Below are 56,555 nucleotides of genomic sequence, written 5' to 3'. Positions count from 1 at the left end.
CGGGTTGGCCTCGTGGTTGGGGAAGGTGCCGTCCAGCTCAAAGTAGAGCGGGCGGATGTCCAGCGGCAGACCCTTGAACACCTCCGGCACGGTGTGCCCGCCCATGCCGTTGGCGGCGTCGACGGCGACGACCAACGGGCGGATATCGGCCAGGTCCACCAGTCCACGCAGGTAGGCACCGTAGTCAGCCAGCACATCCCGTTCAGTGACCGAGCCCGCCGGTCCACCGTGGGCCGGGACACCGTCGACGAGCATGTCGATGATCTGGGCCAGGCCCGTGTCCTGGCTGACCGGGCGGGCACCCGAGCGGCACAGCTTGATGCCGTTGTACTGGGCGGGGTTGTGTGAGGCGGTGAACATCGCCCCGGCGCAGCCGAGGGTACCGGCGGCGAAGTAGAGCTCGTCGGTGGAGGTCAGGCCCAGCATGACCACGTCCAGCCCCTGCGAGGTCACGCCCTCGGCGAAGGCGGCGGCCAGTTCCGGGGAGGAGGGACGCATGTCATGGCCGACGGCGACAGTGCTTTCACCCTCACCGCGCAGCAGATGGGCGAAGGCGGCGCCGGTCCCCCGGATGAACTCGGGGGTGATCTGTTCGCCGACGATCCCACGGACGTCGTAGGCCTTGATCACGGAGCAGACGTCTTCGCGGGTGAGCAGGGATGACATGGGTGCCAGGGTCGCTTTCTACTTCGGGGCCCAGGGGGCGGGCCCGACACTAAGCAGAGAATAATACCCTGCAGGGCTGGAAACTCCCTGCGGGGCAGCCGGACTACTCCTCGGAGTCCCCGCCGTCACTCTCGACCAGGCGAAGATGCGAACGGCGGCGCTGCCGCTCCTCGTTGACCCGCTTGGACTGATGGACCGGATGGATGGAGGTCTCCGGGTCGGACGGGTCCACCGGATCAAGGTCGGGCCCCTCTGATTCGACGAGTCCGCTGGTGACGCGGCCGGCCTCGCGGACAGCCTCGGCGAGGGCGGTGAGGTCCTCATCGTCATCGATGTCGATGTGGTTGACGCGAAGCATCTCCCAGCCGAGCGGCGCGGTGATCTTCTCCGCGTGGTGGTCGCACAGGTCCCAGCTGTGGGGCTCGGCGGCGGGCGCCAGCGGACCCACCACTGCGGTGGACTCGGCGTAGGCGTATGTCATGGTTGCCACGGCAGGTTTGCCGCAGCCCGGGCGGGAACAACGTCGAAACTGGCTCACAGAACCCGAGTCTAAACCCTCCCTTGAGATTCCGGTAACACCGCGCGCCGCGCGCCGTTTCCGGTAGCCACCCCCTATGATCTGTTGCCATGCACATCAGGACCCACCGCGACCGGCACGGCAGGGGGCTGCGCGGCCCGCTCCTGCCCATGGCCGCCCCCCGCTACCGCACCCGGGCGGAGTCCTTCGACGTAGCGGTCCTCGAGGCCTACGCCCCCATCCAGCACTCCTTCCCGGAGCAGCTGGCCGGTCTGGACATCGCGGTGGACACCGTGCCCCGGATGCAGCTGCGGGCCGACATGACCGTGATGCCCGACGAAATCGTGGCCGACGGCCCTGTGCCCCTGGGCCGGATCATTCCGGCGGGCGTGGACCCGCAGGGCAGGCCCACCCGGGCCCGGATCGTGGTCTTCCGGATGCCCATCGAGCAGCGCACCGCCCACCCGCAGGAGCGCGAGGAGCTGCTGGCGACGATTCTGACCGTCCTGGTGTCCCAGTTCCTCAACCTGGACCCGCGGGACATCGACCCCGGTTTCCAGTGGTGATCCGGGGAGCCTGAATCAGAGAAAGGCCCTGTGGAGACAGGGCCACAGGTGATGGTTTCCTAACCGATCTGCTTCTTCAGGCGACGGCGTTCCCGGTCGGAAAGTCCGCCCCAGATACCGAAACGTTCATCATGCTCGAGTGCGTACTCGAGACACTCATCGCGGACCGCGCAGGCCATGCAGATGCGCTTGGCCTCCCGGGTGGAGCCGCCCTTCTCGGGAAAGAAAGCCTCCGGATCGGTCTGCGCGCAGAGGGCCTGGTCCTGCCATTCCTGCTCCACGGCTCCGAAAAGCTCGTCCAGGCTCATTTCCACTGCCGCTCCGGTGATGCTGCTCATTCCTCCACGGAGAACGGTGCCGTCAGCCATGTTGTCCATGCTGTCCCCCTTCTCCGTTCGGTTACCTTTAACACTGATGCGATTAGACACCTGATCACTAAATGTCGTCAACCGATACTAACGGGAATTTTTGGTTGCCCGCCATAATCGCAGGTCACCAATCCCACCAGTCACAGCAGTCACAACCAAAAATGCGCGGGGGTGATTGCCGGGGGCACTACATATGGGGGGTGGTCAAAATTCTGGCAACAATTCCCAGGTTTACCGGCGTGTCGTCACGCATCCGAGGAAAAACGCACCCCGTTGTCCGGGATGACCACCCCCGGCCACACCCTCATCCCACCCACGAGCTCACAGCGGGCCCCGATCTGGGCTCCCTCGCCGATGACGCAGCTGGTGATTCGGGCGTTCGCACCGATACGCGCACCTGCGGCGATGATGGAGTCACGGATGACCGCTCCCGGCTCGATGGTCACGCCGTCGAAGACCACGGAATCATCCAGGCGGCAGCCGGCCCCGATCTCCGAGCCGCGCCCCACCCAGGTGCCGCCGACCAGGATGGAACCTGCGGCGATACCTGCGGTGGCGTCGATGAGCGCCTCCCCGGTACGCCCCTCAAGCAGCGGCGAGTGCGCGATGCCGCGCACGAGATCCGAGGAGCCCCGGACGAAGTCGTCGGGGCGGCCCATGTCCCGCCAGTAGGCGTTGTCCACATGTCCGTAGACGCGCCGGCCCTGCTCCAGCAGCGCCGGGAAAGTCTCACGCTCGACGGAGACGACCCGGCCCGCGGGGATCTCCTCAATGAGCTCGCGCCGGAAGACGTAACAGCCGGCGTTGATCTGGTCGGTCGGCGGGTCCTCGGTCTTCTCCAGAAACTCCAGCACGCGCCCCTCCTCGTCGGTGGGCACGCAGCCGAAGGCCCGCGGATCGGCGACACGCACCAGATGCATGGTCAGGTCAGCCTGGCGGGAGGTGTGTGTGTCCAGGATGGCACGCAGGTCGGTGCCGCCGAGAACATCACCGTTGAAGACCATCACCGTGTCATGGCGCAGGAGGTCGTAGACGTTGCGGATGCCGCCGCCGGTGCCCAGGGCCTCCTCCTCCACGACGTACTCGATCTCCAGGCCCATCTCCGAACCGTCACCGAAGTACTCCTCGAAGACCTCAGCCCTGTAAGAGGTCCCCAGCACCACATGGGTGATCCCGGCGGCCCGGATACGGGCCAGCAGGTGCTGGAGGAAGGGATAGCCCGCGGTGGGCAGCATCGGCTTCGGGGTGTTCACCGTCAGGGGGCGCAGGCGGGTGCCGCGGCCTCCCACGAGAATGACAGCGTCAGTACGCGACGGATCGGCCTTGAGCTCAGGGTCGGTCACGGTCAGGAGTCCTTTCGGTTGCTGGGTCGGGTGCGGGCGACGGCGAGGGCGCTGCGGGTCTTCAGTCCGATGCGGATCAACAGCCGCGCCGGTGCCTGCCACCAGTGCGGCAGCCGGTCCGCCTGGAAGCGGTAGGCCGATTCGTGGTGGGCCGGCAGCATGGTGTCGGCGTGCTTGCCTGCGACATGCCCCTTCGCGTGGGTGATGGTCGCGGCCGGGCAGTAGATGTTCTCATAGCCGGCGCGGGCCAGGCGGTCGCCGAGGTCGACGTCCTCCATGTACATGAAGTAGCGCTCGTCGAAACCTCCGACGGCGTCGAAGGCGTCCCAGCGCACCAGCAGGCAGGAGCCTGAGAGCCAGCCGGCGGTGCGTTCAGTGGCCATATCCGCGTCATCGCGGTAGGCGCGTGTCCACGGGTTCTTCGGCCAGATCTGGCCGAGCAGGGCATGGCCGATGCCGTTGCGCATGTCAGGCAGCGCACGGGCGGAGGGATAGATGCTGCCGTCCGGTTCCACGATCTGCGGCCCGACGGCACCGGCCTCCGGCCAGCGGCGGGCACAGGCGATGAGTTCATCGATCGCGCCCTCGTTGAAGACGACGTCGGGGTTGCTCAGGACGAGGAACTCAGGGTCGACCTCCCCGGCGTCGCGAAGCGGCTGCAGGTGGCGGGCACCGACGTTCATGCCCGTGCCGTAACCGAGGTTGCCGCCGGTGGGCAGGAACTCCACCTTCCGGCGGGTGCGTGCGGCCTCCTCGGGGGAGCCGTCCACGGAGCCGTTGTCGGCGAGGATCACGTGGGTGCCCTGGGCAGTGGCCTCTGTCAGGCTGTCGAGGAAGGCCGTCAGATGACGGCCCGGAGAATAGGTCACCGTGATGACGGCGACCGGCGGCTTCTGGGAGTAGGTCACAATGTGCACAGCATAGTGCCGCCCCTTGTCTGAGGACCGGTACGCCACTCCGATGCCCTAGACTTGACGCCCGTGAGTGACAAGTACCGTCGCGTACGCGACATCCAGGCAGCCCCGCCCGCCGGACCCTCCGTCCGACAGGCTGGTCCGACCCCGGTGAAGGTGATCATCGCGGCGCTGTCGGTGATGATCCTGCTGGTCTCTGCCCTGGGGTACTTCTCCGTGGGGCGCCTCGGCAACGATCTCGCCTCCGCCGGCAACCTCTCCCTCGGCGGCGGCCAGGGCATGAAGGGCCGCGCCGCGGACGGGGCGACCGACATTCTGCTCGTCGGCTCCGATTCGCGTACCGACGCCCAGGGCAACCCCCTCTCCGAGGAGGAGCTGCGGCGCCTGCGCGCCGGCGTGGATGACGGTGAGGAGAACACTGACACCATCATGGTCATCCGGGTACCCAACGACGGTTCCTCTGCCACCGCCGTGTCCATCCCGCGTGACACCTACGTCCACGACGAGGATTTCGGCAACCTGAAGATCAACGGCGTCTTCGCCTACCACAAGGTGGCCAAGCGCGAGGAGCTCAAGGCCCGCGGCCTGACCGATGAGGACCGCATCGAGGCGCAGGCCACCGACGCCGGCCGCCAGGGCCTGATCGGCGCGGTCACCGAACTGACGGGTGTGGAGGTAGACCACTATGCCGAGGTCGGTCTGTTCGGCTTCGTCCTGCTCACCGATGCCGTCGGTGGGGTGGATGTCTGCCTGAACAACGACGTCAGTGACCACCTCTCCGGCGCTGACTTCCACGCTGGCGTACAGACCCTCGACGGTGCCCAGGCGCTGGCCTTCGTACGCCAGCGCCACGGCCTGCCGCGCGGTGACCTCGACCGCATCGTCCGCCAGCAGGCCTTCATGGCCTCTCTGGTGAACAAGGTGCTGGCCGCGGGCACCCTCACCAGCCCGGCGAAGCTGACTGACATGGGCACCGCCGTGGAGCGTTCCGTGGTCATCGACGACCAGTGGGACATCATGTCGTTTGCCACCCAGCTGGCCAACCTCGCCGGCGGCAACGTCGTGTTCAACACCATCCCGGTGACCTCCATCGACGGCACGGGCGACTACGGCGAATCCATCGTCACCGTCGATATCCCCACCGTCCATGCCTGGATGGATGAGCTGCTCGGGGAGGACGAGGCCCCGTCCGAGGAGACCGACACCCCGGAGGAGGCAACTGCCGCCCCGCTGCCGGGCGTGGACATCCACGTCCTCAACGCCGGGGCCACCGCCGGCCTGGCCGGCAATGTGGGCGGCTGGCTCAGTGAGGAGGGTTATGAGGTCTCCGAGGTGACCAACGCACTGCCGGGCGTCTATGACCAGAGCCAGGTCGTGGCCGCCGACCCGTCTGACCCGCGTGCCCTCGCCCTGGCCGAGGCCCTAGGTGGCCTGCCGGTCTCCGCCAGCGCCAGCCTGGGCCCCGAGACCTTGGTCGTGGTCACCCACGACGACTGGAACGGCCCGCTCGGTGATGCCTCCGCGCTCCCCTCCCCCACTGAGCCCTCCGTCGGAGACACCGTGGGCACCCCGGGCAGCGATTTCGGTGCTGCCGAGGTCGCCCCTGAAATCGACGCCGGCGGCGACGGCCCCCGCTGCGTGAACTAGGTCCATGCGCACCCCGGTGCTGGCGCTGACCTCAGCGCTGGGACTGATCACCCTCCTGCTTATCGACGCCCCGTCAGTCCCCACCCTCCTCTCCCGCATCCTGCCCGTCCTCAGTTTCGTCGCCGCCATGTCAGTGGTCGTCGCAGCTGCCGGGGCCGTCAGCACCTTCGAGGCCGTGATCGGGAAGGTGCAGGCGGTGCTCGGCCTGGGAGGTTCGGCTCCGGGGCGTGGATCGTCGGCGCGCGCCTGGGCACTGATCCTGGGTGTGAGCCTGGTGATCACCGTCTTCTTCTCCCTGGACACCACCGCCATCCTGGCCACTCCGCTGGTGATCACGCTGGCGCGTGGCGTCGGCATAAACCCCCTGGCCGCCGCCTTCGCGGTGATCTGGATGGCGAACCTCGGTTCCCTGCTCCTGCCGATCTCCAACCTGACCAACCTGCTCGCCGTGCAGACGGACGCGTTCTCCCGCGTCGCTGATTACGTGGCGGTGAGCTGGCTGCCCGCGCTGGTGCTGGTGGTCGTGGCTGTGGTTGCGCCGCTGGTGGTGGCTCGGTTTGCTGGTGTTCCGGCTGCCGTTTCCGCGGGTGATGGTTCTGCGGGTGGGGTTGGTCTGGATCGGGAGGCGAAGGTTTTCACCGCCCTGATCGGCGTGCTACTGGTGGCCCTGCTCATGCCTGTCGACGTCTGGATCTCCACCACCATCGCTGCATTGGTGGCTCTGGGGCTGCTGCACCACTGGTCGCTGCCGACCCCGGTGCACCACATGATCCCGTGGGCCACCCTGCTGTTCGCCTTCTCCTTGACGACGAGTGCCGCGATCATCCACAGTCTGGGCCTGCTGGATCCGGTGCTGTCAACGCTCTCGGATTCGGGCCTGTTCACCCTCGCCTTCGCGGGTGTGGCGCTGTCCAACCTGATCAACAACATCCCCGCCTACCTGGCGCTCGAGCCCGCGGCGAGCTCCCCCGAGAGCTTCATGGCCCTGCTCATCGGTGTCAACGCCGGGCCGATCATCACCCCCTGGGCCTCCCTGGCCACTTTACTGTGGGCGCACCAGGCCAGGCAGCAAGGAGTGCAGGTGAGCTGGGGGATGTTTGTGTTGGGCGGGCTGGTGTTGGCTCCGGTGGCGGTGGGAGCGGGCGTCGGGGTGCTGGGCTTGAGCAACGGGTAATCAGAACCTGGCCTCCGCCTGGTTCATGAGCGGTGAGGCTACTCCCCCACATAAGCAATCGCGTCGATCTCCACAGTCGCCCCGTACGGAAGGCGCGAGGCCTCCAGGAATGTCCGCGCTGGGCGAGCCTCAGTAAAGTACTCGACGAACTGCTCGTTAGCTTCTTCACGCAGGGTGATGTCAGTGACGAAGTAGGTCAGCTTCACCAGCTGCTCCAGCCTCCCACCTTCGGAAGCAAGCCGTTCCGTCATCCGCTCCAACGCCGCGGCCAACGCCTCTTCCCGACCTTCCACCGGCTGGTAGTTCTCATCCACGGACAGTGCCCCGGAGACGAAGATGAAATCTCCGGCGCGCTTGGCCATTGCGTACGGATGGTCAGAGGTCGGCTGCATGGCAGGTCCTTTCTCGGCAGGTGTTTCCTCCATCCTCGCCAAGCCCCTCTCCTTTGGCCATGAAACGGTCCATCTACCCCCTATTGAGCTCTGTACGCGGCGTCAATAAGTAGCGCGCTATGCCACTGTCACGCTGAGCGCGGGGAACCCCTCGACGCGGGTCTCGACACGCTGGCCGGATTCCAACCAGTGCGCGGCGGTCATCGCCCCGGCCAGGATGGGAGCGTCAGCGGGCAGCTCGAAGCCGTAGCGCAGCGTCATGGTGGCCAGCTGATCGAAGACGATGAAGGGGTCACCGAGAATGGCGTCGGTGGTGGAGCCTTCAACGGGTTCATCGTTGATGAGGAACTCGACGGGTAGACCGCGCAGCTCCCGCGGGAAGTCCTGCCACTCCCCCACGATGAACTCAGCGGCGGAGGTGTTGTCGGCGACGACATCACTGAGGCTGAATTTGAAGTTGCGGTAGCGGGAATCGATGACCTCCATGCCCACGGCGACGGCGTCGACGCTCTCGCGGATGCGCAGGGAGAGGGACTCGGGGGTGTCGTCGGCACGCAACTCCACGGGCTGGCCGAGGCGGAATACGAGTTCGGGTTCGATCCGCGGGTGGATCAATCCGGCCAATGACAAGGGCCGGTCAGCGGGGTGTTTCATCTCCGCGGTGAGGAAACCGACGATGACGTCGGAGACGCCCATCTGCTCCATCTTGGACTTCGAGGTGAAGCCGAGCTTCGGGCCGATGTAGCTCTCCCCTGATGCAACGCGGGAGCGCAGGTTGCGGGCCTGAATGGCATAGGCATCGTCCAACGTGAGGTCCGTGCCTAGGGCGTGTCTCCTAAATAGGTTGGTCGGTGGGGCGATACTGGATCGGTGAGTGACACCAAAAGTCGGTTTCGCGTCCTGACCGACCACCAGTGGGAGACGGTTGAGCGCCTTCTGCCCAGCAGTGATGGGCAGCGGGGTCGCCCCTTTCACAACAGTCGGCTGGTCGTTGAGGGCATCATCTACCGCTACCGCACCGGAATCCCGTGGCGGGACCTGCCCCGCGATGAATACGGCCCCTGGCAGACCGTCTGGAAACGGCACCGCCGCTACTGCGCCGACGGCACGTGGGATGCCGTCCTGACCTACCTGCTGACGGTGGCCGATGCGGAAGGAAAAATCGACTGGAACGTCTCCGTCGACGCCTCGATCACGCGTGCCCACCAGCACGCGACGAACACGACCCGGCCCGAGCAGGACACAGGGGGCTCGATCGAATCACAAGAATCTGCCGCTGGCGCTGACTGAACCAGCAGGTCACGGAATTGGCCGGTCGCGCGGTGGGCTGTCGAGCAAGATTCACGCCGGCGTCGACGGACACGGCCGTCCCCTGTCTGTGGTGGTCACCGGCGGGCAGCGCAACGACGGTGCGATGCTTCAGGCTGTGCTCGACGACATCCACGTCCCGCGCATGGGTCCCGGGCGGGCGCGGTCGCGTCCGGATGCGGTCCTGGCTGACCGTGGCTACGCGACGACGGTGATTCGGCGTGACCTGCGTAAGCGGGGGATCGTGGCGGTCATTCCTGAAAAGCGTGACAGTATCGCGGCCCGTAAACGTAGAGGCAGCAAAGGTGGGCGCCCGCCCGCCTTTGACCCTCATGCCTACAAGGGCCGCAATGTTGTCGAGCGGGCGTTTGCCCTGGCCAAGCAGTGGCGGGGCCTGGCCACCCGCTATGACAAACTCGCCGTGGTTTATCGTGGAGCCGTCGTGCTCTGTGCTGTGCTCACCTGGCTCAGAGCTTTAGGAGACACGCCCTAGCTGGGCCACAGACGTGGCGGTGGCGCGGGCGTTATCGAGTTCGGCGGCGATCCGGGCAAGATCCCTGGTCATGTTCTACATTCCTTCCGGGTGGCGGCTCTGGGGCCAGGCTAGAAGATCCTCCGGCACTGCAGCGTCGATCTGCCTACGATGGGCAGGCATGGAGCTTCTTGTACATCTGCTGAATGCGGATCCCGCTGCCCCGCGCCTGACCGTCTACAACGAGTCGACCGGCGCGCGGCTCGACTTCTCCGCGCAGACGCTGGACAACTGGGCCGCGAAGGTCGGAAACATGCTGCTGGAGGAACTCGACCTCGACTCCTCCTCCACGATTCTTCTCGATCTCCCCGTGGGCTGGCAGCCGGTGGCCATTGTGCTCGGCGCACTGGCCGCGGAGGTCGAGTGGGAGCTCGGTTCCTCCGGTGACGCCGATGTGGTGTTCACCTCCCCTGCCTCCTACGAAGAATGGGCGGACACGGGTGCCGACGTCGTCCTGGTCACCGAGGACCCCTTCGGTCGCGGCGTCGTCGAGACCGGCGGCACCCTACCTGTCGGGGCCATCGACTTCGGCCCCACCGTCCGCTTCTACGGCGACCAGTTCTTCGGCCCCGCCCCCTCCCTCATGGATGTCGTCGTCACCTCCGCCCCCGCCGAGCGCGTGCTGTCCACGGGTTGGACCACCGCGAAGGGTCTGGTGAAGGCCGTCCTCGAACCGCTCTCCGCAGGCGGTTCCGCGGTTGTCGTCTCCGGTGGGCTTGTCGATGCTGCCCGTCTCGACGCCATCGCCACCGCCGAGAAGGCGACCGTCAGGTTGTAGCCGGACATCCACTCCCCTCATCTGTCTGGTGCTACGGTTTCCTCCATGGCAACGGTCACATTCGACAAGGTCTCCATCCGCTATCCCGGCGCGGAACGTCCGACGGTGAAGGATCTGGATCTGCAGATCGCGGACGGGGAATTCCTGGTGCTGGTCGGCCCCTCGGGCTGCGGCAAGTCGACGACGCTGCGTGCGCTGGCAGGTCTGGAGCCGGTGGATTCAGGGCAGCTGCTCATTGACGGCCGGGACGTGACCGGTGTGGAGCCGGGGGGTCGGGACATTGCGATGGTCTTCCAGAACTACGCGTTGTATCCGCACCTGTCCGTCGCAAAGAACATGGGCTTCGCGCTGAAGCTGGCGAAGATGCCGGCGAAGCAGATCGATGAGCGGGTGCGTAACGCCGCGGAGATGCTCGGTCTGGAGGAGTTTCTGGAACGTAAGCCGAAGGATCTGTCGGGTGGTCAGCGTCAGCGCGTGGCCATGGGTCGGGCGATCGTGCGGGACCCGAAGGTTTTCCTCATGGATGAGCCCCTGTCGAACCTGGATGCGAAGCTGCGTGTGCAGACCCGTTCGGAGCTGGCGGCCCTGCAGCGTCGCCTCGGCACCACCACCGTCTATGTCACCCACGACCAGGTGGAGGCGATGACGATGGGTGACCGTGTGGCGGTGCTCAAGGAGGGGATCCTGCAGCAGGTCGCCCCGCCGCGGGAGCTCTACGACCGTCCCGTCAATGAGTTCGTGGCGGGTTTCATCGGTTCGCCGTCGATGAATCTCTTCCCGGGCGAGGGTGTGACGCTGGGTGTGCGTCCGGAGGCGATGCGGGTGCTCACCGCCGGTGATGACCTGCCCGCGGGGTGGGTCCCGAAGGAGGGCACCGTCGACCTGGTGGAGGAGCTGGGTTCGGAGTCCTACGTCTACGCCATCTCGGAGGGGGTGCGTCTGGTGGCCCGCCTGGGCCATAAGGATGTGCCCCGACCGGGTGAGCAGGTGCGTTTGGCTTTCGACCCGGCCCAGGCGCACCATTTCGATCTGCGGTCGGGCATACGTATCGAATGATCACCCCCGCCAAGGGGTGATCTGAAATAAAGCCCACATCAGGTATTAGCTGCCTCACTAGATTTGAAGTCACCAAACGTTACGAAAGGTGACCTATCCGTGAACGCCTCCTTCTTCAAGCGCAAGCCGGCACGCTCCCTGGCCGCAGTTGCCATCATCAGCTCCGTGGTCCTGGCGGGCTGTACCACCACCGATGATGACGCCGACACCACGGCAACCGCCACGACCACCGCGGAGGCCTCCGGCGCCGACGGTCGCGGCCCGATCACCTTCGCCATGGGCAAGAACGACACCGACAAGATCATCCCGGTCATCGAGAAGTGGAACGCCGAGAATCCGGACGAGGAGGTCACCCTCCGTGAGCTGGCCGGTGAGGCCGACGCCCAGCGCGAGACCCTGGTTCAGTCGCTGCAGGCCGGCAACTCCGATTACGATGTCATGGCCCTCGACGTCATCTGGACCGCCGACTTCGCCGCCAACCAGTGGATCACCCCGCTGGAGGGCGACCTCGAGGTGGACACCTCCGGCCTGCTGGACGCGACCGTCGAGTCCGCGACCTACAACGACACCCTCTACGCGCTGCCGCAGAACACCAACGGTCAGCTGCTCTACCGCAACACGGAGATCATCCCGGAGGCCCCGGAGAACTGGGCCGAGCTGGAGGCCTCCTGTGCTGACGCCGAGGCAGCCGATGTCGACTGCCTGACCCTGCAGCTCAAGCAGTACGAGGGTCTGACCGTCAACACCGTCGGCTTCATGGAGGGCTGGGGCGGTGGCGTTCTGGATTCCGACGGCAATGTCACCGTCGACTCCGACGACTCCCGTGCCGGTCTGCAGGCGCTTGTCGACGGCTACGAGAACGGCACCATCGCGTCGGGCTCCACCTCCGCGACGGAGGAGGAGACCAACCTCGCCTTCGTTGAGGGCGAGACCGCCTACGCCATCAACTGGCCCTACATGTTCACCAACGCCGAGGGTGAGACCTCCGCCGTCGCCGGCAACTTCGAGGTCCAGCCGCTGGTCGGCCAGGACGGTGTCGGTGTCTCCACCCTGGGTGGCTACAACAACGGCATCAACATCAACTCGGAGAACAAGGCCACCGCGCGTGACTTCATCGAGTTCGTCATCAACGAGGAGAACCAGACCTCCTTCGCGGAAGCGTCCTTCCCGCCGGTCCTGGCCGCCATCTACGAGGATGACGCCCTGATCGAGCAGTTCCCGTACCTGCCGGCGCTGAAGGAATCCCTGGACAACGCAGCGCCGCGTCCGGTCTCCCCGTTCTACCCGGCCATCTCCAAGGCCATCCAGGACAACGCCTACGCGGCGCTGACCGCCGGCAAGTCCGTCGACGACGCCACCACCGACATGCGGGCCGCCATCGAGAACGCCTCCAACTAGGTTCCCTCCCCGCACGACCCGCTGAAAACCTGCCCACCCGGGCAGGTTTTCTGTGGTTTTGTGGGAGGTGACACTTTTCCTCCAAGGAGCCGCACATGCTGAAACGTGCCAGCCAGACCCGCTCGGCGGCCTGGCTGATCGCCCCCGCGTTGATCGTCCTGGCCGTGGTCATCGGCTACCCGATCCTGCGCGCCCTCTTCCTGTCCTTCCAGGCCGACAAGGGCCTCGACCCCGCCACCGGCCTGTTCGTCGAGGGCGGTTTCGCCGGTTTCGACAACTATCTCTACTGGCTGACCAACCGGTGCATGTCGTCCTCCGGGGTGGTCTCCACCTGTCCCCCGGGCGTGCTGGCCACCGATTTCTGGCCTGCCGTGCGCATCACACTGTTCTTCACCGTGGTGACCGTGACCCTGGAGACGATCCTCGGCATGATCATGGCGCTGATCATGAATCACGAGTACCGCGGCCGGGGCCTGGTGCGTGCGGCGGTGCTCATCCCCTGGGCGATCCCCACCGCCGTGACGGCGAAGCTGTGGCAGTTCATCTTCGCCGACCGGGGCATCATCAACGAGTTGTTCAACCTGGACATCAGCTGGACCACCGATCCCTGGGCCGCCCGGGCCGCCGTCATCGTCGCGGACGTGTGGAAGACGGCCCCCTTCATGGCACTGCTCATCCTCGCCGGACTGCAGATGATCCCCAAGGAGATCTACGAGGCCTCCCGCGTGGACGGTGCCTCCCGCTGGCAGCAGTTCCGGCTGATCACCATGCCCCTGGTCAAACCGGCGCTCATGGTGGCGGTCCTCTTCCGCACCCTGGATGCGCTGCGCATGTACGACCTTCCCGTCATCATGATCTCCGCCTCCTCCAACTCTCCCACCGCCACCATCTCCCAGCTGGTGGTCGAGGACATGCGGCAGAACAACTTCAACTCCGCCTCGGCTCTCTCCACGCTGATCTTCCTGCTCATCTTCGCCGTCGCGTTCATCATGATCCGCTTCCTCGGCGCCGACGTCTCCGGGCAACGCGGTGTGAAGGGTCGGAAGGTCCCTGGGTTGAGGAAACGTCGGGAAGCAAGGAAGAAGCAGGAGGTGACGGCATGAGAAAAGCCGCACTCTGGCACTACGTGGGCGTGCTGTTCATCATGTTCTGGGGGCTCGCCCCCTTCTACTGGATGGTCGTGGTCGCCTTGCGCGACAGCGCCCACACCTTCGACACCACCCCCTGGCCCACGCACGTCACCCTGGAGAACTTCCGGGACGCGCTGGCCACCAACAAGGGCAACGACTTCCTCGGGGCCATCGGCAACTCGCTGCTCATCTCGGTGACGACGACCTCCCTGGCTGTCCTCGTCGGTGTGTTCACCGCCTATGCCCTGGCCCGTCTGGAGTTCCCCGGCAAGGGACTGGTCACCGGCATCATCCTGGCCGCCTCCATGTTCCCGGGCATCGCGCTGGTCACCCCGCTGTTCCAGCTCTTCGGCGACCTGGGCTGGATCGGCACCTACCGGGCGATGATCATCCCCAACATCTCCTTCGCCCTGCCGCTGACCATCTACACCCTGGTCTCCTTCTTCCGGCAGCTGCCCTGGGAACTGGAGGAGGCCGCGCGTGTCGACGGCGCCTCCCGCGGCCAGGCCTTCCGCCTCGTGCTCCTGCCCCTGGCGGCCCCCGCCCTGTTCACCACAGCGATCCTGGCGTTCATCGCCACCTGGAACGAGTTCATGCTGGCCCGCCAGCTGTCGACGACCGCGACCGAACCCGTCACCGTCGCCATCGCGCGCTTCTCCGGGCCCTCGGCTTTCGAGTACCCCTACGCCTCGATCATGGCCGCCGGTGCGCTGGTCACCATTCCGTTGATCATCATGGTGCTCATCTTCCAGCGTCGTATCGTCTCCGGACTGACTGCCGGAGGTGTGAAGGCATGAGTGCGGACCCCGGCCGGGGAAAGCGGCGGCAGCTCCAGCACGAGACGCTCGTCGGTTTCCTCGGCTTCTTCGCCTTCCTCGCGCTGGCCCAGGCGGTGTGGAACCTCTTCCAACCGGAGCCGGCGTTGTGGCCGGGTTTCCTGGCGGGGTCCATGGTCGGACTCACGTGGTGGGCGTGGCGGCGGGGGCGTCGCTGATGACGGGAACTCATGAGGGACTCACCTGGACCCCGTGATTCTCCGACATTAGATGAGGGAAATAAGTATTCTGAGTTGAAGGCTGCACCCCGCAGCGGAGGGAGAGGACCATAATCGTGCCGCAGATTGTCACCGTCCTGCCCACTGATGCAGGAACCTTCCGGGGCGTCGCTTTCCCTGACCGTATCCAGCTGAGCCGATGACCATGCGCCAGGAATCCCGCAGCCAGGACTCAGTGCGGAAATTCGGGGTCGAAGAGGAACTGCTCCTCGTGGAAGCCGGCAGCCTGCATCCGCTGCCGGCGGCAGAACAGCTCGTGAAACTGGCCCGACGACGCTCCCGCAGCGGCCACACGATCACCCAGGAGTTCAAGCAGGAGCAGATCGAGGTGGTGTCCCCACCGCAGACCACCCTGGCAGCTCAGCTGACGGCCATCCGCACGGGTCGCGCCATGGCCGAGGAAGCCGCCGCACAGGTGGGAGGCCGAGTGGTGGCTCTGCCCACCGCCCCCGGCGCGCTCATCCCCCACCTGGTGCCGACCCCACGGTTCCGGCAGATCCGGGACAGCTTCGGGATCACCGCCGTGGAACAGCTCACCTGCGGTTTCCATGTCCATGTCGAGATCAATTCCCGCGAAGAGGGAATCGCGGTCATGGACCGGATCCGTGTCTGGCTGCCGGCAATCCTGGCGCTCAGTGCGAACTCCCCGTTCTGGGGCGGGGTCGACACCGGCTTCGCCTCCTACCGCTACCAGTTGTGGAACCGGTGGCCGACGGCAGGGCCGACGGAGATCTTCGGGTCAGTCGACAGCTATGACAGGTTATGCGAGGCCCTGTTGGACACCCAGGTGCCCATGGACATCGGCATGCTCTATTTCGATGCCCGGCTCGCCGAACGCTTCCCCACCATTGAGGTGCGGGTGGCTGATGTGTGTCCGGAGGCTGAACATGCGGCGGCGATTGCGGCGCTCATCCGGGCACTGGTGGAGACGGCAGCCTGCGCCTGGCACGACGGAGTCGAACCCGACCCGATCCGGGGTGAGCTGCTGAAAACATGGTCATGGCAGGCCAGCCGCGACGGCGTCAACTCGACGCTCATCCTCCCCTCCACAGGGCGTCGCGCCCCGGCCGCCGAGGTGATCGCGAGTCTGCTCAACCACGTCCGCCCCGCACTGCTCAAGTACGGGGAGGAAGAGGCGGTGACGAAGACGGTCGAGGCCATCCTCCGCTCCGATTCCGGGGCACGACGCCAGCGTGAGGCATACGCCCGGCGCCAGAACATGTACGACGTGGTCTCCGCCGCGCACGAGGTCACCCACCACAACGGCTGAAAGGCTCAACCCAGCAGCCGCCGCCACCCGATGCGCAGCACCGAATGCGGCAACGCCAGGCATTCGCGCAGCAGGGCAACCGCCAACCGGGGTGCCGGGGTGCGGGCGCTGACCACCGTCACCGGAATGCCCAGATGCCAGGCCCATAGACGGGTGCGCCAGACGTGGAAATCGCTGGTCACTACAGTCCAGCACCGGGTATCCGGAAGCAGCGCGCGGGCATTCTCCAGGTTCTCGTTCGTGCTGGCCGCCCGAGGCTCCTGCAGGATCAACTGCTTATCGACGCCGCTTTCCACCAGCCAGTCCGCCATGGCCGCGGCCTCGCCACGGCCGGAGACGATGATGGGGCGGGCGTCGAGAATCGAGAGTGCTTTCTGCAGCCGGGCCTCGAGGATACGGCCCGGATACCCGTGGCGCGTGCGGGCACCGAGAACCAGGATCGGCATGGCAGCTCCTAAAGAAAGGATTGCGCGGTGGCGCGGAGAGTCTCCGCGTGCAGGACAGCCTCAATCCTATGGGCCGGGGTGATCGCCGCGTGGAGGGTCTCATGCGCGGCGAGCAGACGCCGGTGGATCTCAGCGGCCTCCTGCTCCTGCCCCTCCAACGGGGTGCCGATGCCCTTTGTCAGGATGAGACTGTCCCAGCGGGTGATCGTCTCCGCCAGATCCAGGGAGGTGTCGCGGGCCAGGGCCTCGATCTCCGCCTCCACGGCCCGGGCCTGAGTGGACTCATCGGCCGAGGTCCTGGCCTGGACGAACATATAGCCGCCGACGAACAGAGCCACCGCAGGCACCGCGAAAGCCAATACCCACAACAGGATGGCGATGCCCCACATGATCGCCCCGAGGACGAACACGCCCACCAGGAGCATGCCGCATCCGGAACTGTTCTTGTTCATGAGTTCAACGAGCTCCACATCGCATCAGCCAGCTGGAAGATCAGGACACCCAGGAGCAGCCCCAACCCGATCACCGCGACTCCGCCGAGGACCCAGAACATGGGGCTGACTGGCGTCTCCCGCTTCTCCAGGTCGCGTGCCAGCTGCATCATACGGGCACGGACAGCGGTGTGTTCTGCTTCGGTGGTGGCCAGGCGGCGTCGGCTGCGCAACCACTGGACATCGGCGGCCGTGGTCATGGCCCGCGGGGATTTTTCAGGCATGCGATCAAATTAGCTGACACCCCGGACACGGAAACCAGGGGTGTTCGAGGGAGACCCGAACAAAGTGCCGCCGGCCCGCTGTCACATCGGTGGGCTGACGCGGTAGAGGTGCTCGTTGGCGAACTCCCGGATGCCCCACTCCGCCAGTTCCCGACCGTAACCGGAACGGCCGATGCCGCCGAAGGGCAGGCCGGGCCGGGAGGCACCAGTCTCATTGATGTAGGTCATCCCGGCCTCCATGCGGGCGGCCACCTGCTGCGCCAGTTCCAGGTCGTTGGCGAAGACGTAGCTGCCCAGGCCGTAATCCGTGTTGTTGGCGAGCTCGACGGCCTCCTCGATGTCCCGGACGCGGTAGAGGATGGCCACGGGGCCGAAGATCTCGTTGCAGCCCACATCGGAGGCCGGATCGACGTCCACGAGCAGCGTCGGTTCCATGAAGGCACCCGGACGGTCGATTGCCCGGCCGCCGACGGCAATGCGCGCCTGACCCGCCTGCTCCGCCGCCGCCAGCCGGTCGACCACCTCATCGCGGGCATCCACCGACGACAGCGGGCCGACCTTGGCGTCCCCGTCATCCCACGCCCCGACCGGCAGACCGCTGATCCGTTCCGTGAGGAAATCGAACGCCCGGTCATAGAATTCATCAAGGACGATGAGACGCTTCGGGGCATTGCACGCCTGCCCGGTATTGGCCATCCGCGCACTGACGTAGCGGGAAAGCACCTTGTCCAGGTTGTGGTCGTCGAGCACGAGGAAAGGGTCGTTGCCGCCCAGTTCCAGCAGGGACTTCTTGTGGTTCTCCCCGGCGGTCTTCGCCACTGCCGCCCCCGCCTGTTCCGAACCGGTCAGGGAGACCGCGGCGATCCGCGGATCAGCGACGAAGGCGTCCATCTGGGAGCCGGAGGCGTGGATGTTCCGGAACACATCCACCGGCAGACCGGCCTCCGTGAAGAGTTCCTCCATGGTCCGGGAGGACAGCGGACAGATCGAGGCGTGCTTGAGGATCAGTGTGTTGCCCAGCAGCAGATTCGGTGCCGCCCAGCGCGCCACCTGGTAGTAGGGGAAGTTCCACGGCATGATGCCCAGCACCGTGCCCAGTGGCTCCCGCCGGACGAAGCTCCGCAGCGCTCCCTGTGCCGGCAGCTCCCGGTCCGCGAGCAGCTCGTGGGCATGTTCGGCGTACCAGTCGTAGATGTCGGCGACCACCGCTATCTCGCTCTCCCCCTGGCGGCGCAGTTTGCCCATCTCCCGGCCGATGTATTCGGCGAGCTGCCCCTTCTGCTCCCGGTACAGGGTGGCGGTGCGGCGCAGGATCCCGGCACGCTCTTCGATGGAGGTCGCCCGCCATGTCCGGAATGCGGCGGTGGAACGGTCGAGGAGATCGTCGCGGTCGGAATCATGGAAACGCGGGAACGTCTCCTCCGTCTGACCGGTACTGGGGTTGTGCAGAGCGAGGTTCGTCATGCCCCCTGCCTACCCGCACCGGGGTGTTCTCCGCTACCCCTCGAGCAGCTGCCTGCGCAGGGCCTCGTCCTTGGCCTCGACCTCGGCGGCCATCTTCTTCTGGTACTCGGCCATCTTCTCGGTCAGGGCCGGGTCGCCGGCACCGAGGATGCGCACGGCCAGCAGGCCGGCGTTCTTGGCGCCGCCGATGGAGACGGTGGCGACGGGGACACCGGAGGGCATCTGCACGATGGAGAGCAGGGAGTCCAGGCCGTCGAGGTCCTTGAGGGCGCGCGGCACACCGATGACGGGCAGGGGGGTTGCTGCGGCGACCATGCCCGGCAGGTGGGCGGCACCGCCGGCGCAGGCGATGATGACCTTGAGGCCGCGCTCGTGGGCGGACTTGGCGTAGGCGAGCATGCGCTCCGGGGTGCGGTGGGCGGACATGACGCCGACCTCGAGGGGGACGCCGAATTCGGCGAGGGCCTCGGCTGCGGGGGCGACGGTGGGCCAGTCCGAGTCCGAGCCCATGATGATGCCGACGAGAGGGGGCATTCCAGTTCTCCTTTAAGCGGTGTAACCGTCAGCCCAGCGGGCGTTGACGAGGTAATCGGCGGCGAGGTTCGCTTCTCGACGCACGCGCGGCAGGTCATCGCCCGCCAGGTTGACATGGCCGATCTTGCGGCCCGCGCGCCAGGTCTTGCCGTAGAGGTGGATCTTCGCGGCCGGGAAACGCTCCCACACATCGGCCATGCGGCGGGCCATGGGCAGCTCCGGGTCGACGTCCCCGCCGAGGACGTTGGCCATGACGGTGACCGGGGCGGTGGTCTCGACGCTGCCCAGCGGGTAGTCGAGGACGGCGCGCAGGTGCTGTTCGAACTGGCTGGTCACGCAACCGTCCTGGGTCCAGTGGCCGGTGTTGTGCGGGCGCATGGCCAGTTCGTTGACGGCGATGGTGGGCTGGCCGTTCTCGTCGCGGAACTCGAAGAGTTCGACGGCCAGTGCGCCGGTGACGCCGAGTTCCTCTGCGATGCTCACCGCGAGTTCCTGGGCGCGTCCGGCAAGCTCGGCGGACAGCTCGGGTGCCGGGGCGACGGCCTCGGTGCAGATGCCGTTCGTCTGGACCGACTCCACGACCGGCCACGGCACGACCTGGCCCGAGGGGCGGCGGGCGACCATGGCGGAGAGCTCGCGGACCAGCGCGACCTTCTGCTCCGCCATGAGGGGCGTGCCGGCGTCGAGAAGCTCTCGGGTCAGCTCGGCGAGCTCCTCCCGGGTGGCGGGGAACCACACGCCGTGGCCGTCGTAGCCGCCACGGCGGGCCTTGAGGCAGACGGCGCCGTCGACGGCGTCGAAGAAGGCGTCGGCGTCCTCGACGGATTCGATGGCGGCGAAGGGCGGAACCGGGGCGCCGATCTCCCGCAGGCGCCTGCGCATGACGAGCTTGTCCTGCGCGTTGACCAGGGCCTCGGGGCCGGGCTGGACGTTGACGCCCTCGCTGATCAGCTGCCGCAGGTGCTCGGTGGGGACATGCTCATGGTCGAAGGTCATCACGTCAACACCCCGGACGGCCTCACGCAGATCGTCGAGATCCGTGTAGTCGCCGAGCACCACGTCCGCGGCCACCTGGGCGGCGGAGGAATCGGGGGCGCCCGCCAGCAGACGGATCGACTGGCCGAGCTCAATCGCCTCGGTCTGCATCATGCGGGCCAGCTGGCCGTCGCCGATGACGGCGACAACCGGCATACCGGGGACGTGGGCGTTCGGGTTTCCGGAGGTACCTGCAGGTTCAGTCACGTGCCCAACTATAGCCAGCACAGACCCTGCACCAGTAGTGCGGTTGCTGCGCGCCGGTTCACCAGTAGTTCGCCTGCGCGGACGGCAGCGAATTCTCGATGAGTCCGGCAACCCTCTTGGCCCGGGGCACATCCGGGAAGTGCAGCGGACGGTCATAGCCCGCGATCGCCAGGGAGATGCCGTTGCGGCGGCGTTTCACGGAGCGGATGTCCCGCAGCGGGATGGAGTCGGTGCGGGAGCGCAGCGCTCCGGCGCGCACCACGATGCGGCGGTCGGTGACCACGAAGCGCTGGCGGCGGGCACGGAGCAGAGGCAGTCCGAAGCGCCAGAGGGACAGTGCCGCCCAGATGATCACCACGGCATTACGCAGCTGGGATTCCACCTCCATGCCGGGTTGGTCGAGCCAGCCGATGAGCATCCAGGACAGGCCGGTGACCAGGATGAGTTCGAGCACGGGGAAGGTGAGGGTACGCAGCGGCGACGTGAGGTCGGCGCGCACCACTTCTCCTTCATCGGGCCGGAACAGTTCCATGTGGCGGCATCATACCCTGCACACCTGTTCGGTACCCGACTGGCCATAACCAGCCGGGCGACCGGTCAGTAGCTGGCGTCGGTGCGGCGCAGGTGCGTGACATCCCCGGCGGCGATGAGGTGGCGGGTGCCGTCCTCGGCGCGCAGGTCGATGCGCCCGTCGGGGGCGACGTCGGTGACGGTGCCGAAGAGTTCCCCGGTGGGGGCCTCCACCCGCACGGGCTTGCCGATGGTGATGCATTCGGCGCGGTAATCATCCATGAGGGTGCGGTCGCCGGTGGCCCACTGCCGTAGTCGGCGGTGCAGGGCCTCGAGTGCGGCCACGGCCATGTCCTGCGCGGATACCTCGACCCCCTCAAGGGCCAGGGAGGTGGCGTGCGGTACCGGCAGCTGCTCACGCGTCAGGCTCACGTTGATGCCCAGACCGACGACAATGCGGGGATCCGCGGGGAAGCCGGCCGCCTCGGAGAGGATGCCGCAGAGTTTCCGCCCGTCCCAGAGGACGTCGTTGGGCCATTTGAGTTCAGGGCCGGCAGCCACGCCGGCGACAGCGCGGACGGCATCGAGGACGGCCAGACCGGTGGCCAGGGGGATGGTGCCCAGCCGGTCCAGTTCGGCGGGGGTGGGGCGCAGCAGGACGGAGAGGATGGCCTGGGAACCGGCGGGTGTGGTCCAGGGCCGGCCCAGCCGGCCACGGCCGGCGGACTGGTGGTCGGCCATGAGGGCGGACCAGGCGGGGGCTGTAACGTCTGCGAGCAGATCAGCGTTGGTAGAACCAGTGGATTCCGTCCACCGGACACGTGCGTACTGCGGCAGGCGGCCTGCCAGTTCGCGAGAAATATCGTCAGGGGTCACACCGCTAAGCCTAATGCGTCGCTCCCGCACCATCCGACACACCGATATTTTCGTCCGGAAAAGCGTTTCACCTGCGACTTCCCGGCGCGTGACGCTCATCACACAGGTTTCGTTGTGGAAACTAGCGGCCCAAGGGTCTACTATTCCCAAACATGACCATTTCCTCACCTTTGACGGACCTGTCCGAGCTGTCCGACGTGACCACCACCGCCGGCAAGATCGCCGACCTGAAGCGTCGCCGCGCCGAGGCCACCTACCCGATGGGTGAGAAAGCCGTCGAGCGCGTCCACTCCCAGAACCGACTTACCGCACGTGAGCGACTCGATTACCTCCTCGACGAGGGTTCCTTCGTCGAGACCGACATGCTGGCCAAGCACCGCACCTCCGACTTCGGCATGGGCAAGAAGCGCCCGACCACCGACGGCATCGTCACCGGCTGGGGCACCATTGACGGCCGCGAGGTATGCATCTTCTCCCAGGACGGCACCGTCTTCGGTGGCGCCCTGGGAGAGGTCTACGGCGAGAAGATGATCAAGATCATGGATCTGGCCGTGACCACCGGCCGCCCGCTCATCGGCCTGTACGAGGGCGCCGGCGCCCGCATCCAGGACGGCGCCGTGTCCCTGGACATGATCGCCCGCACCTTCTACCAGAACATCCACGCCTCGGGTGTGGTCCCGCAGATCTCCGTGATCATGGGTGCCTCCGCTGGCGGCAACGCCTACTCCCCCGCCCTGACCGACTTCGTCGTCATGGTGGAGAAGACCTCCAAGATGTTCGTCACCGGCCCAGACGTGATCAAGACCGTCACCGGCGAGGAGATCACCCAGGAGGAGCTCGGTGGAGCCACCACGCACATGTCCACCGCCGGCAACTCCCACTTCACCGCGAAGACCGACGAGGAGGCCCTCGACTGGGTGCAGGACCTGGTCAGCTTCCTGCCCTCGAACAACCGCACCCTCGCCCCGATCGAGGAGTACAGCGCCGACGAAGGTGCCGTGGGCGAGAACATCACCGCCGATGACCTGCGCCTGGACGGCATCATCCCGGATTCCCCCACCCAGCCCTACGATGTCCGTGAGGTCATCGAGTGCCTGACCGACGACGGCGAGTACCTGGAGATCCAGGCTGAGCGCGCCGAGAACGTCGTCATCGCCTTCGGCCGCATCGAGGGCCAGTCGGTCGGCTTCGTGGCCAACCAGCCCTCCGTCTACGCCGGCTGCCTGGACATCGACTCCTCCGAGAAGGCCGCCCGCTTCATCCGCACCTGCGACGCCTTCAACATCCCGATCGTCATGCTGGTCGACGTCCCGGGCTTCCTGCCCGGTGCCGGCCAGGAATACGGCGGTATCCTCCGCCGCGGCGCGAAGCTCCTCTACGCCTACGGCGAGGCCACCGTCCCGAAGATCACCGTCACCATGCGCAAGGCCTACGGTGGCGCCTACTGCGTGATGGGTTCCAAGGGCCTGGGCGCCGACGTCAACCTGGCATGGCCGACCGCCCAGATCGCCGTCATGGGTGCCGCCGGCGCCGTAGGCTTCATCTACCGCAAGGAGCTCAAGGAGGCCGCCGATAAGGGCCTCGACGTGGTCGAGCTGGCCAAGTCCTTCGAGCGCGAGTACGAGGACCACATGCTCAACCCGTACAAGGCCGCCGAGCGTGGCCTCATTGACGCGGTCATCCTGCCGTCGGAGACCCGTGGCATGATCGCCCGCAACCTGCGCCTGTACAAGGACAAGAACGTCTCCCGTCCGGCGCGCAAGCACGGCAACATCCCGCTGTAAAACATCTCTTTCACCATCCGGTGCTGCCCCGCCCGCGTCCCGCGTGACGCGGGCGGGGTTGCGCCGTCTAGACTGTAGGACCATGACTTCCACCTCCCCTGATCTCACGACCACCGCCGGAAGGCTCGCCGACCTGCGTGCCCGACTGGCGGAGGCCGAGGCCCCGGTGGGGACCGACGCCGTTGAGGCGGTCCACGCCTCTGGCCGTGCCACTGCGCGCGAGCGTGTGCTGGCTCTTCTGGACGAGAATTCCTTCGTGGAGACCGACGCCCTCGCCCGCCACCGCTCCACCCAGTTCGGTATGGACGCCGAGCGTCCACTGACCGACGGTGTGGTCACCGGTTACGGCACCGTCAACGGCCGCAAGGTCTGCGTATTCTCCCAGGACGCCACCATCTTCGACGGCATGCTCGGTGAGATGTACGGGGAGAAGATCATCAAGATCTACGACCTGGCGATAAAGACCGGTGTGCCGATCATCGGCATCCACGAGGGCGCGGGCGCGCGCATCGCCGAGGGCATCGTCACCCTGTCGATGTACTCGCGGATCCTGGCGCGCACCACCACCGCATCAGGTCTGATCCCCCAGATCGCGGTCGTCGCCGGCCACACGGAGGGCCTGCATGCCCTGGCCCCGGTCTTCGCCGACGTCGTGGTCATGGTCGAGGACGGCGGTTCGCTGCACCTGGCCGCCACCGACGTGGTGGAGAAGGTCACCGGTGCCGCCGCCACCCCGGAGTCCCTGGGCAGCGCCGCGGTGCACGCGACGACCTCCGGCACGGCGCACCTCACCGCGCCAACCGATCTGGACGCGATGGTCCTGGCGAAGGAGCTCGTCTCCTACCTGCCGGCGAACAACCGTGCCGAGGCCCCGCGCCCGGAGACCGAGACCTCCCTGGCGATCAACGACACCGACCGGGAGCTCGACAGCATCATCCCGGACTCGGACACCCACGCCTACGACGCCCACGAAGTCATCCGCCGGGTCGTCGACAACGGTGTGCTGCTGGAACTGCAGGCCGGTTACGCCGCCAACATCATCACCGGCCTGGCACGTATCGAGGGCCGGACCGTCGGCGTGGTGGCCAACCAGCCGACCGAGCTCGCCGGCTGCCTCGATTCGCCGGCCGCGGAGAAGGCCGCGCGTTTCATCCGCACCTGCGACGCCTTCAACATCCCCGTCGTCGAGTTCGTGGACTCCCCCGGTTTCCTGCCGGGCGAGGATCATGAGCACGGCGGAGTGCTGCGCCGTGGGGCGAAGCTGGCCTACGCTTATGCCGAGGCCAGCGTCGGCAAGGTCACCGTCATCACCCGCAAGGCGATCGGTCCGTCCTATGTCCTCATGGGTTCGAAGGACCTGGGCGCGGACCTCGTCTTCGCCTGGCCCACCGCGGAGATCGCCGTCACCGAGGCCCGCGCAGCTGCCGCGGCGCTGGGTGACAGGATCGACGAGGCGACCTACGCGGAGAACTACATCAACCCCTATCTGGCCGCCGAGCGCAGCCTCGTCGATGCGGTCATCGAGCCGTCCACCACCCGCGCCCAGCTCATCGAGGGCCTCCGTCTGCTCGACCGCAAGGTCATCCAGCAGCCGGCGAAGAAACACGGAAACATCCCCCTGTAAGGAGCCGATCGTGACCATCACCGCCACCAAGCCGCTGTTCAGGGTGCTCAAAGGCAACCCGAGCGCCACCGAGATCGCCGCGCTGACTGCCGTGCTCACCGCGCTGGCGAAGCAGCGTCCCGCCGAGGAGTCCGGCGAGCGCAACCTGTGGGGCCGTCCGGAGGACCGCCTCCAGCGCACCACCCTGTACAACCCGAACGCCTTCCGCAACGTCACCTTCTACTGATGCGGATCGTCCTGGCCTCCTCCTCCCCCTCACGGCGGATGATCCTCTCCAGCGCCGGCGTGGATCCACTCATCCGCCCCGCCGACGTGGACGAGGACGCTCTGCTCACATCGCTTGCCGAAGCCCCGCCGGCCGAGCGCGTCGCCGCGCTCGCCGAGGCGAAGGCGCAGGCCGTCGCGGGTGACTTCCCCGGTGACGTGGTCATCGGCGGCGACTCCATGCTGCTTCTCGACGGCCGCCTCCAGGGCAAGCCCCACACCCCGGAACGCACCATCGGGCGCTGGCGGGAGCAGGCCGGGAAGAAGGCAGAGCTGCTCACCGGCCACTGTGTGCTCTTCGGTGAGCAGAAGGTGGTGGAGACCACCTCCACGCTGGTGTATTTCGCGCAGGCCTCCGAGGCCGATATCGCCGCCTACGCGCACTCCGGGGAACCGTTGCAGTGCGCGGGTGCCTTCACCCTGGAGGCCCTCGGCGGCTGGTTCATCGACCGGATCGAGGGTGACCCCTCCTCCGTCATCGGTCTGTCCCTGCCGCTGGTGCGCCGCGCCCTGTACTCCTTCGGGCTCAACGTCAACGACTTCTGGAACCGCTGACCAGCCGCTTCGGGTACCATCTGGCCCAACAAGCGCTTCTCCGCCCGGGACGGCCCGGCGCGGTCCAGTACGGACGGGGACGGCCCCGGAACCAGGAAAAGTCTTCACCATGTCTCTGCCTGTGGCGCCGTCCACTACGGTCCGCAGCTATTTCTCCCCCTCGGTGGTGCTCCGCCTGCTGGTGGGTTGGCTCGGATTCCTCCTCTTCTCCCTGCTGGGGCCGCTGCTGTCTCCGGACTCCTCCTCCCCGGTCATCTGGTCAGTGCTGGTGGCGGTCATCGCCGTCATCGTGGTCTGCGCCTTCGGGGTGATGGAACAGGCGGAGGCGCTGGCCCACCGCCTGGGTGATCCCTACGGCACGCTCGTGCTCACCCTCTCGGTGGTGGGTATCGAGGTCATCCTCATCTCGGCGGTGATGCTCGGCCCCGGGGAGCACACCACCATCGGGCGGGACTCCATCATGGCGGTGAGCATGATCATCCTCAACCTGGTGCTGGGTCTGGCGCTGCTCATCGGTGGACTGCGCCACGGCTCACTGGCGCACAACCGCACGGGTACCTCCCAGTACCTGGTGATGATCGCCCTGCTCGCCGCCCTGGCCTTCGTGGTGCCGGGGTTCATGGGCACCGGTGGTTCCTTCACCACCGGGCAGGCGGTACCGGTGATCATTCTGACGGTTGTCCTCTACCTCTTCTTCCTCTACCGCCAGATGGGCGTGCAGAAGACGGATTTCCAGGAGGTCGGCCTGGCGGACACACCCGCGCAGAAGGTCCCGGTGGCTGCGGTCATCGCCGAGCACCGCGTGGAGGTGTCCACCCATTTTGGTCTGCTGCTCGCGTTGGTCGCCCCCATCGTGCTGCTCAGCCACAACATGGCTGCGCTTCTCGACACCGCCCTCGACCACGCCGGCGCCCCCGTTGCGCTGTCGGGCATCATCATCGCCACCATCGTCTTCCTCCCGGAGACCATCACCACCCTCCGGGCGGCCTTGACGGGCGAGATCCAGCGGGTGAGCAACCTGACCCACGGTGCCCTGGTCTCCACTGTGGGTATGAGTATCCCGGCGGTGCTCATCATCTCCCTGCTCACCGGGCAGACCGTCATCTTCGCTGAGTCCCCGGTGAACCTGGTCATGTTGGCGGTGACGATGCTCATGTCGCTGGCCACCTTCGCCGGCCCGCGGGTGACCGCGGTGCACGGTGCCGCGCACCTGGTGCTCTTCGTGGTCTACCTGATGAGTGTCTTCGCCTGAATCAGAGGAATTCCTCGATCTGCTCCCACAGCAGCGGCGCCAGGGAGTAGGAGTAGGGGACGCTCAGGTGGTTGCCGTCGCGGTAGACGTAGATGTTCCCGATGACTGCAGGGCAGTGCCCGTCCACGCAGAACCACGACGAGGTGTCGATGGCCTTCGCATGCGGCATGCCCGCCAGGTGTACGGCAGCCGGGTCCACAGGCTGGTAGAACTCGTCCTCGACCACCCCACAGGCGTAGATGTCCTCAATGTCGAGCACGCACAGCGGCACGGAGAGGTCCGAGCCGTCCTCGAAGGTCTTCCACGGGTTGTCGCGCAGCCCGGCGAAGGGGATGTCGTTGTCGGCGAGGAAGTCCCAGAACGTCAGGTAGGAGTCCGGGACCTCCTCCCGGCTGCTGCCGGTCTCGATGTAGGGTCGCGTGGTCGTGGAGACCACCAGGTCCGGCTGGACCTCCGCAAGACGGGTGAGCACGTGCTGGTTGAATTCCACACAGTCAGGTTCGAAGAGTCCGTCACGTTCCTCGGCGAAGATCGGACACGACTGGCGCACCAGGGGGAGGACCCGGAAACCATGCTCGCGGCCCAGGGCGTTGAGCGGGGGCATCCACTGTTCGGCGTGTGAACCACCCACCAGGTAGACGTCACGGGTGCCCGCCGGGTCACCGAAGAGGCAGTCCTCACCGCGTTCATCGACCGGCAGGACCGACGGATTATCACCGAAGCGGGAGATACAGTTGTCGGTCCACACCCGCGAGATCATCGAACCGATCAGCTCCGGATCGGGCTTGGGTTCGGTGGCCGGGACATCGGCGCCGAACAGGGCCTGGGCGCCGGGGTAGCGGGTGGCGTCGAGAAGCACACCGCCGGCGTTGTACAGGCGGACCTGCCACACGCCCTGGACAGTGAGCAGGGCGACCATGACCAGAGCCAGCGCCCCACCGCCCACGGCTCGGGCGCGCGCGGGACGGGAAGCACGCAGCAGAGCACGCGCCGCACCCACCCGCTGCTCCCCGGCCAACGGACGTTTCGCGTGCTGGCGCAGGGGCTTCTCCACCAGCCGGTGCGTGATGTCCGCCAGCACCACCGAGACCACCACGACCATCACTCCGAGGGAGAAGGTGACATCCTCCCGGCCCACCAGGATCAGGCTGAGGATGAGCAGCGGCCAGTGCCACAGGTACAGCGGATAGGCGATGTCACCCAGCCAGCGCATCGTGCGGTTGGCCAACCAGCCGGACAGTACGCCCTGCCCCCCGCCGAGGATCACCAGGACCGCACCACCGATCGGGTACAGGGCGGCGGGGCCGGGGAAGAGGGCGGCGCCGTCGAGAAGCAGGCCGGTGCTCAGCACCATCGCCAGCCCCACCCACGTGCACAGCTCCTGCAGGCGCGGATGCACTCTCAGCCGGTGTCCGTGCAGCGCCAGCAACCCCCCGAGGGTCAGCTGCCACATCCGCGACCACGTGGAGTAGTAGTTCAGCGGCTGCTCAGCGGGATGCAGCCACCACGCGTAGACGAAGGAGGCAACCGTGACCACGGCCAGCAGCGGGCCCACCCACCGGGCCAGCTCCAGCCCGGCGCGCCGGGCCCAGATGATGACCATGCCCAGGGCGATGGCCATCAGGTAGAACTGTCCCTGGACCGCCATCGACCACAGGTGCTGCAGGGGGCTGACCGAGCCGGAGGCGACGTTGTAGTCCGCCTGCTGCGAGGCCAGCTCCCAGTTCTGGAAGTAGAGGAGGCTGGCGGTGAACTGGTCGATGATCTCCACGCGCCGCAGCTGCGGCACCCCCCACAACGCGGCCAGGGCGGTGAGCCCGAGAACCAGCAGCAGCGCCGGGTAGAGGCGGCGGATGGTGCGCCAGATGGGCCACCAGGGGTTGGCCGAGGCGTTCTCCCGGCCGGCGTAGCGCAGCTGGGAACCGAGGAAAAAGTAGCCGCTGAGCAGCAGGAAGACGTCCACACCGCCGGAGACCCGGCCGACGAAGACGTGGAAGATGACGACGAAGGCGATGGCGATGCCGCGCAGGCCGTCCAGGTCGTACCTGTACGGGATGCGGCGCACCGCACGTTGATCGGCTGACGCCGCCCCACGGGTTGCCGTCCGCGACACGCCCATCATTCCTCTTTCCCTCGTGGTGACACTCCGTCAGGGTACACAGGAGGGAACCCGGGACCGGAATTCCCGGCTAGGCTCGGAAAGCATGAAACTCAATGACATGCTGGCCCCGCCGCCGGTCCATCTCCCCGCCGACCCGGCCGCCGGTTCCGATCCCGCTGCCGCGGACACCGCGCTCGCTCATCCGGACAGCCCGCTCGTGTGGGCCACCCGCGCCGAGGTGCTTCTCGACGCCGCGTCCACCGACGACGAGAAGCTCACCGCCTATGCCACTGCCCGCACCGGTTACCACCGTTCGCTGGATCGTCTGCGCGCCAACGGATGGAAGGGCTGGGGCCCGGTCCCCTACTCCCACGAGCCGAACCAGGCAGTGCTGCGCGCCATCGCGACGCTGGCCCGCGCAGCGCAGCTCATCGGTGAAGACGCCGAGTATGACCGCTGCCGCCAGATGCTCTCCGACGCGGATCCGGAGTCTGTGGGGCAGCTGATCGATCAGGCCTGAGGTCTGACCACGGCCCGGCCGTGACGCCGCCCCGAAAGCAGGGCGGTTCCGGCTGCAGCGATCTCCTCCAGGGTGAGCACCTCGGTGAAACCCTCCAGCACGGAGGTGTCGAGCTGTTCGGCGAGCAGGGCCCAGGCCCGCTCCCGCAGGGCGAGCGGTGCGTCAACGGAGTTGATGCCGATCAGGTGCACCCCGCGCAGGATGAAGGGCAGCACCGTGCCCGGCAGGTCCGGGCCGTGTGCCAGGCCGCAGGCGGTGGCCACGCCACCCCACTGCAGCTGGGCCAGGGCGTTGACCAGGGTGTGGGAGCCCACCGCATCGACGACACCTGCCCAGCGGGTCTGCTGCAGCGGGCGGCCCGGCTCTGCGAGCTCTGCCCGGTCGAGGATCTCCACGGCCCCGAGACCGCGCAGATAATCCCCGTGTTCCGCAACGCGCCCGGTCAGGGCCACCGGCCGGAAACCCAGCTGCGTGAGCAGATGGATGGCCACCGAGCCCACACCGCCGGTTGCACCGGTCACCAGGATCTCCCCGTCCTCCGGCTGCAGTCCCTGTTGCAGGAGAGCATCGACGGACAGCGCCGCGGTGAAACCGGCCGTACCGATCGCCGCGGCCTGCTCGGCGGTGAAGAGGGCGGGGACCTGGATGGTGGAGGCGGATTCGATACGCAGCCTCTCCGTGTAGCCGCCGTGGCGGCGCTCCCCCAGCCCGGCGCCGTTGAGCACCACCACATCACCCGGTGCGAAACGCCCCGAATCCGATTCCACGACGGTGCCCACCACATCGATGCCCGGAATAACGGGCAGGTTGCGCACCACACCCGGGTTGCCCTCGAGCGCCATGCCGTCCTTGTAGTTGAGGCTGGAGTAGGCCACGTCGATGAGCAGGTCGCCCTCACCGAGGAACTCCTCCCCCACCTCCCTGACCTCCGTGATGATGTCGCCGGCGTCGTTCCTGTCCACAATCAGTGCTCGTGTCATGGGGCCGAGTGTAGGTGGGTTGGACCGCCTCAGGCCGGGATCCCGGCCGGCAGGCCCGCTTCCACACGACCGATCGCCTCACGGGCGACCAGCTCCTGGATGCCCATGTGCAGCTCCGAGGTGAAACCGACGCACGAGCAGTTGATCTCACCCAGGACGTAGGTGTCCGAGCCGTCCGTGGCGGTGTCGAGCATGAAGTCCGCGGTCCAGATCAGCGGGATGTTGTCGCCGCCGAGCTTCTCCGCGATGACGGGGCGGGCCCCGGCGAAGGTGTCCACCAGCTCCTGCCACGCCTCAGGGCGGTCGTAGGTGTAACTGGCGCCGGAGAACAGGGTGGCGGAGAAGTTGTCCCCGCCCTCGGCGGGCTTCTTGTGCACCACGAAGACCGGGTGCGGGCCGACGAGCAGGATCCGGACCTCACCCTCGACGATGCGCGGCAGGAAACGCATGTCCACGAGCATGCCGTTGGCGCCGAGGATGTACTGGTCGCAGAAGTCCATGAACTCACCCAGCGGCCGGATCTCGGTGTGATTGTCCACTGCCTCGGTGCACTTGAGCATCGTGTCCAGAGGTAGGGCGGTGCCTGGCTCGACGGTGGCGGCCAGTTCCTTGTCCAGCAGCTGGACGCGCCAGATACCGGAGCCGGTGGAACCCCGGTTCTGCTTGAGCACCCGCTCCCCGTAGGACAGGGAGGTGGGGAAGGCCCGGTGGAAGGCCGCCACGTCATAGTAGGCGGCGGTGTCGGCGGGCACCAGGTCCGTGGTGTTGAGCTTGACCAGGGCATCCTTCGCCCCGTAGGCCATCATCTCCGCCGGAGTGGACATGCCCACGAGACCGGCGTCGGAGAGCCGGGTGAGCAGATCGAGGTAGCCGTCCTCACCGCCGGGGATGTTGCCGGGATTGACCCGCGAGAGGTAGCCGTCGAAGTTCGCGGCGGCATATCGGAACAGCTCGTCTGCCCATTCCGGACGGAAGAAGAGGACCTCGGCATGCCAGCCGGAGGCCTTGATGGCGTTGACGATCGGCATGGTGTCCCTGCGGTGTCCGTCGATGGACTTGTCTGATCCGCCCTCAACCTCAAAGACGACGATGGCCTTGTGCAATCTGCACCCCTTCCGGGAAATTCTGTGGTGATCCGGAGGGGTTCCGATCCCCCGGCAACGTGGGATTTTATCCCCACGTACCCCGTATGGCGCAGTCAGAATCGCAGGAGTAATTAAGGACACAATGAGGGGTGCGCCGTGACCATTTCGGATGCCCTCAACTAGTGTTGGATACTGATCTCATCACACTTTTCGCCCAGAAAGGCGGGACCTCGTGGCCGTACCCTTCGATCCCCATACCCCGTTCCAGGATTACGCCCACCCGGAACGCCTGGTTTCCGCGTCCTGGCTCTCCGCCCGACTGGGCACGCCCGGTCTGCGCGTCATCGAATCCGACGAGGACTCCCTCCTCTACGACATCGGACACCTCCCCGGCGCCCTGCGGATCGACTGGCACAAGGACCTCAGCGATCCTGTCACCCGGGACGTCATCGACGGCGAGGCCTTCGCCCGCCTCATGAGCTCCAAGGGCATCGCCCGGGACGACACGGTGGTCATCTACGGTGACCAGTCCAACTGGTGGGCGGCACTGACGCTGTGGGTCTTCACCATGTTCGGCCACGAGGATGTCCGGCTTCTCGACGGCGGCCGGGACGCCTGGATGGCCGAGGAGCGCGACACCTCTTTCGCGGTCCCGAACTACCCCGCAACCGACTACCCCGTCGTCGAGCGCGACGACGCCACCTACCGCATCTTCGTCGGGGAAGTGCGCGCCAACCTCGGCCGGACCGCACTGGTGGACGTGCGTTCCACGGAGGAGTACCTCGGCCAGGTCGGCGGCGACTACGACCCCGCCTTCGCCCCCACCCTGCGGCAGGGCCACATCCCGGGTGCCGTGAACCTGCCATGGCAGGACAATGTCCACCCGAATGCCCGCTTCCGCTCCCGCGCGGAACTCCAGGATATCTACGGCGCTCTGGACCCGAAGGCGGAGACAACCATCTACTGCCACGCCGGCGACCGCACCGCCCACACCTGGTTCGTGCTCAACTACCTGCTCGGCTTCGAGAAGGTACGCAGCTACGACGGCGCATGGGTTGAGTGGGGCAACATGATCCGCATGCCCATCACCCACGGTGAGGCCCCCAGCGCATAACCTCACACTCATGTCCGAACGGACCGCTCCACCGCCCGAACAGGAGGCGCGCCGGGCGGTCCGAATTTCTTTTCCGCGGGTCCTACTGGCGATTCCCACCCTTTTCGGGCAAAATCTCAAGACCTGACGGAATGCTCACGTTTTTGTATGCAAGAATAGTCTGCATGCGTCGCGCGGCCGCCACACGCGGGCGGGCCGACGCGACCTACCAATGCAGCACATGAAAGGGATCCCCAAGTGGCAGTTGAGACCAAGAAGATCACGAAGGTCCTCGTGGCCAACCGCGGTGAAATCGCGGTACGCGTGATCCGCGCCGCCGAGGATGCGGGCATCGCCAGCGTCGCCGTATACGCGGAGCCGGACGCAGACGCCCCGTTCGTCGGTATGGCAGATGAGGCGTTCGCACTGGGCGGCCAGTCCTCCGCCGAGTCCTACCTCGTGATTGAGAAGATCATCGATGCAGCCGCCAAGTCCGGTGCAGACGCGGTCCACCCGGGTTACGGCTTTCTCGCCGAGAACGCCGACTTCGCCCAGGCCGTCATCGACGCCGGTCTGATCTGGATCGGCCCCCCGCCGTCCGCGATCGCCGACCTCGGTGACAAGGTCACCGCCCGCCACATCGCGCAGCGTGCCAACGCCCCGATGGTCCCGGGCACCAGGGAGCCGGTCGCCGGCGCCGACGAGGTCGTCGCCTTCGCTGAGGAGTACGGCCTGCCCATCGCCATCAAGGCCGCCTTCGGTGGCGGTGGCCGTGGCATGAAGGTCGCCTACAAGATGGAGGAGGTTGCGGAGCTCTACGAGTCCGCCACCCGTGAGGCCGTCTCCGCCTTCGGCCGCGGCGAGTGCTTCGTCGAGCGCTACCTGGACAAGGCCCGCCACGTGGAGGCCCAGGTGCTGGCCGACCAGCACGGCAACGTCATCGTCGCCGGCACCCGTGACTGCTCCCTGCAGCGCCGTTTCCAGAAGCTCGTCGAGGAGGCCCCGGCCCCGTTCCTCACCGATGCCCAGCGCACCGAGATCCACGAGTCCGCCAAGCGCATCTGCCGTGAGGCCGGCTACTACGGTGCCGGCACCGTCGAGTACCTCGTCGGCGCCGACGGCCTGATCTCCTTCCTCGAGGTCAACACCCGTCTGCAGGTGGAGCACCCCATCACCGAGGAGACCACCGGCATCGACCTCGTCCGCGAGCAGTTCCGCATCGCGGAGGGCGAGAAGCTGCGTTTCACCGAGGATCCCACCCCGCGCGGCCACTCCTTCGAGTTCCGCATCAACGGTGAGGACGCCGGACTGAACTTCATGCCGGCTCCGGGCACCGTCACCGCCTACCACCAGCCGGACGGCCCGGGTGTCCGCGTGGACTCCGGTGTCCGCGAGGGCTCCGTCATCGGCGGCCAGTTCGACTCCATGCTGGCCAAGCTCATCGTCACCGGCGAGAGCCGCGAGCAGGCCCTGCAGCGCGCCCGCCGCGCACTCGGCGAGTTCGTCGTCGAGGGCATGCCCACGGTCCTGCCCTTCCACCGCCACATCGTCTCCAACCCGGCATTCGTCGGCGACGAGAACGGCTTCGAGATCTACACCAAGTGGATCGAGGAGGTCTGGGACAACCCGATTGAGCCCTTCGTCGATCCGGCTGACCTGCCTGAGGACGAGGCCGTCCCGGCGCACAAGGTTGTCGTCGAGGTCGACGGCCGTCGCGTCGAGATCGCCCTGCCGGGCGACCTGGCACTCGGTGGCGGCGCCGCCCCGAAGAAGAAGGCCAAGAAGCGTCGCTCCGCTGGTGGCGCCGCAGGTGCCTCCGGTGACTCGGTCGCCGCCCCCATGCAGGGCACCGTGATCAAGGTCAACATCACCGAGGGCCAGGAGGTCACCGAGGGTGAGGTTATCCTGGTGCTCGAGGCCATGAAGATGGAGAACCCCGTCAAGGCCCACAAATCCGGTACCGTCACCGGCCTCTCCGTCGAGGAAGGCGCTGGCGTGACCAAGGGACAGGTCCTCCTCGAGATCAAGTAGGACACCACTCCCCCTCCAGGCCCGTGCAGGTGCATCACCTGCACGGGCCTGCTGCTGTCATCCGCGGAGCTCGTCGAGGGCACCCTGGGCGGCCCACCATCCGGGCATTCCGTGGACACCTGCCCCGGGGGGAGTCGCCCCACTCGCGGTGAACACCCCCGGACCCAGGCGGTACGGCTTCAACGACACGCGGGGGCGGAACAGCGCCTGGAGCCCTGTCATGGAGCCGCCGGCGATGTCCCCGCCGATGATGCTGGGGTTCGCGGCCTCCAGGTCCGCCGGGCTGTATTCCCGGTGGTCCACCACCAGATCCCGGAAGCCCGGGGCGAAACGCTCGATCTGGCTGAGGATGGCCTCCCGGACCTGGCCGGGCCGTTCCTCGACAAAGCCGTGGGGCACATGCGCATAGGTCCACAGGACCGGTCCACGGCCCGGATCCGCCGCACCCTGCTGGCACACCATGACGAACGGCCTGTCCGGGAATCTGCCCTTCGCCACCTCACGTTCCGCGAACTCCAGCTCCTCGACCCCGCCACAGACATGGACGGTGCTGGCACGGGAGACCGACTCATCTGCCCAGGGCACCGGCCCCGACAGGAGCCAGTCGACCTTGTGGGCAGCGGATCCGTACCGCCACCGCTCCAGACTTCTCCGCACCGACCGGTCGAGCGGCACATCCTTTATCCCCAGAATCCCCCGGGGAGTCAGGTTCAGTATGTAGGAGTCCGCCTCGGGAAGCTCCCGGAAACTGGACACCCGGTGGTCAGTGACCAGGGTCGCGCCGTGCGCCGTGAGAATTTTCAGCAGAGCAGCCACGATCGCCCCGCTGCCTCCTTTGGCCACGGGCCATCCCCCCGACATCCCCAGGGAGCCGAAGAGGATCCCGAAGGCTGAGGTGAAGGGCTGCGCCGGGGAGGTCATCGAGTGGACGGCACTCCCGCAGAACAGGGCTCTCGCCTGCTCGGTCGAGAACAGCATTCTGGCCAGCCGGGAGGCGGGTAGTAGAGCAGGCACACCGAACTGGGCCATCCGCACCGGATGCGCCGGCCACCGGAGCATGGGCGAAAGCAGGTTCTCCAGATGCTCGTCGATGTGGTCCACCGCATTGCGGTGCAGACGCCGCCACATCTTCGCGTCCTCGCCCAGATCCCGGGCGGTGTCCTCGAGGGAGCGGTGCAGGAAAGCGGCCTCCCCCTGCGGCAGCGGGTGTGCCATGCAGTAGTCGGCATGCAGCCATTCCAGACCGTGTTCCTCCAGCCCGAGGTTCCGGAAGGCTGGACTGGCTATTCCGAACGGGTGGGCTGCGGCACCAAAATCGACCACCGTACCCGGCCAGAAGGTGTCGGTGAAGGAGGTCGCAGATCCCCCGAAATGGTCGGCCTGCTCGTAGACGGTCACCTGCCAGCCCTCGACCGCGAGCCGTGCGGCAGCCGTCAGGCCGTTTGTTCCACCACCGACCACCACTGCGTGAGGTTGAGAACGCATGGCCCACTCCTTATCTAATGTTTGAAATCTGACATTGCCACGGGCGGGTTCTTCCCGCTGGCGACCTTTGACGCCAGACTAACGAAGAAGTACCTGTGGCCGCGGTCATCCCTCTTTTCGTCTCCTCAGTACTGATGCGATTATCCTGTATGTATGGGTTCCGTTCTCACTGGTTTTTCCCTTCGTCGCGCCACCGAATCGGATCGCACCTATCTTTCCCGCCTCTTCTTCCTGACCGATGTTTTCGGGGATGAGTCCCAGCCCGTCGGTGACGGATATCTCGAGGATCTTCACCGCTATGTCGGCAGTTGGACCCCGGAACAGGGTGGGGCCATCGCACTGAGCCCCGAGGGCATCCCCGCCGGGGGTGTATGGCTGCGGCACGGCCCTGACCGTCCGCGCTTCGGATACGTCGCCGCGGATGTCCCCGAGCTGGTCATCGCCGTGGAGAACCGCTACACGCGCCACGGCATCGGCTCCTCGCTTATCGACGCCGCCCTCAACCTCGCCCGCGCCCGTGGCCACGCGGGAGTCTCTCTGGCGGTGGACTTCGGTAATGCACGTGCCCGTGCCCTGTACGTGAAGAAGGGCTTCGTCAGCGCCGGGATCCGCGAGGACCTGGGCTGTGAGGCGATGATCCACCGGTTCTGAGCTCCCCTCCGTTGTATAGGTCTCATCCGTTAGCTCCCGGCAGGTATCTCGTGGGTGGTGCACTCCCCGGGTTGGCCTGTCACCTGGCGGATACATCTCCAGATCTAACGGACGAGACCTACCTCAAGACAGAGAACCGGGGTGCCCCAGCTGGGGCACCCCGGTTCTCTGTCATTCAGCGGTCAGGAGATGACGACGATGAGGTCGCCGCCCTCCACCTTGGTGGCCTGTGCCAGTGCCACGCGTTCGATGGTGCCATCCATGGTGGCCGTGATGGTGGCCTCCATCTTCATGGCCTCGATGACGGCGACCGGGTCGCCGGCCTTGACCTCGTCACCCGGCTTGGCGGTGACCATGACCACACCGGCGAACGGGGCCGCGACATGGCCCTTGTTGTTGGCGTCGGCCTTCTCCGCGGAGGCGGTGACGGACTCGACGGAACGGTCGCGGACCTTCATCGGGCGGATCTGGCCGTTGACGTTCGCCACGACCTGGCGCATGCCCTTGGCGTCGGGTTCACCGACGGCGTCGAGACGCACGACCATCGGCGGCTGGTCCTTCTCAGTGACCAACCTGATGATGTTCTCTTCGCCCTCCTTGAGGCCGTAGAGGAAAATGCGGTCCTCCAGGGTGGCCGTGTTGCCGTACCGGCGGCGGTGCTCGGTGAACTCCGCGGCCTGCTTCGGGAACAGCAGCTTGTCCAGGGTGGAGCGTCGGGTCTGCCGGTCCGGGCTGGTGAGGTTCTTCTCGTCCTCGGCAGGCACCTCCGCGAGTGTGGCCTGGCCATTGGCCCGGCCGGCGAGAGCCTTCTCGCGCAGCAGCGGCCAGCCACCGGGCGGGGTACCCAGATCCCCCCGCAGGAAACCGATGACTGAATCCGGGATGTCATATTTCTGCGGGTCCTCGGCGAAGTCCTTGGGATCCACCCCGGCACCGACCAGGTGCAGGGCGAGGTCACCGACGACCTTCGACGACGGGGTCACCTTGGTCGGGCGGCCCAGCATCTCGTTGACGGCGGCGTAGTAGTCCTCGATGAGCTCGAAACGGTCCTCCAGCCCCAGTGCCTTGGCCTGGGTACGCAGGTTGGACAGCTGACCACCGGGGATCTCGTGCTTGTACACCCGCCCGGTGGGGCCGGGTACACCCGCCTCGAAGGGCGCGTAGAGCTGGCGGACGGCCTCCCAGTAGGGCTCCATGTCGGAGACGGCGTCCAGGGAGAGGCCGGTGTCGCGGTGGGTGTCGGCGAAGGCGGCGACGATCGCGGACAGCGACGGCTGGGAGGTGGTGCCTGCCAGCGGGGCGGAGGCGCCGTCTACGGCATCCGCACCGGCCTGTGCGGCCGCGAGGTAGGTGGCCAGCTGGCCACCGGCGGTGTCGTGGGTGTGCACGTGCACCGGCAGGTCGAATTCCCTGCGCAGGGCCTTGACCAGGCGGGATGCGGCCTGCGGGCGCAGCAGACCGGCCATGTCCTTGATCGCCAGGATATGCGCCCCGGATTCGACGATCTCCTCGGCCAGACCCAGGTAGTAGTCGAGCGTGTAGATCTTCTCACCTGGATCGAGCAGATTCCCGGAGTACGCCATGGCTACCTCGGCGACGGTGGTACCGGTCTCCAGGACGGCGTCGATGGCCGGACGCATCTGGGAGACATCGTTGAGGGCGTCGAAGATACGGAAGATGTCGATGCCGGAATCGGCGGCCTCGGCCACGAAGGCGCGGGCCACGGAATCCGGGTACGGGGTGTAACCGACGGTGTTGCGCCCACGCAGCAGCATCTGGATGTTCACGTTCGGCATGGCGGAACGCAGGGCGTCGAGACGCTCCCAGGGATCCTCATGGAGGAAGCGCATGGCCACGTCGTAGGTGGCGCCACCCCAGGCCTCCACGGACAGCAGGTTCGGGGTGAGTCGGCCGACGTGCTTCGCTGCGGCGACCAGGGCTGAGGAGCGGATGCGGGTGGCCAGCAGCGACTGGTGGGCATCGCGGAAGGTGGTGTCGGTGACGGCCAGGGCGTCCTGCTCGCGCAGCTGTTCGGCGAACTTCTTCGGACCCAGGTCGCGCAGCAGATCGCGGGAGCCGCGCGGCATCGGGGAATCGTTCTGCGGGGGCAGCTTGGTCACGGGGCGGATCTCCGTGGGTCGCTTGCCGTGCGGGCGGTTGACCGTCACGTCAGCGAGGTAGTCGAGGATCCGGCCGGCCTCATCGTCAGCCGGCGGCGCTGAGAGGAGGTGGATGTGGTCGTTGATGAAGTTGGTGGAGATCCGCTTGGTCTGGAAGTCCTCCTCGCGCAGCAGCGCACGCAGGAAACCGATGTTGGTGGCCACACCGGAGACGGTAAATTCCGCCAGGGCGCGCTGGGCACGGGCCACCGCGGTGGCGAAGTCCGCGCCACGGCAGCTCATCTTGACCAGCATGGAGTCAAAGTTCGGGGAGATCTCGCCGCCGAGGGAAGCGGCGCCGTCGAGACGCACGCCTGCGCCACCCGGGGAGCGGTAGGCGGTGATGGTGCCGGTGTCGGGACGGAAGTTGTTCGAGGGATCCTCGGTGGTGATCCGGCACTGCAGGGCCGCCCCGTGCAGCTTGATGGAGTCCTGGGTCAGGCCCAGCTCCGCGAGGGTGGCACCGGCGGCCAGGTGCATCTGCGCCTTGACCAGGTCCACGGAGGTGACTTCCTCGGTGATGGTGTGCTCGACCTGGATGCGTGGGTTCATCTCGATGAAGACGTGGTTACCGTTCTCATCGACGAGGAACTCCACCGTGCCGGCGCACTGGTAGCCGATGGACTCACAGAACCGCACCGCATCCGCACAGATCTGATCCCGCAGATCCGGATCCAGGTGCTGGGCCGGGGCAATCTCCACGACCTTCTGATGGCGGCGCTGCAACGAGCAGTCGCGCTCATAGAGGTGAATGACCTCACCGGTGTGATCGGCCAGGATCTGCACCTCGATGTGCTGCGGGTTGAGCACCGCACGCTCCAGATAGACGTGCCCGTCACCGAAGGCGGCCGCCGCCTCCCGGGAGGCCTCCGCCGAAAGTTTCGCCACGTCCTCCGGCTTCTCGATAAACCGCATGCCACGCCCACCGCCACCGGCCACAGCCTTGACGAAGATGGGGAAGGTGAAGTCCTTGGCCATCTCCACGAGCTCGTCGATATCGGTGGAGGGTTCCGAGTCCTGCAGGACCGGCAGGCCGGCCTTGCGCGCGGCCTCCACGGCAGCGGACTTGTCACCGGTGAGATCGAGGACCTCAGGGGGTGGGCCGATGAAGGTCAGACCGTTCTCGGCGCATTCCCGGGCCAGCTGGGCGTTCTCGGACAGGAAACCATAACCGGGGTAGACCGCATCCGCGTGGGTTTTCTTCGCCGCCCGGATGATCTCGTCGATATCCAGGTAGGCCTTGACCGGGGAGCCTTCGGTGCCGATGCGTACTGCCTCCGAGGCAAACGAGCGGTGGTGGGAGTTGCGGTCTTCTTTGGGGTAGACCGCGACGGTGGCGGCCCCGGTTTCGAAGGCGGCGCGGAAGGCACGTACAGCAATTTCGCCGCGGTTGGCGACAAGTACCTTCTTGAAGGCGGGCAATGTGGTTGTGGCCACGTGGAAGTCCTTTCCAAACGACATGCTGATGCGCATGCGGGGAGGGGGTGATTGAGGCGGGAGATTCGGTGAGATCTCGTCCACATCACATTATCGCAGCGGCAGGGGGATTCTGGGCAAGTCCCCCCTACCTTTCCCGGGAAACGGACAATTTCACGATGAACCATGTCCGTTTCCGGAATGCAGAACGGACTAGCCCGTCCAGCAGCCACGATTCCGGCTGGCGGAACCGGAACCATGTTCAGAGAGAAAAATATCTGCAGGTCCACCCCCGGAAGGCGGCTCCGGCGGTTAGAGCAGGGGAAGCATCACGGCCACCACGGCAAGGCCGGTGAAGGCCCCACCGATGATCTCCGCCCAGGAGTGGTGGGTGAGTTTCAGCCGGGACCAGGCGATGAGTGGGGTTACCAGGAGGGCGAGCGACCACCAGGGGGAGAGGACGAGCCCCAGGTAGCTCCAGACGGGCACCCATAGTCCGACATGGATGGAGATCTTGAGGCCGAGCTGGTTGATCACTGAGAAAGCGAGGATGAACAGCACTGCCGCCAACCCCGCCAGCCAGATCTCACGCGGGGTGTCCAGCAGCAGGAGCCCGACAATCAACACGGCGAGCAGGCCGAGGATGATCGCGAACAGGGCTCCCCGCTGTGTCCGCACCGTGACGTGGTGGCTGGCCACCCTCCCCTGCCGGATCATCCGCAGCACGGCCACCATCGGCAGGATTCCCGTCATGAACGCCGCCAGAAGACCTGGCGCCGGGGCACCGAGGCTGATGCCGAGGATGAGGAAGAGGAGGATGTTGGTGACCCACGGTGCGGCTACCTCGGTCACGATTTTTGCGAAGATCATCGGCTGAGGATCTTAGCCGCACCGCAGGGGCAGGATTCCTAGCGCTGGCCCATCGGGAGGACCTCGCGCTGCTCCGGACCGTTGTAGGCCGACAGCGGGCGGATCAGGGAGTTGTCCTCGTACTGCTCCACGATGTGCGCGGTCCAGCCAGCGACACGCGCGATGACGAACAGCGGGGTGAAGAAGTCCACGGGGAAACCGAGCAGGTGGTAGGCGGGACCGGCCGGGAAGTCCAGGTTGGGCTGGATCCCGGTGCGGGCGTCCATGGCATCGCGCATGTTCTCGTACATGGCGACCCACTTGGCGCCGTCGTGACGCTCGGCCAGCGCCCGGAAGGAGGTCTCCATGCTGGGGACGCGGGAGTCGCCCTTCTTGTACACGCGGTGACCGAAGCCCATGATGAGGTTCTTGTTGTCCAGGGCGTGGTTCACCCAGTCTGCGGCCTTGGCCGGGTCGTCGATCTCCAGCATGGTGTGCATGACGAACTCGTTGGCGCCACCGTGCAGCGGGCCCTTGAGCGCACCGATGGCACCGGTGATGGCGGAGTAGACGTCGGAGCGGGTGGAGGTGATCACACGCCCGGTGAAGGTCGAGGCGTTGAAGGAGTGCTCGGCGTAGAGGATCAGCGACTTCTCGAAGTCCCGCACATCCTCGGGGTTGCTGGCCGGGGATTCGGGGCCGTTGCCGAAGACCATGGCCAGCAGGTTCTCGGCGACGGACTTGTCCGGGTCGGGGGCGACGATGTCCTTACCCTCGCGGCGGCGGATGTCCATCGCCAGAACCATCGGCAGCTGGGCCAGCAGGTTGTGTCCGACGTGGGTGATGTGGTCGGAGTCCGGGGTGAAGTGCTCCGGGTCCTTGGTGCCCATGTAGGACACGGCGGTGCGCATGACATCCATGGGGTGGCAGTCGGTGGGCAGGGAGTGGATGAGCGAGATCAGGCCCGGATCGAGGCTGCGGTAGGAGCGGCCCCGCCTGTTGAACTCGGTGAGCTGCTCCTCGTCCGGCAGTTCGCCGTTCCACAGGAGGTAGGAGACCTCCTCGAAGGAGCAATGCTCGACGAGGTCCTGGACGGCGTAGCCGCGGTAGGTCAGGGAGTTGGTCTCCGGCATGACCTTGGAGACGGAAGTGTAGTCGGCGATGACTCCGTAGAGTCCCTTGCGGACTTCGGGCTGCTGGGTCTGGGTGGCGGTGGTCATGGTTCTCAGCCTTTCGGGAGGAGGGAGGTTACTGGGCGAAGGTGGGCTGGTAGGTGTCTGCGGAGTAGGTGAACACCTGCTGGTCGAAGGCGTTGTACTCGTTGTAGCGGAGCAGTTCGTAGAGGCGGGAGCGGTGCTGCATGCGGTCGAGCCAGCCGGTCTGGGTGCCGGTCTCGGCGATCTCCCCGAGTGCCTCCTCGACCTGGCCCATCGCGATGCGCAGGGTGGTCACCGGGTAGATGACGGCATTGAAACCGAGGTCCTCGAGCTGCTGTGCGGAGAGGAGTTCGGATTTGCCGAATTCCGTCATGTTGGCCAGCAGGGGCACGTCAACGGCCGCGCGGAACTTCTCGAACTCCGCCGGGGTGTGCAGTGCCTCGGTGAAGATGAGGTCGGCTCCGGCGTCGGCGTAGGCCCTGGCACGTTCGATGGCGGAGTCGATGCCCTCGACCCCGGCGGCGTCGGTACGCGCGCAGATGACGAACTGGTCGTCGCGACGCTCGTTGACTGCCGCGGTGATGCGCCGCAGCATGAGCTCGGTGGGGACGACCTCCTTGCCGTCGAGGTGGCCGCAGCGCTTCGGGTTGACCTGGTCCTCGAGGTGGCAGCCGGCGACGCCGGCGTCCTCGAACTCGGAGATGGTGCGTGCCGCGGACATGGGTTCGCCGAAGCCGGTGTCGGCGTCGACGAGCACGGGCAGGTCGGTGACCCGGGCGATCTGGCGGGACCGGTGGGCGACCTCGCTGAGGGTGGTCAGGCCGATGTCCGGCAGCGCCAGGTCGGCGGCGACGACCGCGCCGGAGACGTAGACGCCGTCGAAGCCGGCCTCCTGGATGGCCCGTGCCACCAGCGGGGAGAAGGCACCCGGCATGCGCTGGATCTTTCCGCTGGTCAGACCCGCACGGAATGCTTTACGACGCTCCGTCGGCGTCACCGTGGTGGAGAACAGCCCGGCCATCAGAACAGTCCTGCCGGGATCATCGGGGCGCGGGCGAGCACGTCCTCGTCGAGTTCGATGTTGAGCTCGGCCAGGTCGGTGAGGTTCTCGGTGTTCTCCGCGGCGGCGAGGAAACGGTCCTGTTCGGCCCCGGAGACGATGCCCTCGGCCAGCGTGCGGAACTTGGCCACGTACTGCTCGCGGGCGAAGGGGCGGGCACCGAGCGGGTGGGCGTCGGCGACGGCCAGTTCGTCCTCGACGACCGTGCCGTCGGTGAAGGTGATCACGGCGCGGGCACCGAAGGCCTTCTCGTCCGGGTCGCTGGAGTGGTAGCGGCGGGTCCACTCGGGATCCTCGACCGTGGAGATCTTCTGCCACAGCCCGATGGTCTCCGGACGGTTGGCGCGCTCCGGGGCGTAGGAGTGCTCATGGTGCCAGGAACGGTCCTCGAGTGCCACGGCGAAGATGTACATGATGGAGTGGTCGAGGGTCTCACGCGAGGCCTGCGGATCGAATTTCTGCGGGTCGTTCGAACCGGTGCCGATGACGTAATGGGTGTGGTGGGAGGTGTGCAGGACGATGGACTCGACGTCGCGGAGGTCCTTCCCGTCGGCGGCGATACGCTCGCCCATGCGCCGTGCCAGGTCGATCGGGGCCTGGGACTGGTATTCCGCAGAGTGTTCCTTGGTGTAGGTGTCCAGGATGGCGCGCTTTTCCTCGCCTGCGGCCGGCAGGGGCACGGTGTAACGGTGCTCCGGGCCGGAGAGCAGCCAGGCGATGACACCGTCCTCGCCCTCCCAGATCGGGGAGGGGGCACCCTCGCAGCGCATGGCGCGGTCGACGGCCTCGATGGCCATCTTGCCGGCGAAGGCCGGGGCGAAGGCCTTCCAGGAGGAGATCTCACCCTTACGGGACTGGCGGGTGGCGGTGGTGGTGTGCAGCGCCTGACCGATGGCCTGGTAGATGATGTCCACGTCCAGGTCGAGCAGGGTGCCGATGCCGGCGGCGGCCGAGGGGCCGAGGTGGGCGACGTGGTCGATCTTGTGCTCGTGGAGGCAGATGCCACGGACCAGGTTGACCTGGATCTCGTAGCCGGTGGCCAGGCCGCGGAGGAGGTCGCGGCCGCCCTTGCCGGCCTGCTGCGCGGCGGCGAGGATAGGCGGGATGTTGTCGCCGGGGTGGGAGTAGTCGGCGGCGAGGAAGGTGTCGTGGAAGTCGAGTTCACGGACGGCGGTGCCGTTGGCCAGGGCCGCCCACTCGGCGGCGTACCTGCCCGGCAGACCGAGGACGGAGGCACCGCGGCCGTCAGTGACGGGGCGGGCCTGGGCCATGGCGCGGGCGGAGGAGACGGGGCGTCGCAGAGCGGAGGCGACGGAGACGGCGGCGTTGTCGATGATCCGGTTGATGATCATCTCCTTCGTCTCGGCCGGTACCTCGACAGGGTCGGCCGCGACCAGGGCGATCTTGTGGGCCAGGTGTTCCTCGTGGGGGAAGTCCTCGGCGGAGCGGTAGGTACGCACGGTGTGGTTGATCATGGCGGTCGGATCTACTCCTTGTTCGATGCTGGATGCGCTGGACATCACAGTACTGCGAATCTTGTGTTGATGGTCACAGTAAAGTCTGTGTAAAGTAGCGGCATCAGCCCTCATTTTCTGCAAAACTTGTGGAAAGAGCAGGTCAACCCCACCTTCGGGAGCAACGCACACTCATGAGCAAGCACTTCGCGGGGGCACGCATCCGCACACTCCGGCGCACCCGCAATCTCACCCAGCAGGAGATGGCGCGCCGGCTGAGCCTGTCCACCAGCTACCTCAACCAGCTGGAGAATGACCAGCGGCCCCTGACCGTCACCGTGCTCATGGCCCTGTCGCGCAACTTCGACATCGACCCGGCCTTCTTCTCCCCCGACCATGACGCCCGCACCATCAGTGAACTCCGCGAGGCCTTCCCCACTGTCCCCGACGAACAGCTGGCCGACCTCGCCGCCCGTTACCCCGAGTTCGTCACCGAGGTTCTCGGGCTCGCCGACCGTACCCCGCTGCTTGTCGACGACTCCCCCTACCGCCTCGTCCGCGACTTCTTCTACGAGCACCACAACTACATCCACGAACTCGACGTGCTCGGCGAGGAACTGGCCGGCCGGCTCGGCGATCCGCAGCTGCGGCTGACCCGCCTGTCCACCGCGCTGGACCGGGACCTCGGTGTCGTCGTCCGCTTCCGCAAGATCACCACCGGCCCCCGCCGCATCTACCACCCCGAGACCCGCGAACTACACCTGCGCACCGGCCTGAGCGAAGCACAGCTCTGCTTCGAACTCGCCCTGCAGTACGGCCTGAGCGGGCACGCGGACCTGCTCACCGGACTTGCCGCCCCCCTGCCCACCGAGGAGGCCCGCGGTATCGCGGTACTCGCCCTGGCCCAGTACTTCGCCGCGGCTGTGGTCATGCCCTACCAGGCGATGCTCACCACCGCCGAGGAGTTCCGCTACGACATCGACCGCCTCGCCGCCCACTTCGGCACCGGCTTCGAGACGACCTGCCACCGCCTGTCCACCCTCAACCGGCCCGGCGCCCGCGGGGTGCCCTTCTTCTTCGTGCGCACGGACCGGGCGGGCAACATCTCCAAGCGCCAGTCCGCCACAGGCTTCCACTTCTCCCGCGCCGGCGGCTCCTGCCCCCTGTGGGTGATCCACCGCGCCTTCGAGACACCCGGGCGGGTCACACGCCAGGTCGCCGGCATGCCCGACGGGCGCCACTACCTGTGGATCGCCCGTACCGTCCGCGGCCAGGCCCACGGTTTCGGCCAGCCGCGGAAGGAGTTCGCCGTCGGCCTGGGCTGCGACCTGGACCAGGCCGAACGCCTCGTCTACGCGCAGGGGCTGGACCTCTCCCCCGCCTCGGCCACCCCCATCGGGCCGGGCTGCACCTCGTGTCCCCGGGAACGCTGCCCCCAGCGAGCCTTCCCCCATGCGGGTCGTCGGGTGGTCGTCGACCTTGACGCCACCCTGGATTTCTCCTACACGACCTACTGAGTCGGACTACTCCAGGTCGTCGTGCGCCACAAGGCGGCGGGCGGCCTCGGTGATCGAGCCCGAAAGGGAGGGGTAGACCGCGAAGGTCTCCGAGAGCTGCTTGACGGTGAGGTTGTTGGTCACCGCGATGGCGATCGGAAGAATGAGCTCCGAGGCGGTCGGGGCGACGATGACACCGCCGATGACCAGGCCGGAGTTGCTGCGGCAGAAGAGCTTGACGAAGCCGTGCTTGAGCGAGCGCATTTTCGCCCGCGGATTGGACTGCAGCGGCAGGACCACCGCGCGGGCCGAGACCTCCTTGTTCTCCACCTGGGCGTGGGTGACACCTACGGCGGCGATCTCCGGGCGGGTGAACACGGCGGTGGCCACCGTCTTCAGCCGGATCGGGGTCACACCCTCGCCGAGGGCGTGGTACATGGCCATGCGCCCCTGCATCGCCGCGACGGAGGCCAGCGGGAACAGGTCGGTGCAGTCACCGGCGGCGTAGATGCCGGAGACGTTGGTGCGCGAGACCCGATCGACCTTGATGTGCCCGGAGGGGGCGGTCTCCACACCGACGTTCTCCAGGGACAGGCCCTCGGTGGCGGGGATGGAACCGATCGACATGATGGCGTGCGAGCCGTAGATCTCGCGGCCATCGGTCGTCTTCACGCAGACCCCGCCGTCCGCGGTGCGGGTCACCGACTCCACGCGGGCGTGCTTCTCCAGGGAGACCCCGCGCTGCGAGAGGACATGCTCGAGCACGTCCGCGGCATCGGCGTCATCGTGCGGCAGGATGCGGTCGCGGGAGGCGACCATGGTCACCTTCACACCCAGTTCCGCGAAGGCGGAGACGAATTCCGCACCCGTGACACCGGAACCGACCACGATGAGATGCTCCGGGGTATCCTCCAGGTCGTAGACCTGCTGCCAGGTGAGAATGCGCTCACCGTCGGGCTGTGCGCCGGGCAGGATGCGTGGGGTGGCACCGGTGGCGATGAGCACCAGCTCGGATTCGAAGACCTCCTCCGTGCCGTCCTCCAGGGTGGCGGTGACCCGGTGGAAGACCTGCTCCAGCTGGGACTCCGCGAAGCGGGCGCGACCGTGTACGAAACGCACCCCGGCGCGCTCCAGCTGGACCAGGATGTCATCCGACTGTTCCTGGGCGAGCATCTGCACACGCTTGTTCAGCGCCGGCAGGTGGATGCGGGCGCGGCCCAGCAGGCTGTTGAGCCCCATGTCATCGGCCCGGCGCAGGTCCGTCTTGATCGCACTGCCGGCTATGAAGGACTTCGACGGCACACAATCGAGGAGGACAGAGGAGCCGCCGATGCCCCGTTCCTCAATAATCGTCACATCCGCCCCGTACTTGGCTCCGGCAAGTGCGGCCTCATAGCCGGCGGGGCCTCCGCCGATGATGACGATACGGTTACTCAAGATGTCCTCCAGGCGTCATTGACAATCCACGTGCCACCTGAGTCTAGTCGCTAGGTCAAAAAGCCGCCGCCGCTTGCACTCCTGCTGTACTGCTCCACGATGGAGCCGAACAGACGGATCCCCACGCCGATGGAACGTTCATCCACGTTCAGGTCACCCTGGTGCAGATCCTGCATCCGCCCCTTGCCCGACCAGCAGCCCAGGCGGGCCATGGAGCCCGGCACATGCTCGAGATACATGGAGAAATCCTCGCCGCCGCTGGACTGCGGGGCCTGCACGACTGCCTGGGGGTCGATGACGCGGGCGGCGTCGGCAAGCATCGCCGTGGCGACGTCGTCGTTGATCACCGGCGGTACGCCGCGCTGGTAGATCAGCTCGTGGGTGCAGCCCGTCGGGGCGAGCACCTGGGCGATGAGCTCCTCCATCAGTTCACGCAGGGTCCGCCACGTGGCGATGTCACCCGTGCGGATCGTGCCTGTCAGCTGGCCGGACTCCGGGATCGCGTTCGGCGCATAACCGGCGTTGACCGAACCGAAGACCAGGACCGTCGCAGTCCGCGGGTCCACCCGGCGTGAGAGCAGGGCCGGCAGCTGGGTGACCAGCGAGCTGAGGGCGAAGACCACGTCATTGGTCAGGTGCGGACGCGCGGAGTGCCCGCCGGGTCCGTGGACCTTGATCTGCAGCACGTCGGAGGCCGAGGTGATCGCGCCGGTGCGCACACCGATCCGGCCCACCCGCAGTTTCGGTTCGACGTGCAGGCCGAAGATGGAGCCAACGCCGTCGAGACCGCCCCAGGCAATGACATCCGAGGCTCCGCCTTCCATGACCTCCTCGGCCGGCTGGAAGATCACCCGGATGCCGTGCTGCAGCCCGTCTGCGTTGTCTGCCAGCGCACACGCCAGTCCCAGGGCGATGGTCGTATGGATGTCGTGGCCGCAGGCATGTGCCACGCCGGGCACCTTCGAGGCATAGGGCAGGTCGGTCAGCTCAGTCAGCGCCAGTGCGTCGATGTCTCCGCGGAAGGCCAGCCGGTCACCGGTATCCGGGCCGAGGTCCACCATGAGGCCGGTGCCGGGGAAACGCCGGGGCGTGAGTCCATGGGCCTCAAGCGTCTCCGCGAGGAAATTCGTCGTCTCGTACTCCATGTGGGACAGTTCCGGGTGAGAGTGCAGATGACGGCGCCATCCAACCACCTCTTCCCGGTGAGCGATGAGCCACTCATCGATGCGTGCGGCGATTCCCTTCACGAACTGTCCTTTCCGGAAGACCTTGAGACAAGGATCAACGCCACCCAGCCTACTCCCCTATCGGTGTCCTCCCGCCTACCGCCTGGGGCGGCTCCGGACCGTCCTCGTAGCGGGGACCCGAGCCGTACTGCGCGAAGGCACGCCGGAAGCGCCGCAGGTCCGGCCCGCCGGCCGGCCAACGGATGGAAATGCCGACATCCCCCGCCGAGCAGATGTCGGCCACCGGGGCATCACCGGCCGGCAGGAGCACCGCCGGTGGCACGTCGAGGGCGCGGGCGAGCTGGTAGATGGTGGTCAGCTGCGGGTCGGGGGCTTTTCCTGAGTTGTTGAGGTTCCGCTCGATGTTGGATATTGAATTCCGCGCGATACCGGAGAGGGTGGCCAGCTGCTCCTGCGTCAGCCCCCGGATGCGGCGCAGCTGGTGGAGGTTCCTGCCGAGCCGCAGACCGTAGCTGGGCCAGGGATCCCACTCTTCTTCCCGCGTCATGCCCCCAAATTGCCCACTGCAGTGGGAGAAGTCCGCCCACTACAGTGGGCGGACAGGGGGCGATCCAGGTGCTAGATGTCGATGTTCCTGGGGCCGTAGAGGCGATCACCGGCATCGCCGAGGCCAGGCACGATGTAGGCGTCCTCGTTGAGGTCCGGATCGATCGCAGCGGTGACCAGACGACAGGGCAGCCCGGATTCCGCCAGCGCATCCACGCCGGGTTGGGCGGAGACCATGCAGATCGCCGTGATGTCGGTGGCGCCGCGGGCCGCCAGCAGGCGGACCGCGTGCAGCAGCGAACCTCCGGTGGCCAGCATGGGGTCGACGACGAATACGGTCCGGCCGGTCAGATCATCAGGCAGGGCCTCCAGGTAGGGCACCGGCTCGTGGGTGACCTCGTTGCGGGCCAGACCGATGAAGCCGACCTGCGCGTCCGGGATCATCGACAGGGCCGGGTCGATCATGCCCAGCCCGGCGCGGATGACCGGCACGATGATCGGCGGATCGGCCAGGCGCGTGCCCTCCGCGACGGCGACGGGGGTCTGACAGTCGAAGTGCTCGACGGGCAGCTCGCGGGATGCCTCGTAGACGAGCATGGCGCCCAGATCCGCGAGGGCGGCGCGGAAGGCGGTGTTATCGCTGCGTGCATCGCGCATGATGGTCAGCCGTGACGCGGCCAGCGGGTGATTGATGATGGTGATCTCCATGCGCCCCATGCTAGACGCCGCTCCCCGGGAACCTTCCTCCTGTTCCGGCAGTCCAATAAGGCATGGACACCTTCTCCGTGGACCCCGACCGTGCCCGCCTGCTGACCGCCGAGCTTCTCGACGCCGCCGACCACCTCCCCGACACTCCGCTGCCCCACCCCGGGCAGGGCCGTTTCAGCACCTCCCTCCACCATGCCGTAGCCCACCTGGACACCCAGACCCGGTGTGTCCACGACCGTGCGCGGGTGCTGGCGGAACGTTCCCACCGTGTCATCGATGCCACTGAGGGTACTGACCGGACCCTGGCCGCCGATCTCGGGAGGCTGCGGTGAGGGATATCGTCGCCACTCTGCAACACATTGCGGACCTCCAGCCGGAGACACTGCCTCTCCTCCATCTTCCAGCGCTGCCGGATTTCCACGCCGCACTACCGCTGTGTGAGATGATCGCCGCCGGCTCGCCGGGTGGCACCACCCTGGTGGCGACCGCCCGGGCGGTCAGCGCTGACCGCCGGCTGGTCTCGGAGATCAACGAGACAGCCGCCGGTCATGTGGAGTCCACCCGCACCGAGTTGCTGCACCTGGCCGGGGAACTGGGCGGACAGGCGGTCCAGGTCCTCCCGCGGCTGCTCTCCCCCGTGCCGGGAGCCCAGGCCGGGGCCCTGCTGGAGCTGCAGAATCTGGCGGCAATCTTCACCCGCACCGCCACCGCCCGGGTCCTGGATCTGGAGCAGGCCCTGGATCCGCTGGCCGATGACCTCGACCGGGTGGCAGGCACCCCGCACACCGCAGCCCTGCCTTCCCCTGTCCCGCCGGAACCGCTGGTCCCGGAACCTACCCACGAACCCGCCTCCTCTTCCAACGGCACCGGGGAGGCAGCCGTCGCCGCGGCCCTGAGCCAGGTCGGAACCCCCTATGTCTGGGGCGGCACCGGCAACGGCGGTTTCGACTGCAGCGGGCTCACACAGTGGGCCTGGCGCCAGGCCGGGGTCGAGCTGCCGCGCCTGGCGGAACAGCAGACCGTGGGCACGCAGGTGTCGGCGGAGGAACTCATACCCGGTGATCTGGTGGTGTGGGACGGGCACGTGGCGATGTACGCCGGTGACGGCCAGATCGTCGAGGCGGGTGACCCGGTCCAGACCAATCCGCTGCGGACCACCAACATGGGGATGGCCTTCCAGGGTTTCTGGCGGCCGACCGGGTAGGACTCCGGTAGAATCCCCGCCCATGAGCTCCCCTGCGATCGTCCCCGTGAAACTGTCTCTCACCGACGGTGATTACTTCACCCTCTGGGCCCCCAGCTGGAAGGAGCACGGTGCCGAATGGCAGGCCTTCCTCGGTGACGACAAGGGGCTGTTTCTGTTCACCTCCCCGGCCCGGATGCTGGCCTTCCTGAACTCCGGTGAGAAGCACGATCTACGTTCGCACCCGAAGTGGTCCGCCTTCGAGGCCCTGCCCGCCGACAAAATCGAGCCGGAGAAGAAGGAGAACCACGACATCATCGGTGCCCCGGCCCTGCTCGCCGGCCGCCCCTCCTACGAGAACGTCTCGGAGCTCAGCCGCATCTTCCGCGTCACCCGCTCGCTGGCCGAGGTCACCGCTGCTGATGACGCCGTTCTCTTCTTCGCCTCCCACTCAGTGCTGGGCAACGTCCACCGCGGCGCCGAGCACTACGCGGGCGACCACGGTATGGGCGAGTGGACTGCCGTGGGCCGTACCGTGCTGACGAACTGGAGGCAGGTCGTGGAGTCCCTCGACGCCCAGGTGCGCGTCATCGACGTCGACGAGGCAGCCACCACCGAGGCCCAGGCGGAGATCGACGCCGCACGTATCTCCGCCGCTGAGGCCCGCGCCAAGGCGGAACTCGCCGCGAAGGAGGCCGAGGAGCAGGCCGACCCCTACGACTCCTCCATCTGGGGCCTGGCCGGCATCGACCCGGTGAAGATCACCCTCCAGGGCAAGTCCGTCTACACCCTGCGTACCTACCTCGACGGCAATCCGATCTTCCTCGGCCGCTACGGCGAGATCTTCACCTTCCCCACCACCCGACAGCTGTCCCGCTGGCTCGTGGAGAACGACGCCCACGACCTGGCGAAGGTCTCCACCTGGGAGCAGGTCATGACCCACGCCAACGCCGGTGAACTCGACGTCATCGTCCACCCGGACAACCAGTACTCCTACCAGGGGCTGGTCGCGGACATCGAGAAGGGGCCGGAGGCCGTCGACACCGCCCAGATGTCCCGCGGCTACGAGCTGTTCGCCGACGCCGCGGACTGGGCTGCCGACGATTCCCTCAACTCCTACCTCCTGGCCAATCCCCGGATGCAGGACTTCCTGTCCTACATGCTCGGCTCCACCGGGACCGCCGGCTACGTGCCCTCCGCCCCCTTCACCGACCACTCCACCGCGTGGCGTGAGCTTGAGGAGATGCTGCTCAACCGCTTCTCCAAGTTCTAGTGGCCTACTCCTCCTCGTCCGTTTCAACCTGATCGAGGCCCTCGACGACATCCTGGGCCTCGTAGGAGGGCAGGATGATGCGCTCCAGCAGATCCTGGCGCTCCACCTCACTGATGAAGGCAGCACGTACGGCGTTGACGGTGAGGTCGAAGAACTCCTCCAGGCCGTAGCCGAAGGTCTCAGCGAGCACGACGAACTGCTCGGTCAGTGAACCGGCGATCTCACGGTTGCCGGTACTGACGGTGCACGTGAAACCAAGCTGCTGCAGCAGGGTGAGAGGGTGGTCGCCGATTTCCTCTGCGGCCTCCAGGTCAACCTCGAGGGTCGGGGAGAAATCGACCGTGATGTGGCGGTCGCGGACCCAGCCGGAAACCTTGCCGGGCAGCACCCCCTCAAAACCCTCGGTGTCGATGTGGAAGTCGTCGATCAGACCCACCGGATGGCCCAGGCGGACCGCGCCCAACTGGACGGCCTCGGCGATGGCGTCGATGCCGCCGTCCAGACCGGCGTGCAGGGTGAAGGGGATGTAGGCCTCGCGCAGCTGCCGGAAGGCGTCCGCATGCTCCTCAAGGGAATGTTCCTCCGGTCCCGCGACGTCGAAGCCGACGACCTGGCGTCCGTGGTTGCGTACCGCCAGTTCGGCGATCTCCGGGATGAGACGGCCGCGCTGGGCGGTGAGGATGAGGCGGGCGTCGATACGCGGGACGTCGAGTCCGGCCACGGCGCAGTCGACGACCTCCTGGAGGGTCAGCCCACCCTCGGTGTGCAGCTCCGGGGAGATGCGGAGTTCGACATAGACCACATTGTCGGCGGCGAGTTCGGTGAGCTGGCCACGCACCTGGGCCGTCAGAGTGTCGGGGGTCTGCGCAGGTTCGCCGGTGAGATGGTCGTGGAGGAGGACCTTCGGCAGGCCTGCGAGGACCTCGCGGTTGACGTTCTTGCGGTCCGGGCTGATGTCAGGGGTCTCGTACATGGCCCCCATGCTAATCCGCTCAGCGGCCCGGCTTGCGCACGACCTCCGCACCCGCCCAGCGGTCATGGGAGCCGATGAACTGGTTGGTCGGGTTGATGGAGCTGCCGATGGCGATGGCACCGATGAAGCTGATCAGCCAGCCGATACCGGGGACGATGTTGACGATGCGCCACCACTGGCGCTTCGCTGACTGCTGCAGGCTCAGGTTCTCGCCGGTGTTGAGGTCCCGGACCTGGTAGCCGAACAGGTGCTTGACCGGAGAGGCACCGGTGTACACCTCGAAACCGATGAAATACGCCAGCGCAGCGATGGAGCTCAGCAACCAGCCGGCCCCTTCACCCGCCCCGAAGATCACGACGAGCAGACCGGTGAGCATGGAGAGGAGGATGCCGTCGAGAAGCATCATGCCCAGACGCAGACCCGCCGAGGGTCGGTCCACGGTCGGCTGATGCACGGGTACCCCTGCCGTGTACTGGGAGGGGCTGGCGAAGGGATCCGCCTGCGGTGGCGGCGGGGTGTACGTCGGATAGTTGTAGGGTGTCGACTGCTGCTGAGGTTGGGGCTGTGGCTGGGGTTGCCCGGGGAACATCTGCGGATCCGGCAGCGTGCCGAAGTTACCCAGGTACTCCAGGTCATTCCAGTTCAGGTTGAGGGAGGCATCCAACGCGTCATCGTAGGTCGCGCGACGGGCGTCATCGGAGAGGACCGCGAAGGTGGTGTGCAGCTGCCGGCGCCGGGGATCGGTGTCCAGGACAGCCTGATTCTCCAGGTCGAGATCACGTTGCGCCAGGACGCGTCCCAGCTCGTCCGCCGAGGCGCTGCGGTCGAGGCCGTGGAGCTGGTAGAGGTTCGGCGTCGGGGAGTTCATGTCGGTCACCTTAGTCCTTGGAAGTTGTGTCGTCCCCTCAAGGATAGGCCCCGCGCTCAACGTCCGGCATCCGGAAAGCCCCTGAAGTTCACCCTGATTCCGCTGGTCCTACTTACGCCGCAGGAGCGCGAGAGCACCCGCACCCAGGGCACCGAGCGCGGCGCCCACCCCGACGGCGACACCTGCGCTGGGACCATGGTTGACCTCCTCCCGCACCCGGATGACGGCTGGCACAGGAGCGGGCATCTGAGCCATCTGCATGGACTCCTCGGTGGTTGCTGCCCATGCGGAGACGTACATGACCAGACGCCACACCAGGTAGAGCACGACCATGAGACCGATGATCGGACCAAAGGTCGCGCCCGCCGGATTCGACAGCGCATTGGTCGCGAACAACGAACCGAGCTGCTTGATCACCTCAAAGCCGAGCGCACCGAGGACGGCGGCCTGCAATCCGGAACGCCTGGGCACCTTCGTGCGAGGCAGATAGAACACCATCCAGGCCATGACCAGGAAGTTCGCCAGCAGGCCGACGAAGATAGTCACCCCGTAAGTGAGAAAGCGGATGCCCGGGATCCCGGCCAGGCCGAAGAATTCCAGGACGTACTCCGTCAGCCCGGAGCTGCCGATCGCAGTGACAGCGAAGGCCACCACCAGCGCCAGGAACAGGCCCAACAGCCCCAGCAGGTCACTGAATTTCTTGGTGACGAAGTTGCCGACGGCGGTGGGGTCGACCTTCCACATCTTGGAGGTCCCGTAGCGCAGGTTGTTCATCCAGCCCAGGCCCGACCACAGGGCCGTCACGGCACCGATCCCGGCGACCGCACCACGCTGCGCGATGGCCGTGGTGAGGATGTCGTTGACGAGCGTGCCCAGCTCCCCCTCGACCGAACCGGCGATCTGCTCCTGCACGTCGGTGAGCACCTCGGGACGGTTGGCCAGGAACGTGGCGACCGCGGCGACAATGAGCATGAGGAGGGGGAAGATCGCCAGGACCGAGAAATAGGTGATGCCCGCCGAATACTGGTTGCCGCCCATCGACGAATAGCGGTCCTGCATCCGCATCAGGTGGTCGACGGCCTCCGACCTCTCACGGACCTTATCGACGGCCCCCGGGTCATCGTCGTGGACCCGTTCAATGCCGAACTCATCGACGTTGCGCTGGTCGGGCTGCGTGCTGGTGGCCACTGCGACTCCTCTCCGGAAGGATCAGCCATTCATCAACCTGCTGATACAACCCCCACGGTAGGGAAGAATGCGGCACAGCGCACGTACCGCAACGCAACCGTTACGATCACCTGGCTGGACCCTGTTCGGGAGATCAGGAAATTTTCCAGCGGAACGTCGTGCGGCGACTCCCGACGGTTTCCAATGGCATTGACTTCCACCCCAGTCAGCGGGGCCACCTTCCCCCGCGATTGGAAATGGTGCCCATTTTCATTAAATAAATACCCCCTGAACTGC

The 56,555-nt window shown here is 66.8% G+C and carries 57 protein-coding genes (1 of these 57 running past the window's edge); 25 read left to right on the top strand and 32 right to left on the bottom strand.

Annotation, left to right across the window (positions count from 1 at the left end; all coding sequences use genetic code 11):
• Positions 1-657: the 5' end (the start) of a phosphomannomutase/phosphoglucomutase gene (locus tag EAH68_RS11205; RefSeq protein WP_126121466.1), read on the bottom strand. Its footprint begins 711 nt before the window's first position; only the first 657 of its 1,368 coding nucleotides appear in the window; its start codon is at positions 655-657; its stop codon lies off the left edge, out of view.
• A 112-nt stretch (positions 658-769) separates the two neighbouring features.
• Complete coding sequence (locus EAH68_RS11200; RefSeq protein WP_126121424.1) at positions 770-1,204, bottom strand: DUF3499 domain-containing protein; 435 nt, start codon at positions 1,202-1,204, stop codon at positions 770-772.
• Positions 1,205-1,293: 89 nt separating this feature from the next.
• Here EAH68_RS11200 and EAH68_RS11195 point away from each other — a divergent pair, with 89 nt between their 5' ends.
• Entirely contained in the window at positions 1,294-1,749 is a 456-nt protein-coding gene (locus tag EAH68_RS11195; protein ID WP_126121423.1) for a metallopeptidase family protein, read from the top strand.
• Positions 1,750-1,808: 59 nt separating this feature from the next.
• Here EAH68_RS11195 and EAH68_RS11190 read toward each other — a convergent pair whose 3' ends face one another.
• From EAH68_RS11190 to EAH68_RS11180, 3 genes are all read right to left on the bottom strand, one after another.
• On the bottom strand, positions 1,809-2,057 hold the full coding sequence (locus EAH68_RS11190; RefSeq protein WP_206436405.1) for a WhiB family transcriptional regulator: 249 nt from the start codon (positions 2,055-2,057) through the stop codon (positions 1,809-1,811).
• Between the two features lie 305 nt (positions 2,058-2,362).
• Complete coding sequence (gene manB / locus EAH68_RS11185; RefSeq protein WP_126121421.1) at positions 2,363-3,460, bottom strand: mannose-1-phosphate guanylyltransferase; 1,098 nt, start codon at positions 3,458-3,460, stop codon at positions 2,363-2,365.
• 2 nt (positions 3,461-3,462) lie between these two features.
• Positions 3,463-4,377, bottom strand: a complete 915-nt coding sequence (locus tag EAH68_RS11180) for a glycosyltransferase family 2 protein (RefSeq protein ID WP_439647630.1) — start codon at positions 4,375-4,377, stop codon at positions 3,463-3,465.
• 63 nt (positions 4,378-4,440) lie between these two features.
• On the opposite strand from EAH68_RS11180, the gene EAH68_RS11175 reads away from it, so the two are divergent.
• Together EAH68_RS11175 and EAH68_RS11170 are read left to right on the top strand one after the other, a co-directional pair.
• Positions 4,441-6,021 (top strand): LCP family protein, encoded by a 1,581-nt coding sequence (locus EAH68_RS11175; RefSeq protein WP_126121420.1) that lies wholly within the window; start codon positions 4,441-4,443, stop codon positions 6,019-6,021.
• Positions 6,022-6,025: 4 nt separating this feature from the next.
• Positions 6,026-7,195 (top strand): SLC13 family permease, encoded by a 1,170-nt coding sequence (locus EAH68_RS11170; protein WP_126121419.1) that lies wholly within the window; start codon positions 6,026-6,028, stop codon positions 7,193-7,195.
• A 38-nt stretch (positions 7,196-7,233) separates the two neighbouring features.
• Here the strand turns inward: EAH68_RS11170 and EAH68_RS11165 are convergent, their stop codons facing one another.
• On the bottom strand, positions 7,234-7,587 hold the full coding sequence (locus tag EAH68_RS11165; RefSeq protein ID WP_126121418.1) for a RidA family protein: 354 nt from the start codon (positions 7,585-7,587) through the stop codon (positions 7,234-7,236).
• Positions 7,588-7,704: 117 nt separating this feature from the next.
• A complete protein-coding gene (locus tag EAH68_RS11160; RefSeq protein WP_126121417.1) occupies positions 7,705-8,394 on the bottom strand; it encodes a 2-keto-4-pentenoate hydratase in 690 nt (229 codons plus the stop codon).
• A gap of 63 nt (positions 8,395-8,457) precedes the next feature.
• On the opposite strand from EAH68_RS11160, the gene EAH68_RS15100 reads away from it, so the two are divergent.
• The 9 genes from EAH68_RS15100 to EAH68_RS11120 all read left to right on the top strand — a co-directional run bounded on the left by EAH68_RS15100 (position 8,458) and on the right by EAH68_RS11120 (position 16,113).
• Positions 8,458-8,877: an IS5 family transposase gene (locus EAH68_RS15100; RefSeq protein ID WP_206436403.1), complete on the top strand. Its 420-nt coding sequence runs from the start codon at positions 8,458-8,460 to the stop codon at positions 8,875-8,877.
• Positions 8,786-9,388 (top strand): IS5 family transposase, encoded by a 603-nt coding sequence (locus tag EAH68_RS15095; protein WP_206436402.1) that lies wholly within the window; start codon positions 8,786-8,788, stop codon positions 9,386-9,388. The genes EAH68_RS15100 and EAH68_RS15095 overlap by 92 nt, the downstream gene beginning before the upstream one ends.
• A gap of 160 nt (positions 9,389-9,548) precedes the next feature.
• The gene (locus tag EAH68_RS11150) at positions 9,549-10,205 is read left to right on the top strand and encodes a TIGR03089 family protein (protein ID WP_126121416.1); all 657 of its coding nucleotides are present in this window, start codon (positions 9,549-9,551) and stop codon (positions 10,203-10,205) included.
• Between the two features lie 45 nt (positions 10,206-10,250).
• Complete coding sequence (locus tag EAH68_RS11145) at positions 10,251-11,261, top strand: ABC transporter ATP-binding protein (RefSeq protein ID WP_126121415.1); 1,011 nt, start codon at positions 10,251-10,253, stop codon at positions 11,259-11,261.
• 99 nt (positions 11,262-11,360) lie between these two features.
• Positions 11,361-12,659: an ABC transporter substrate-binding protein gene (locus EAH68_RS11140; RefSeq protein WP_126121414.1), complete on the top strand. Its 1,299-nt coding sequence runs from the start codon at positions 11,361-11,363 to the stop codon at positions 12,657-12,659.
• Positions 12,660-12,754: 95 nt separating this feature from the next.
• Positions 12,755-13,762 (top strand): carbohydrate ABC transporter permease, encoded by a 1,008-nt coding sequence (locus EAH68_RS11135; protein WP_126121413.1) that lies wholly within the window; start codon positions 12,755-12,757, stop codon positions 13,760-13,762.
• Positions 13,759-14,586 carry a carbohydrate ABC transporter permease gene (locus EAH68_RS11130; RefSeq protein WP_126121412.1) on the top strand — a complete coding sequence of 276 codons (828 nt, stop codon included), beginning with the start codon at positions 13,759-13,761 and terminating at the stop codon, positions 14,584-14,586. The genes EAH68_RS11135 and EAH68_RS11130 overlap by 4 nt, the downstream gene beginning before the upstream one ends.
• Complete coding sequence (locus tag EAH68_RS11125; RefSeq protein ID WP_126121411.1) at positions 14,583-14,783, top strand: hypothetical protein; 201 nt, start codon at positions 14,583-14,585, stop codon at positions 14,781-14,783. Before EAH68_RS11130 ends, EAH68_RS11125 begins: the two co-directional genes overlap by 4 nt.
• Before the next feature lie 199 nt (positions 14,784-14,982).
• Positions 14,983-16,113 carry a glutamate--cysteine ligase gene (locus EAH68_RS11120; RefSeq protein ID WP_241228425.1) on the top strand — a complete coding sequence of 377 codons (1,131 nt, stop codon included), beginning with the start codon at positions 14,983-14,985 and terminating at the stop codon, positions 16,111-16,113.
• 5 nt (positions 16,114-16,118) lie between these two features.
• On the opposite strand, the gene EAH68_RS11115 is transcribed toward EAH68_RS11120, so the two are convergent.
• The 8 genes from EAH68_RS11115 to EAH68_RS11080 form a co-directional block, all read right to left on the bottom strand.
• On the bottom strand, positions 16,119-16,559 hold the full coding sequence (locus tag EAH68_RS11115) for a YdcF family protein (RefSeq protein WP_126121410.1): 441 nt from the start codon (positions 16,557-16,559) through the stop codon (positions 16,119-16,121).
• An 8-nt stretch (positions 16,560-16,567) separates the two neighbouring features.
• Positions 16,568-17,011 carry a hypothetical protein gene (locus EAH68_RS11110; protein WP_126121409.1) on the bottom strand — a complete coding sequence of 148 codons (444 nt, stop codon included), beginning with the start codon at positions 17,009-17,011 and terminating at the stop codon, positions 16,568-16,570.
• Positions 17,008-17,274: a hypothetical protein gene (locus EAH68_RS11105; RefSeq protein ID WP_126121408.1), complete on the bottom strand. Its 267-nt coding sequence runs from the start codon at positions 17,272-17,274 to the stop codon at positions 17,008-17,010. The genes EAH68_RS11110 and EAH68_RS11105 overlap by 4 nt, the downstream gene beginning before the upstream one ends.
• An 81-nt stretch (positions 17,275-17,355) precedes the next feature.
• On the bottom strand, positions 17,356-18,738 hold the full coding sequence (locus EAH68_RS11100; protein ID WP_126121407.1) for an NAD-dependent succinate-semialdehyde dehydrogenase: 1,383 nt from the start codon (positions 18,736-18,738) through the stop codon (positions 17,356-17,358).
• Between the two features lie 33 nt (positions 18,739-18,771).
• Positions 18,772-19,272, bottom strand: a complete 501-nt coding sequence (gene purE, locus EAH68_RS11095; protein ID WP_126121406.1) for a 5-(carboxyamino)imidazole ribonucleotide mutase — start codon at positions 19,270-19,272, stop codon at positions 18,772-18,774.
• 12 nt (positions 19,273-19,284) lie between these two features.
• Entirely contained in the window at positions 19,285-20,514 is a 1,230-nt protein-coding gene (locus tag EAH68_RS11090; RefSeq protein WP_277600476.1) for a 5-(carboxyamino)imidazole ribonucleotide synthase, read from the bottom strand.
• A gap of 58 nt (positions 20,515-20,572) precedes the next feature.
• Positions 20,573-21,046 carry a PH domain-containing protein gene (locus EAH68_RS11085; protein WP_126121404.1) on the bottom strand — a complete coding sequence of 158 codons (474 nt, stop codon included), beginning with the start codon at positions 21,044-21,046 and terminating at the stop codon, positions 20,573-20,575.
• Positions 21,047-21,111: 65 nt separating this feature from the next.
• Positions 21,112-21,900: a biotin--[acetyl-CoA-carboxylase] ligase gene (locus tag EAH68_RS11080; protein WP_241228424.1), complete on the bottom strand. Its 789-nt coding sequence runs from the start codon at positions 21,898-21,900 to the stop codon at positions 21,112-21,114.
• A 152-nt stretch (positions 21,901-22,052) separates the two neighbouring features.
• On the opposite strand from EAH68_RS11080, the gene EAH68_RS11075 reads away from it, so the two are divergent.
• The 5 genes from EAH68_RS11075 (at position 22,053) to EAH68_RS11055 (ending at position 27,379) form a co-directional block, all read left to right on the top strand.
• Positions 22,053-23,684 (top strand): acyl-CoA carboxylase subunit beta, encoded by a 1,632-nt coding sequence (locus tag EAH68_RS11075; protein WP_126121402.1) that lies wholly within the window; start codon positions 22,053-22,055, stop codon positions 23,682-23,684.
• A gap of 82 nt (positions 23,685-23,766) precedes the next feature.
• Positions 23,767-25,308 (top strand): acyl-CoA carboxylase subunit beta, encoded by a 1,542-nt coding sequence (locus tag EAH68_RS11070; RefSeq protein ID WP_126121401.1) that lies wholly within the window; start codon positions 23,767-23,769, stop codon positions 25,306-25,308.
• Positions 25,309-25,318: 10 nt separating this feature from the next.
• Entirely contained in the window at positions 25,319-25,534 is a 216-nt protein-coding gene (locus EAH68_RS14995; RefSeq protein ID WP_241228423.1) for an acyl-CoA carboxylase subunit epsilon, read from the top strand.
• A complete protein-coding gene (locus tag EAH68_RS11060) occupies positions 25,534-26,127 on the top strand; it encodes a Maf family protein (RefSeq protein ID WP_126121399.1) in 594 nt (197 codons plus the stop codon). The genes EAH68_RS14995 and EAH68_RS11060 overlap by 1 nt, the downstream gene beginning before the upstream one ends.
• 109 nt (positions 26,128-26,236) lie before the next feature.
• The gene (locus tag EAH68_RS11055) at positions 26,237-27,379 is read left to right on the top strand and encodes a calcium:cation antiporter (protein ID WP_126121398.1); all 1,143 of its coding nucleotides are present in this window, start codon (positions 26,237-26,239) and stop codon (positions 27,377-27,379) included.
• 1 nt (position 27,380) lies between these two features.
• Here EAH68_RS11055 and EAH68_RS11050 read toward each other — a convergent pair whose 3' ends face one another.
• On the bottom strand, positions 27,381-29,444 hold the full coding sequence (locus tag EAH68_RS11050; protein WP_241228432.1) for an acyltransferase family protein: 2,064 nt from the start codon (positions 29,442-29,444) through the stop codon (positions 27,381-27,383).
• A 139-nt stretch (positions 29,445-29,583) separates the two neighbouring features.
• Between EAH68_RS11050 and EAH68_RS11045 the strand changes: the two genes are divergently transcribed.
• Positions 29,584-30,000 (top strand): DUF3151 domain-containing protein, encoded by a 417-nt coding sequence (locus EAH68_RS11045; RefSeq protein WP_126121397.1) that lies wholly within the window; start codon positions 29,584-29,586, stop codon positions 29,998-30,000.
• On the opposite strand, the gene EAH68_RS11040 is transcribed toward EAH68_RS11045, so the two are convergent.
• Together EAH68_RS11040 and EAH68_RS11035 are read right to left on the bottom strand one after the other, a co-directional pair.
• Positions 29,991-30,980, bottom strand: coding sequence for an MDR family oxidoreductase (locus EAH68_RS11040; RefSeq protein WP_126121396.1), 990 nt, complete (start codon positions 30,978-30,980; stop codon positions 29,991-29,993). The two genes, EAH68_RS11045 and EAH68_RS11040, sit on opposite strands and share 10 nt — an antisense overlap.
• A 29-nt stretch (positions 30,981-31,009) precedes the next feature.
• Positions 31,010-32,083, bottom strand: coding sequence for a Cj0069 family protein (locus EAH68_RS11035; RefSeq protein ID WP_126121395.1), 1,074 nt, complete (start codon positions 32,081-32,083; stop codon positions 31,010-31,012).
• A gap of 214 nt (positions 32,084-32,297) precedes the next feature.
• Here EAH68_RS11035 and EAH68_RS11030 point away from each other — a divergent pair, with 214 nt between their 5' ends.
• Complete coding sequence (locus tag EAH68_RS11030; protein ID WP_126121394.1) at positions 32,298-33,179, top strand: sulfurtransferase; 882 nt, start codon at positions 32,298-32,300, stop codon at positions 33,177-33,179.
• Positions 33,180-33,416: 237 nt separating this feature from the next.
• Positions 33,417-35,189: an acetyl/propionyl/methylcrotonyl-CoA carboxylase subunit alpha gene (locus EAH68_RS11025; protein WP_126121393.1), complete on the top strand. Its 1,773-nt coding sequence runs from the start codon at positions 33,417-33,419 to the stop codon at positions 35,187-35,189.
• A gap of 57 nt (positions 35,190-35,246) precedes the next feature.
• Here EAH68_RS11025 and EAH68_RS11020 read toward each other — a convergent pair whose 3' ends face one another.
• Positions 35,247-36,674, bottom strand: a complete 1,428-nt coding sequence (locus tag EAH68_RS11020) for a phytoene desaturase family protein (RefSeq protein ID WP_126121392.1) — start codon at positions 36,672-36,674, stop codon at positions 35,247-35,249.
• A 153-nt stretch (positions 36,675-36,827) separates the two neighbouring features.
• Between EAH68_RS11020 and EAH68_RS11015 the strand changes: the two genes are divergently transcribed.
• Complete coding sequence (locus EAH68_RS11015; protein ID WP_126121391.1) at positions 36,828-37,325, top strand: GNAT family N-acetyltransferase; 498 nt, start codon at positions 36,828-36,830, stop codon at positions 37,323-37,325.
• A 182-nt stretch (positions 37,326-37,507) separates the two neighbouring features.
• On the opposite strand, the gene EAH68_RS11010 is transcribed toward EAH68_RS11015, so the two are convergent.
• The 5 genes from EAH68_RS11010 to prpD form a co-directional block, all read right to left on the bottom strand.
• The gene (locus tag EAH68_RS11010) at positions 37,508-40,921 is read right to left on the bottom strand and encodes a pyruvate carboxylase (protein ID WP_241228422.1); all 3,414 of its coding nucleotides are present in this window, start codon (positions 40,919-40,921) and stop codon (positions 37,508-37,510) included.
• A gap of 291 nt (positions 40,922-41,212) precedes the next feature.
• The gene (locus tag EAH68_RS11005; protein ID WP_126121389.1) at positions 41,213-41,770 is read right to left on the bottom strand and encodes a phosphoesterase; all 558 of its coding nucleotides are present in this window, start codon (positions 41,768-41,770) and stop codon (positions 41,213-41,215) included.
• 38 nt (positions 41,771-41,808) lie between these two features.
• The gene (locus tag EAH68_RS11000; protein WP_126121388.1) at positions 41,809-42,969 is read right to left on the bottom strand and encodes a bifunctional 2-methylcitrate synthase/citrate synthase; all 1,161 of its coding nucleotides are present in this window, start codon (positions 42,967-42,969) and stop codon (positions 41,809-41,811) included.
• A gap of 28 nt (positions 42,970-42,997) precedes the next feature.
• Positions 42,998-43,927 (bottom strand): methylisocitrate lyase, encoded by a 930-nt coding sequence (gene prpB, locus EAH68_RS10995; RefSeq protein WP_164546475.1) that lies wholly within the window; start codon positions 43,925-43,927, stop codon positions 42,998-43,000.
• Complete coding sequence (gene prpD, locus EAH68_RS10990; protein WP_126121387.1) at positions 43,927-45,441, bottom strand: 2-methylcitrate dehydratase PrpD; 1,515 nt, start codon at positions 45,439-45,441, stop codon at positions 43,927-43,929. Before prpD ends, prpB begins: the two co-directional genes overlap by 1 nt.
• Before the next feature lie 173 nt (positions 45,442-45,614).
• On the opposite strand from prpD, the gene EAH68_RS10985 reads away from it, so the two are divergent.
• The gene (locus tag EAH68_RS10985) at positions 45,615-46,937 is read left to right on the top strand and encodes a short-chain fatty acyl-CoA regulator family protein (RefSeq protein WP_126121386.1); all 1,323 of its coding nucleotides are present in this window, start codon (positions 45,615-45,617) and stop codon (positions 46,935-46,937) included.
• Positions 46,938-46,943: 6 nt separating this feature from the next.
• On the opposite strand, the gene EAH68_RS10980 is transcribed toward EAH68_RS10985, so the two are convergent.
• The 4 genes from EAH68_RS10980 to upp form a co-directional block, all read right to left on the bottom strand.
• The gene (locus EAH68_RS10980; protein ID WP_126121385.1) at positions 46,944-48,353 is read right to left on the bottom strand and encodes an NAD(P)H-quinone dehydrogenase; all 1,410 of its coding nucleotides are present in this window, start codon (positions 48,351-48,353) and stop codon (positions 46,944-46,946) included.
• A gap of 50 nt (positions 48,354-48,403) precedes the next feature.
• Positions 48,404-49,600 (bottom strand): M20 family metallopeptidase, encoded by a 1,197-nt coding sequence (locus EAH68_RS10975; RefSeq protein ID WP_126121384.1) that lies wholly within the window; start codon positions 49,598-49,600, stop codon positions 48,404-48,406.
• A 49-nt stretch (positions 49,601-49,649) separates the two neighbouring features.
• Complete coding sequence (locus EAH68_RS10970; protein WP_126121383.1) at positions 49,650-50,087, bottom strand: helix-turn-helix domain-containing protein; 438 nt, start codon at positions 50,085-50,087, stop codon at positions 49,650-49,652.
• Positions 50,088-50,158: 71 nt separating this feature from the next.
• Positions 50,159-50,794: a uracil phosphoribosyltransferase gene (upp, locus tag EAH68_RS10965; protein ID WP_126121382.1), complete on the bottom strand. Its 636-nt coding sequence runs from the start codon at positions 50,792-50,794 to the stop codon at positions 50,159-50,161.
• 62 nt (positions 50,795-50,856) lie between these two features.
• Here upp and EAH68_RS10960 point away from each other — a divergent pair, with 62 nt between their 5' ends.
• From EAH68_RS10960 to EAH68_RS10950, 3 genes are read left to right on the top strand one after another with little or no spacing between them, the layout of a single operon-like run.
• Positions 50,857-51,126: a hypothetical protein gene (locus tag EAH68_RS10960; RefSeq protein ID WP_126121381.1), complete on the top strand. Its 270-nt coding sequence runs from the start codon at positions 50,857-50,859 to the stop codon at positions 51,124-51,126.
• The gene (locus tag EAH68_RS10955) at positions 51,123-51,998 is read left to right on the top strand and encodes a C40 family peptidase (RefSeq protein WP_206436401.1); all 876 of its coding nucleotides are present in this window, start codon (positions 51,123-51,125) and stop codon (positions 51,996-51,998) included. Before EAH68_RS10960 ends, EAH68_RS10955 begins: the two co-directional genes overlap by 4 nt.
• A gap of 22 nt (positions 51,999-52,020) precedes the next feature.
• Positions 52,021-53,250 (top strand): SatS C-terminal domain-containing protein, encoded by a 1,230-nt coding sequence (locus EAH68_RS10950; protein WP_126121380.1) that lies wholly within the window; start codon positions 52,021-52,023, stop codon positions 53,248-53,250.
• Positions 53,251-53,254: 4 nt separating this feature from the next.
• Here the strand turns inward: EAH68_RS10950 and EAH68_RS10945 are convergent, their stop codons facing one another.
• The 4 genes from EAH68_RS10945 to EAH68_RS14830 all read right to left on the bottom strand — a co-directional run.
• Positions 53,255-54,223: an adenosine deaminase family protein gene (locus tag EAH68_RS10945; RefSeq protein ID WP_126121379.1), complete on the bottom strand. Its 969-nt coding sequence runs from the start codon at positions 54,221-54,223 to the stop codon at positions 53,255-53,257.
• A 19-nt stretch (positions 54,224-54,242) separates the two neighbouring features.
• Entirely contained in the window at positions 54,243-55,091 is an 849-nt protein-coding gene (locus tag EAH68_RS10940) for an RDD family protein (protein WP_126121378.1), read from the bottom strand.
• A 108-nt stretch (positions 55,092-55,199) separates the two neighbouring features.
• The gene (locus EAH68_RS10935) at positions 55,200-56,279 is read right to left on the bottom strand and encodes a YhjD/YihY/BrkB family envelope integrity protein (protein WP_126121377.1); all 1,080 of its coding nucleotides are present in this window, start codon (positions 56,277-56,279) and stop codon (positions 55,200-55,202) included.
• Between the two features lie 32 nt (positions 56,280-56,311).
• Positions 56,312-56,555 (bottom strand): hypothetical protein (locus EAH68_RS14830; protein ID WP_206436400.1); only part of this gene is annotated, 244 nt, incomplete at its 5' end.

This window comes from Corynebacterium hylobatis, assembly GCF_003955685.1.
GTDB classification, from domain to species: domain Bacteria; phylum Actinomycetota; class Actinomycetes; order Mycobacteriales; family Mycobacteriaceae; genus Corynebacterium; species Corynebacterium hylobatis.
This window is presented reverse-complemented; position numbering and strand designations above follow the sequence as displayed.

Coding starts and splice junctions, on each gene's coding strand:
- EAH68_RS11145 (WP_126121415.1), top strand. CDS start 10,251: ATGGCAACGGTCACATTCGACAAGGTCTCCATCCGCTATCCCGGCGCG.
- EAH68_RS11135 (WP_126121413.1), top strand. CDS start 12,755: ATGCTGAAACGTGCCAGCCAGACCCGCTCGGCGGCCTGGCTGATCGCC.
- EAH68_RS11040 (WP_126121396.1), bottom strand. CDS start 30,980: ATGACACGAGCACTGATTGTGGACAGGAACGACGCCGGCGACATCATC.
- EAH68_RS11125 (WP_126121411.1), top strand. CDS start 14,583: ATGAGTGCGGACCCCGGCCGGGGAAAGCGGCGGCAGCTCCAGCACGAG.
- EAH68_RS11005 (WP_126121389.1), bottom strand. CDS start 41,770: ATGATCTTCGCAAAAATCGTGACCGAGGTAGCCGCACCGTGGGTCACC.
- EAH68_RS11115 (WP_126121410.1), bottom strand. CDS start 16,559: ATGCCGATCCTGGTTCTCGGTGCCCGCACGCGCCACGGGTATCCGGGC.
- EAH68_RS11100 (WP_126121407.1), bottom strand. CDS start 18,738: ATGACGAACCTCGCTCTGCACAACCCCAGTACCGGTCAGACGGAGGAG.
- EAH68_RS10960 (WP_126121381.1), top strand. CDS start 50,857: ATGGACACCTTCTCCGTGGACCCCGACCGTGCCCGCCTGCTGACCGCC.
- EAH68_RS10985 (WP_126121386.1), top strand. CDS start 45,615: ATGAGCAAGCACTTCGCGGGGGCACGCATCCGCACACTCCGGCGCACC.
- EAH68_RS10940 (WP_126121378.1), bottom strand. CDS start 55,091: ATGAACTCCCCGACGCCGAACCTCTACCAGCTCCACGGCCTCGACCGC.
- EAH68_RS11170 (WP_126121419.1), top strand. CDS start 6,026: ATGCGCACCCCGGTGCTGGCGCTGACCTCAGCGCTGGGACTGATCACC.
- EAH68_RS11110 (WP_126121409.1), bottom strand. CDS start 17,011: ATGAACAAGAACAGTTCCGGATGCGGCATGCTCCTGGTGGGCGTGTTC.
- EAH68_RS11075 (WP_126121402.1), top strand. CDS start 22,053: ATGACCATTTCCTCACCTTTGACGGACCTGTCCGAGCTGTCCGACGTG.
- EAH68_RS11195 (WP_126121423.1), top strand. CDS start 1,294: ATGCACATCAGGACCCACCGCGACCGGCACGGCAGGGGGCTGCGCGGC.
- EAH68_RS10950 (WP_126121380.1), top strand. CDS start 52,021: ATGAGCTCCCCTGCGATCGTCCCCGTGAAACTGTCTCTCACCGACGGT.
- EAH68_RS11020 (WP_126121392.1), bottom strand. CDS start 36,674: ATGCGTTCTCAACCTCACGCAGTGGTGGTCGGTGGTGGAACAAACGGC.
- EAH68_RS11165 (WP_126121418.1), bottom strand. CDS start 7,587: ATGCAGCCGACCTCTGACCATCCGTACGCAATGGCCAAGCGCGCCGGA.
- EAH68_RS11190 (WP_206436405.1), bottom strand. CDS start 2,057: ATGAGCCTGGACGAGCTTTTCGGAGCCGTGGAGCAGGAATGGCAGGAC.
- EAH68_RS11045 (WP_126121397.1), top strand. CDS start 29,584: ATGAAACTCAATGACATGCTGGCCCCGCCGCCGGTCCATCTCCCCGCC.
- purE (WP_126121406.1), bottom strand. CDS start 19,272: ATGCCCCCTCTCGTCGGCATCATCATGGGCTCGGACTCGGACTGGCCC.
- EAH68_RS11070 (WP_126121401.1), top strand. CDS start 23,767: ATGACTTCCACCTCCCCTGATCTCACGACCACCGCCGGAAGGCTCGCC.
- upp (WP_126121382.1), bottom strand. CDS start 50,794: ATGGAGATCACCATCATCAATCACCCGCTGGCCGCGTCACGGCTGACC.
- EAH68_RS11130 (WP_126121412.1), top strand. CDS start 13,759: ATGAGAAAAGCCGCACTCTGGCACTACGTGGGCGTGCTGTTCATCATG.
- EAH68_RS11060 (WP_126121399.1), top strand. CDS start 25,534: ATGCGGATCGTCCTGGCCTCCTCCTCCCCCTCACGGCGGATGATCCTC.
- EAH68_RS10970 (WP_126121383.1), bottom strand. CDS start 50,087: ATGACGCGGGAAGAAGAGTGGGATCCCTGGCCCAGCTACGGTCTGCGG.
- EAH68_RS11015 (WP_126121391.1), top strand. CDS start 36,828: ATGGGTTCCGTTCTCACTGGTTTTTCCCTTCGTCGCGCCACCGAATCG.
- prpD (WP_126121387.1), bottom strand. CDS start 45,441: ATGATCAACCACACCGTGCGTACCTACCGCTCCGCCGAGGACTTCCCC.
- EAH68_RS11105 (WP_126121408.1), bottom strand. CDS start 17,274: ATGCCTGAAAAATCCCCGCGGGCCATGACCACGGCCGCCGATGTCCAG.
- EAH68_RS11085 (WP_126121404.1), bottom strand. CDS start 21,046: ATGGAACTGTTCCGGCCCGATGAAGGAGAAGTGGTGCGCGCCGACCTC.
- EAH68_RS11150 (WP_126121416.1), top strand. CDS start 9,549: ATGGAGCTTCTTGTACATCTGCTGAATGCGGATCCCGCTGCCCCGCGC.
- prpB (WP_164546475.1), bottom strand. CDS start 43,927: ATGGCCGGGCTGTTCTCCACCACGGTGACGCCGACGGAGCGTCGTAAA.
- EAH68_RS11055 (WP_126121398.1), top strand. CDS start 26,237: ATGTCTCTGCCTGTGGCGCCGTCCACTACGGTCCGCAGCTATTTCTCC.
- EAH68_RS11120 (WP_241228425.1), top strand. CDS start 14,983: ATGACCATGCGCCAGGAATCCCGCAGCCAGGACTCAGTGCGGAAATTC.
- EAH68_RS10945 (WP_126121379.1), bottom strand. CDS start 54,223: ATGTACGAGACCCCTGACATCAGCCCGGACCGCAAGAACGTCAACCGC.
- EAH68_RS11000 (WP_126121388.1), bottom strand. CDS start 42,969: ATGACCACCGCCACCCAGACCCAGCAGCCCGAAGTCCGCAAGGGACTC.